Source organism: Alteromonas sp. CyTr2 (assembly GCF_947311905.1).
GTDB lineage: Bacteria > Pseudomonadota > Gammaproteobacteria > Enterobacterales > Alteromonadaceae > Alteromonas > Alteromonas macleodii.
The window spans coordinates 1-57,283 of sequence record NZ_CAMZMZ010000021.1 but is presented as its reverse complement, the minus strand read 5'-3'; the positions used below and the strand labels follow the sequence as shown (position 1 = coordinate 57,283).

At 45.4% G+C, this 57,283-nt stretch carries 62 protein-coding genes (1 of these 62 cut by a window edge); 28 read left to right on the top strand and 34 right to left on the bottom strand.

Annotated elements, in window-relative coordinates; translation table 11 throughout:
- Positions 1 to 1,293 carry the 5' portion of an LPS assembly protein LptD gene (gene lptD, locus QME20_RS12340; RefSeq protein ID WP_061094238.1) on the bottom strand. It extends 960 nt beyond the left edge of the window, so the window shows 1,293 of its 2,253 coding nt (coding positions 1-1,293); the start codon lies at positions 1,291 to 1,293; its stop codon lies beyond the left edge, outside the window.
- Between the two features lie 409 nt (positions 1,294 to 1,702).
- On the opposite strand from lptD, the gene djlA reads away from it, so the two are divergent.
- From djlA to QME20_RS12280, 12 genes are all read left to right on the top strand, one after another.
- A complete protein-coding gene (gene djlA, locus QME20_RS12335; RefSeq protein ID WP_014948312.1) occupies positions 1,703 to 2,563 on the top strand; it encodes a co-chaperone DjlA in 861 nt (286 codons plus the stop codon).
- Positions 2,564 to 3,490: a site-specific tyrosine recombinase XerD gene (gene xerD, locus QME20_RS12330; protein WP_061094239.1), complete on the top strand. Its 927-nt coding sequence runs from the start codon at positions 2,564 to 2,566 to the stop codon at positions 3,488 to 3,490.
- A 350-nt stretch (positions 3,491 to 3,840) separates the two neighbouring features.
- Positions 3,841 to 4,563 (top strand): bifunctional protein-disulfide isomerase/oxidoreductase DsbC, encoded by a 723-nt coding sequence (gene dsbC, locus QME20_RS12325; protein ID WP_196494333.1) that lies wholly within the window; start codon positions 3,841 to 3,843, stop codon positions 4,561 to 4,563.
- Between the two features lie 243 nt (positions 4,564 to 4,806).
- On the top strand, positions 4,807 to 6,528 hold the full coding sequence (gene recJ, locus QME20_RS12320; protein ID WP_081099331.1) for a single-stranded-DNA-specific exonuclease RecJ: 1,722 nt from the start codon (positions 4,807 to 4,809) through the stop codon (positions 6,526 to 6,528).
- An 81-nt stretch (positions 6,529 to 6,609) separates the two neighbouring features.
- A complete protein-coding gene (locus QME20_RS12315; protein ID WP_014978360.1) occupies positions 6,610 to 6,891 on the top strand; it encodes a hypothetical protein in 282 nt (93 codons plus the stop codon).
- A 55-nt stretch (positions 6,892 to 6,946) separates the two neighbouring features.
- Positions 6,947 to 7,660 (top strand): DNA repair protein RecO, encoded by a 714-nt coding sequence (recO, locus tag QME20_RS12310; RefSeq protein WP_061094242.1) that lies wholly within the window; start codon positions 6,947 to 6,949, stop codon positions 7,658 to 7,660.
- Positions 7,661 to 7,825: 165 nt separating this feature from the next.
- Positions 7,826 to 8,563 carry a pyridoxine 5'-phosphate synthase gene (gene pdxJ / locus QME20_RS12305; protein WP_014975702.1) on the top strand — a complete coding sequence of 246 codons (738 nt, stop codon included), beginning with the start codon at positions 7,826 to 7,828 and terminating at the stop codon, positions 8,561 to 8,563.
- Positions 8,564 to 8,590: 27 nt separating this feature from the next.
- A complete protein-coding gene (gene acpS / locus QME20_RS12300; protein ID WP_187447194.1) occupies positions 8,591 to 8,971 on the top strand; it encodes a holo-ACP synthase in 381 nt (126 codons plus the stop codon).
- Positions 8,972 to 9,072: 101 nt separating this feature from the next.
- Positions 9,073 to 10,533 (top strand): 23S rRNA (uracil(1939)-C(5))-methyltransferase RlmD, encoded by a 1,461-nt coding sequence (gene rlmD / locus QME20_RS12295; protein ID WP_239218730.1) that lies wholly within the window; start codon positions 9,073 to 9,075, stop codon positions 10,531 to 10,533.
- Between the two features lie 12 nt (positions 10,534 to 10,545).
- Positions 10,546 to 12,729 carry a GTP diphosphokinase gene (gene relA / locus QME20_RS12290; RefSeq protein ID WP_110288478.1) on the top strand — a complete coding sequence of 728 codons (2,184 nt, stop codon included), beginning with the start codon at positions 10,546 to 10,548 and terminating at the stop codon, positions 12,727 to 12,729.
- Positions 12,707 to 13,663: a nucleoside triphosphate pyrophosphohydrolase gene (mazG, locus tag QME20_RS12285; protein ID WP_281716000.1), complete on the top strand. Its 957-nt coding sequence runs from the start codon at positions 12,707 to 12,709 to the stop codon at positions 13,661 to 13,663. Before relA ends, mazG begins: the two co-directional genes overlap by 23 nt.
- A gap of 302 nt (positions 13,664 to 13,965) precedes the next feature.
- Positions 13,966 to 14,334: a YbaN family protein gene (locus QME20_RS12280; RefSeq protein ID WP_281715999.1), complete on the top strand. Its 369-nt coding sequence runs from the start codon at positions 13,966 to 13,968 to the stop codon at positions 14,332 to 14,334.
- A 91-nt stretch (positions 14,335 to 14,425) separates the two neighbouring features.
- Here QME20_RS12280 and QME20_RS12275 read toward each other — a convergent pair whose 3' ends face one another.
- The 16 genes from QME20_RS12275 to QME20_RS12200 form a co-directional block, all read right to left on the bottom strand.
- A complete protein-coding gene (locus QME20_RS12275) occupies positions 14,426 to 15,592 on the bottom strand; it encodes a hydroxymethylglutaryl-CoA reductase (protein WP_281715998.1) in 1,167 nt (388 codons plus the stop codon).
- 207 nt (positions 15,593 to 15,799) lie between these two features.
- A complete protein-coding gene (locus QME20_RS12270) occupies positions 15,800 to 16,447 on the bottom strand; it encodes a hypothetical protein (protein WP_061439579.1) in 648 nt (215 codons plus the stop codon).
- A 188-nt stretch (positions 16,448 to 16,635) separates the two neighbouring features.
- On the bottom strand, positions 16,636 to 17,337 hold the full coding sequence (locus QME20_RS12265; RefSeq protein ID WP_168462901.1) for a tetratricopeptide repeat protein: 702 nt from the start codon (positions 17,335 to 17,337) through the stop codon (positions 16,636 to 16,638).
- 15 nt (positions 17,338 to 17,352) lie between these two features.
- Positions 17,353 to 18,198 carry an SDR family oxidoreductase gene (locus tag QME20_RS12260; RefSeq protein WP_168462902.1) on the bottom strand — a complete coding sequence of 282 codons (846 nt, stop codon included), beginning with the start codon at positions 18,196 to 18,198 and terminating at the stop codon, positions 17,353 to 17,355.
- 65 nt (positions 18,199 to 18,263) lie between these two features.
- On the bottom strand, positions 18,264 to 18,935 hold the full coding sequence (locus QME20_RS12255) for an iron-containing redox enzyme family protein (protein ID WP_039219691.1): 672 nt from the start codon (positions 18,933 to 18,935) through the stop codon (positions 18,264 to 18,266).
- A 3-nt stretch (positions 18,936 to 18,938) separates the two neighbouring features.
- Positions 18,939 to 20,453 (bottom strand): AMP-binding protein, encoded by a 1,515-nt coding sequence (locus QME20_RS12250; RefSeq protein WP_281715997.1) that lies wholly within the window; start codon positions 20,451 to 20,453, stop codon positions 18,939 to 18,941.
- Positions 20,443 to 21,186: a thermostable hemolysin gene (locus tag QME20_RS12245; RefSeq protein WP_281715996.1), complete on the bottom strand. Its 744-nt coding sequence runs from the start codon at positions 21,184 to 21,186 to the stop codon at positions 20,443 to 20,445. Before QME20_RS12245 ends, QME20_RS12250 begins: the two co-directional genes overlap by 11 nt.
- A gap of 116 nt (positions 21,187 to 21,302) precedes the next feature.
- On the bottom strand, positions 21,303 to 23,114 hold the full coding sequence (locus tag QME20_RS12240; RefSeq protein WP_281715995.1) for a glycosyltransferase family 39 protein: 1,812 nt from the start codon (positions 23,112 to 23,114) through the stop codon (positions 21,303 to 21,305).
- Positions 23,111 to 23,788 carry a VTT domain-containing protein gene (locus QME20_RS12235; RefSeq protein ID WP_039219683.1) on the bottom strand — a complete coding sequence of 226 codons (678 nt, stop codon included), beginning with the start codon at positions 23,786 to 23,788 and terminating at the stop codon, positions 23,111 to 23,113. Before QME20_RS12235 ends, QME20_RS12240 begins: the two co-directional genes overlap by 4 nt.
- The gene (locus tag QME20_RS12230) at positions 23,778 to 24,515 is read right to left on the bottom strand and encodes a glycosyltransferase family 2 protein (RefSeq protein ID WP_039219680.1); all 738 of its coding nucleotides are present in this window, start codon (positions 24,513 to 24,515) and stop codon (positions 23,778 to 23,780) included. The genes QME20_RS12235 and QME20_RS12230 overlap by 11 nt, the downstream gene beginning before the upstream one ends.
- A 90-nt stretch (positions 24,516 to 24,605) precedes the next feature.
- The gene (locus QME20_RS12225; RefSeq protein ID WP_281715994.1) at positions 24,606 to 25,307 is read right to left on the bottom strand and encodes a hypothetical protein; all 702 of its coding nucleotides are present in this window, start codon (positions 25,305 to 25,307) and stop codon (positions 24,606 to 24,608) included.
- Positions 25,304 to 26,068 (bottom strand): FTR1 family iron permease, encoded by a 765-nt coding sequence (locus tag QME20_RS12220; RefSeq protein ID WP_281715993.1) that lies wholly within the window; start codon positions 26,066 to 26,068, stop codon positions 25,304 to 25,306. The genes QME20_RS12225 and QME20_RS12220 overlap by 4 nt, the downstream gene beginning before the upstream one ends.
- Positions 26,058 to 26,423: a cupredoxin domain-containing protein gene (locus tag QME20_RS12215; RefSeq protein WP_281715992.1), complete on the bottom strand. Its 366-nt coding sequence runs from the start codon at positions 26,421 to 26,423 to the stop codon at positions 26,058 to 26,060. The genes QME20_RS12220 and QME20_RS12215 overlap by 11 nt, the downstream gene beginning before the upstream one ends.
- Positions 26,407 to 27,696 (bottom strand): ATP-binding protein, encoded by a 1,290-nt coding sequence (locus QME20_RS12210; protein ID WP_168462923.1) that lies wholly within the window; start codon positions 27,694 to 27,696, stop codon positions 26,407 to 26,409. The genes QME20_RS12215 and QME20_RS12210 overlap by 17 nt, the downstream gene beginning before the upstream one ends.
- A 1-nt stretch (position 27,697) precedes the next feature.
- Positions 27,698 to 28,363 carry a response regulator transcription factor gene (locus tag QME20_RS12205; protein WP_014975721.1) on the bottom strand — a complete coding sequence of 222 codons (666 nt, stop codon included), beginning with the start codon at positions 28,361 to 28,363 and terminating at the stop codon, positions 27,698 to 27,700.
- A 74-nt stretch (positions 28,364 to 28,437) separates the two neighbouring features.
- A complete protein-coding gene (locus QME20_RS12200) occupies positions 28,438 to 29,331 on the bottom strand; it encodes a hypothetical protein (protein WP_281715991.1) in 894 nt (297 codons plus the stop codon).
- A 277-nt stretch (positions 29,332 to 29,608) separates the two neighbouring features.
- Here QME20_RS12200 and rplM point away from each other — a divergent pair, with 277 nt between their 5' ends.
- The 7 genes from rplM (at position 29,609) to QME20_RS12165 (ending at position 34,779) form a co-directional block, all read left to right on the top strand.
- Complete coding sequence (gene rplM, locus QME20_RS12195; protein WP_014948329.1) at positions 29,609 to 30,037, top strand: 50S ribosomal protein L13; 429 nt, start codon at positions 29,609 to 29,611, stop codon at positions 30,035 to 30,037.
- 12 nt (positions 30,038 to 30,049) lie between these two features.
- Positions 30,050 to 30,442, top strand: a complete 393-nt coding sequence (rpsI, locus tag QME20_RS12190) for a 30S ribosomal protein S9 (RefSeq protein WP_014948330.1) — start codon at positions 30,050 to 30,052, stop codon at positions 30,440 to 30,442.
- A 436-nt stretch (positions 30,443 to 30,878) separates the two neighbouring features.
- Positions 30,879 to 31,511: a ubiquinol-cytochrome c reductase iron-sulfur subunit gene (gene petA, locus QME20_RS12185; protein ID WP_168462912.1), complete on the top strand. Its 633-nt coding sequence runs from the start codon at positions 30,879 to 30,881 to the stop codon at positions 31,509 to 31,511.
- Position 31,512: 1 nt separating this feature from the next.
- Positions 31,513 to 32,778 (top strand): cytochrome bc complex cytochrome b subunit, encoded by a 1,266-nt coding sequence (locus tag QME20_RS12180; protein ID WP_281715990.1) that lies wholly within the window; start codon positions 31,513 to 31,515, stop codon positions 32,776 to 32,778.
- Complete coding sequence (locus tag QME20_RS12175) at positions 32,775 to 33,509, top strand: cytochrome c1 (RefSeq protein ID WP_061094258.1); 735 nt, start codon at positions 32,775 to 32,777, stop codon at positions 33,507 to 33,509. Before QME20_RS12180 ends, QME20_RS12175 begins: the two co-directional genes overlap by 4 nt.
- A gap of 167 nt (positions 33,510 to 33,676) precedes the next feature.
- On the top strand, positions 33,677 to 34,309 hold the full coding sequence (gene sspA, locus QME20_RS12170; RefSeq protein ID WP_012517332.1) for a stringent starvation protein SspA: 633 nt from the start codon (positions 33,677 to 33,679) through the stop codon (positions 34,307 to 34,309).
- The gene (locus QME20_RS12165) at positions 34,306 to 34,779 is read left to right on the top strand and encodes a ClpXP protease specificity-enhancing factor (RefSeq protein WP_014997382.1); all 474 of its coding nucleotides are present in this window, start codon (positions 34,306 to 34,308) and stop codon (positions 34,777 to 34,779) included. The genes sspA and QME20_RS12165 overlap by 4 nt, the downstream gene beginning before the upstream one ends.
- A 183-nt stretch (positions 34,780 to 34,962) precedes the next feature.
- Here QME20_RS12165 and QME20_RS12160 read toward each other — a convergent pair whose 3' ends face one another.
- Both QME20_RS12160 and QME20_RS12155 read right to left on the bottom strand, forming a co-directional pair.
- Positions 34,963 to 35,793 (bottom strand): spondin domain-containing protein, encoded by an 831-nt coding sequence (locus tag QME20_RS12160; RefSeq protein WP_281715989.1) that lies wholly within the window; start codon positions 35,791 to 35,793, stop codon positions 34,963 to 34,965.
- Positions 35,794 to 35,805: 12 nt separating this feature from the next.
- On the bottom strand, positions 35,806 to 36,621 hold the full coding sequence (locus QME20_RS12155; protein WP_281715988.1) for a spondin domain-containing protein: 816 nt from the start codon (positions 36,619 to 36,621) through the stop codon (positions 35,806 to 35,808).
- Between the two features lie 221 nt (positions 36,622 to 36,842).
- Here QME20_RS12155 and QME20_RS12150 point away from each other — a divergent pair, with 221 nt between their 5' ends.
- Entirely contained in the window at positions 36,843 to 37,595 is a 753-nt protein-coding gene (locus QME20_RS12150; protein ID WP_281715987.1) for a winged helix-turn-helix domain-containing protein, read from the top strand.
- Between the two features lie 52 nt (positions 37,596 to 37,647).
- Here the strand turns inward: QME20_RS12150 and mgtE are convergent, their stop codons facing one another.
- The 12 genes from mgtE to QME20_RS12090 all read right to left on the bottom strand — a co-directional run bounded on the left by mgtE (position 37,648) and on the right by QME20_RS12090 (position 47,027).
- The gene (gene mgtE, locus QME20_RS12145) at positions 37,648 to 39,006 is read right to left on the bottom strand and encodes a magnesium transporter (protein WP_281715986.1); all 1,359 of its coding nucleotides are present in this window, start codon (positions 39,004 to 39,006) and stop codon (positions 37,648 to 37,650) included.
- 174 nt (positions 39,007 to 39,180) lie between these two features.
- Positions 39,181 to 39,453, bottom strand: a complete 273-nt coding sequence (locus QME20_RS12140) for an HPr family phosphocarrier protein (protein WP_014997387.1) — start codon at positions 39,451 to 39,453, stop codon at positions 39,181 to 39,183.
- Positions 39,453 to 40,298 (bottom strand): RNase adapter RapZ, encoded by an 846-nt coding sequence (gene rapZ / locus QME20_RS12135; protein ID WP_014948340.1) that lies wholly within the window; start codon positions 40,296 to 40,298, stop codon positions 39,453 to 39,455. The genes QME20_RS12140 and rapZ overlap by 1 nt, the downstream gene beginning before the upstream one ends.
- Before the next feature lie 84 nt (positions 40,299 to 40,382).
- The gene (ptsN, locus tag QME20_RS12130) at positions 40,383 to 40,826 is read right to left on the bottom strand and encodes a PTS IIA-like nitrogen regulatory protein PtsN (RefSeq protein WP_281715985.1); all 444 of its coding nucleotides are present in this window, start codon (positions 40,824 to 40,826) and stop codon (positions 40,383 to 40,385) included.
- A 13-nt stretch (positions 40,827 to 40,839) separates the two neighbouring features.
- Positions 40,840 to 41,127, bottom strand: a complete 288-nt coding sequence (gene hpf / locus QME20_RS12125; protein ID WP_012517338.1) for a ribosome hibernation promoting factor — start codon at positions 41,125 to 41,127, stop codon at positions 40,840 to 40,842.
- Between the two features lie 30 nt (positions 41,128 to 41,157).
- Entirely contained in the window at positions 41,158 to 42,639 is a 1,482-nt protein-coding gene (locus tag QME20_RS12120) for an RNA polymerase factor sigma-54 (protein WP_281715984.1), read from the bottom strand.
- A gap of 73 nt (positions 42,640 to 42,712) precedes the next feature.
- Positions 42,713 to 43,438 (bottom strand): LPS export ABC transporter ATP-binding protein, encoded by a 726-nt coding sequence (gene lptB / locus QME20_RS12115; RefSeq protein ID WP_014948343.1) that lies wholly within the window; start codon positions 43,436 to 43,438, stop codon positions 42,713 to 42,715.
- A gap of 2 nt (positions 43,439 to 43,440) precedes the next feature.
- Entirely contained in the window at positions 43,441 to 43,995 is a 555-nt protein-coding gene (gene lptA / locus QME20_RS12110) for a lipopolysaccharide transport periplasmic protein LptA (protein ID WP_014948344.1), read from the bottom strand.
- Positions 43,964 to 44,542: an LPS export ABC transporter periplasmic protein LptC gene (gene lptC, locus QME20_RS12105; RefSeq protein WP_014948345.1), complete on the bottom strand. Its 579-nt coding sequence runs from the start codon at positions 44,540 to 44,542 to the stop codon at positions 43,964 to 43,966. Before lptC ends, lptA begins: the two co-directional genes overlap by 32 nt.
- Positions 44,539 to 45,087, bottom strand: coding sequence for a 3-deoxy-manno-octulosonate-8-phosphatase KdsC (kdsC, locus tag QME20_RS12100; RefSeq protein WP_131136027.1), 549 nt, complete (start codon positions 45,085 to 45,087; stop codon positions 44,539 to 44,541). Before kdsC ends, lptC begins: the two co-directional genes overlap by 4 nt.
- Entirely contained in the window at positions 45,088 to 46,068 is a 981-nt protein-coding gene (locus QME20_RS12095) for a KpsF/GutQ family sugar-phosphate isomerase (protein ID WP_014948347.1), read from the bottom strand.
- Between the two features lie 2 nt (positions 46,069 to 46,070).
- The gene (locus QME20_RS12090) at positions 46,071 to 47,027 is read right to left on the bottom strand and encodes a calcium/sodium antiporter (RefSeq protein ID WP_014948348.1); all 957 of its coding nucleotides are present in this window, start codon (positions 47,025 to 47,027) and stop codon (positions 46,071 to 46,073) included.
- Positions 47,028 to 47,604: 577 nt separating this feature from the next.
- On the opposite strand from QME20_RS12090, the gene mlaF reads away from it, so the two are divergent.
- From mlaF to murA, 7 genes are all read left to right on the top strand, one after another.
- Positions 47,605 to 48,405 (top strand): phospholipid ABC transporter ATP-binding protein MlaF, encoded by an 801-nt coding sequence (mlaF, locus tag QME20_RS12085; RefSeq protein WP_014948349.1) that lies wholly within the window; start codon positions 47,605 to 47,607, stop codon positions 48,403 to 48,405.
- Positions 48,402 to 49,178, top strand: a complete 777-nt coding sequence (gene mlaE, locus QME20_RS12080; protein ID WP_014948350.1) for a lipid asymmetry maintenance ABC transporter permease subunit MlaE — start codon at positions 48,402 to 48,404, stop codon at positions 49,176 to 49,178. The genes mlaF and mlaE overlap by 4 nt, the downstream gene beginning before the upstream one ends.
- A 9-nt stretch (positions 49,179 to 49,187) precedes the next feature.
- Complete coding sequence (mlaD, locus tag QME20_RS12075) at positions 49,188 to 49,661, top strand: outer membrane lipid asymmetry maintenance protein MlaD (protein ID WP_014948351.1); 474 nt, start codon at positions 49,188 to 49,190, stop codon at positions 49,659 to 49,661.
- A 118-nt stretch (positions 49,662 to 49,779) separates the two neighbouring features.
- Positions 49,780 to 50,445 (top strand): ABC transporter substrate-binding protein, encoded by a 666-nt coding sequence (locus tag QME20_RS12070; protein ID WP_049586171.1) that lies wholly within the window; start codon positions 49,780 to 49,782, stop codon positions 50,443 to 50,445.
- Positions 50,442 to 50,750, top strand: coding sequence for an STAS domain-containing protein (locus QME20_RS12065; protein WP_049586172.1), 309 nt, complete (start codon positions 50,442 to 50,444; stop codon positions 50,748 to 50,750). The genes QME20_RS12070 and QME20_RS12065 overlap by 4 nt, the downstream gene beginning before the upstream one ends.
- A gap of 29 nt (positions 50,751 to 50,779) precedes the next feature.
- Positions 50,780 to 51,037 (top strand): BolA family protein, encoded by a 258-nt coding sequence (locus tag QME20_RS12060; RefSeq protein ID WP_012517351.1) that lies wholly within the window; start codon positions 50,780 to 50,782, stop codon positions 51,035 to 51,037.
- 12 nt (positions 51,038 to 51,049) lie between these two features.
- Complete coding sequence (gene murA / locus QME20_RS12055) at positions 51,050 to 52,312, top strand: UDP-N-acetylglucosamine 1-carboxyvinyltransferase (protein ID WP_014948355.1); 1,263 nt, start codon at positions 51,050 to 51,052, stop codon at positions 52,310 to 52,312.
- Positions 52,313 to 52,457: 145 nt separating this feature from the next.
- On the opposite strand, the gene QME20_RS12050 is transcribed toward murA, so the two are convergent.
- The 3 genes from QME20_RS12050 to QME20_RS12040 form a co-directional block, all read right to left on the bottom strand.
- A complete protein-coding gene (locus QME20_RS12050) occupies positions 52,458 to 53,528 on the bottom strand; it encodes a trypsin-like peptidase domain-containing protein (RefSeq protein ID WP_014948356.1) in 1,071 nt (356 codons plus the stop codon).
- 419 nt (positions 53,529 to 53,947) lie between these two features.
- Entirely contained in the window at positions 53,948 to 55,309 is a 1,362-nt protein-coding gene (locus tag QME20_RS12045; RefSeq protein ID WP_014948357.1) for a DegQ family serine endoprotease, read from the bottom strand.
- 88 nt (positions 55,310 to 55,397) lie between these two features.
- Positions 55,398 to 55,832 (bottom strand): DUF1043 family protein, encoded by a 435-nt coding sequence (locus QME20_RS12040; protein ID WP_014948358.1) that lies wholly within the window; start codon positions 55,830 to 55,832, stop codon positions 55,398 to 55,400.
- Between the two features lie 255 nt (positions 55,833 to 56,087).
- Here QME20_RS12040 and zapE point away from each other — a divergent pair, with 255 nt between their 5' ends.
- Positions 56,088 to 57,185: a cell division protein ZapE gene (gene zapE / locus QME20_RS12035; RefSeq protein WP_014978401.1), complete on the top strand. Its 1,098-nt coding sequence runs from the start codon at positions 56,088 to 56,090 to the stop codon at positions 57,183 to 57,185.
- Positions 57,186 to 57,283 lie beyond the last annotated feature (98 nt).

Here is a 57,283-nt window from a genome sequence, read left to right as displayed (position 1 = left end):
TGCGCGAAGCGGCACCGCTAAAGTAGGTGCAACGTGAAAACGAGTAGCCGTTGGAGCGGTATCGAGAGTATTGTCAAAGTGTGCGACTTCTGAGTCTAGGTTGAACTCTAAATATTCACCTATCGCTTTGTTGTAGTTGACTTTTATCTCGGGTACGGCGCGATAACTATCTGCAGTATTACCCAGTACTTCAAAATCTTTTATCTGCATATTTACGGATAGATTCTGCGAGTAGTAACTTAATCCAACGCTACGATATAGGTGGGTGTCAGCGCGACCATAATAATCTGAACCAAGATCTACTAAATAGTTGTCGTCACTTAATCCGTTGAAATCAACGTTTAGTAGCCAGTTGTCAGCTATAAGCCCTTGATGTTCCAAGCGATAAAAATATCGGTCAGGGTTCCCACTAATATCTGAGTCGCTCGGCAAGTACTCCACGTATGCTTTGCCTTGGCTACGCTCCGTTAGATAACGGAACTCAGTATTCAGCTGAAGACCGCGAAGAGTCATCAATCGCGGTGAGATAGTCATGTCATAGTTGGGGGCAATATTCCAGTAAAAGGGCTGCGTATAGTCGACGCCCGTTCTGCTTGAACTGGTTAACTCTGGAAACAATAGGCCCGTTTGGCGCTCGTTGCTAACAGGGAACGCAAAATACGGTAAATAAAACACTGGAACATCGGCAATGTAGAAGCGTGTGTGTTTGGCTTGGCCCCATACGGTCCCTTTTTCCAAACTAATTTCACTGGCGCGTATTAACCAGTCTTCATCGCCTTCAGGACACGTAGTGAAGCTAACTTCTTTGAGCACAATTCCCGTATCTGTATCTAATACAATATCTTTTGCGGCTCCCTGACCCACAAAACCCGTCAACTGATAGCGGGTATTTTGCATTTCTAAGCGCTCTTCTTCAGAGCGAAGGGTCACAGCATCACTTTCTACTTTTAACTGCGAGTCTTGATACGTTACGTCGCCTTTCGCAATAAGGTCTCTGCCACTTCCGTTAATCTGTGCTTGAGATGCACTAATTACCGCAGTATCTGACGTGATATCAACATTACCAGAAAACAGCGCTACGGTATCTTGGATAATTTCAGTACGGTTAGCTTCAACTTTAACGTGGCCTTTGGGCATTAATGCCTGGCTACTGAAAGTAACAGGTTCGACTGAGCAGAATGCAAGAGGGGCTGCATCTGACGTTGGTTTAGAATTTGAAGCTGTCGTTTCCTGTGCAAACGCGACTGTAGGCAAAAGAGTCGCGGAAACAAGCATGGCGCAGGTGTTTTTCATGCGTTAATGGGCGGCCTGTTTTGTTGTATGTTGCTTTTAAACCCAAGTAAGACGACGTCCGTCTCGGTTAGTTCGACATAACGTTTAAAAAAACAGTGATAATGCACATTACTTCTTGGCAAAGAGTTAATGTAGCTTTCACTCGCTATTACTATTCATATAAGCGCTCAATTCTAAGCACTTCTGTCGTAATTACCAACCATTCAGACAAAAAAATGCACTTTTATATGCACAACACATCAAAGACGGAGGCAATTAGTGGCAGTAAGCTTGATTTCAAGCTGCACAAGCCCTAGTTAATTAACTTATGTATTTGATATGATGATTAATGGTATAACGCCTCTGCACGGCGTGATTTCACTACAGTAACATCAACTTTCTAAACAGTGCACCAACGGAGTATGACGCGATGTCAATTTGGGGAAAAATCCTCGGCGCCTTGTTCGGCTTTATGTTTCTTAAAATACCTGGGGCGATCTTAGGGCTGTTAGTCGGGCACTTTTTTGATAAAGCCTATCGCCAAGACTTCAATCAGCTAGGTGGCTTTGGGCGCTTTTTTACCGATCAGGACAATCTGAAGCAGCAAGCTATTTTCTTTCATAGTTTGTTTAGTGCGTTAGGCCATCTTGCTAAGTCTGACGGCAAAGTAACGGACAGAGAAATTCAAATCGCCACAGCATTAATGGACGAGATGCGTTTAACTGGGGATGCCCGTCGTGAAGCTCAGGATGCATTTAGAGAAGGCAAAGCGCGAGACTTTCCTTTAGTCGATACGTTGAAAGGTTTTTACGACGCCAGCCACGGTAGACGGGATATTCTTCAAGTATTCTTAGAGATTCTTATTCAAGCCGCTTTCGCCGACGGTCAGCTTTCACAGGAAGAATACAACGTACTTGAAAAAGTAGCGAAGCCACTAGGCTTTAGGCGTCGTGATTTAGATTATCTAATTTCAATGTATGAAGCTGAAATACGCTTTAGGCAGCGGTCTAACTCTGGCTCAGGACAACGCACTCATTCAGGTCAACGTCAGCACAGCCAATCAGCCTATTCAGAACAGCAAAGTTTAGATGATGCCTATCACATATTAGGTGTGGCGGCATCCGACGATGAAAAGACAATAAAGCGTGCCTACAGGAAGCGCATGTCTGAGCATCACCCCGATAAGCTGGTGTCTAAAGGGCTACCTGAACAGGCAATGGAAATTGCGAAAAAGAAAGCGCAAGATATTCAATCAGCCTACGAGCTGATTAAGCAAAAGCGTGGCTTTTAGATGGCAAAAACTCAACGTGAGTTAACTTATGTGCCTGCAGCGAGTCAGGCGCATATCGATGGTTTTATCGAGATGCTTTGGCTTGAGAAAGGACTGTCTGATCATACTCAGCAGAGCTATCGCACCGACCTTACTAAGCTTGCTATCTTCAGCAACAATCAAGGCGTAAAAGATATCGCTGTGCTGACCACTGAGCAGCTTCAGGATTATTTAGCCTATCGACACGACAAGGGGCTGTCCACACGCAGCACCCAACGTGCGCTTAGCGCTATCCGGGCGTTTTTCGTATTCCTAATTAGTAAGCAGGTACGTGTAGACAGCCCAGTTTCAGCGCTGTCTAATCCGAAAACACCCAAAGCTTTGCCTTCTTCACTCAGTGAGCAACAAGTTGAAGATTTGCTAAATGCCCCCCTTACCGACGACCCTATTGAATGTCGGGACAAGAGCATGCTTGAAGTGCTTTACGCGACCGGCCTTCGTGTAAGTGAGCTTATTGGGTTAACAATGGATCAAATAAGCCTTCAGCAAGGCGTAGTTAGGGTTGTGGGTAAAGGGAATAAAGAGCGCTTAGTGCCCCTTGGTGAAGATGCAATAGAATGGCTACTGACCTATATTAAAACAGCAAGACCGATACTCGCCAGTAAAGCTTCTGATATGGTTTTTCTAAGCAAGCGTGGACAGAAAATGACGCGCCAAACATTTTGGCATCGCATTAAATACTATGCGGTGAAAGCGGGAATTGAGCAGCACCTTTCTCCCCACACGTTGCGTCATGCCTTTGCGACACACCTTTTGAATCACGGTGCTGATTTGCGTGTTGTACAAATGCTGTTGGGGCACAGCGATTTGTCAACGACTCAAATATACACCCATGTAGCAACAGAGCGACTTCAAACTTTAATCCACAGTCATCACCCACGTGGCTAAATATTCAAATAAAGAATGCTATAAATTGGGGGCTGTATACGACGAGGCTCAGTGACGACGTATATAAAATAAAAAGGTCTATGGTAGGATACGAGCCATGCAAAACGTTTAGAACATACATTTTCCGTTAGTGCTGTAACGCGAGTGAGTTTAAATGTTGACGTTAAATGTACTGAGGTTAAAAGAAAATTAGCGTTTAACGTGCAATTTTTTGCTAAGTTTTACGGTCTGAACGTTATGAATGTAAAAATTTTTAGCAATTGCTTTAAATGGAAAGATACCGATTCAAGCAGTTGCATGTTAAGCCAGTAAGTACAAGCGAACTTAAATGGCAAAATGGAGAGTATTTAGTGAAAGCAGTAAAGAAAGTATTGTTAGCCAGTGTAGTTGCGGCGGGATCATTACTGGGTCTTAGCGCGCAGGCAGCTGACGAAGCCGCTATCCGCAACAAGTTATCGTCAATGTTAGGGTTGGATGTAGAAACCATTGCCGACTCTCCAGTATCTGGCTTGGTCCAAGTATCAACAAACCGCGGTTTGTTTTACGTAAGTGAAAACGGGCAGTATCTGCTTCAGGCCCGTGTTTTCAACATTGATGAAGAGATGCGTAACGAAACAGAACTGGCACTTTCTGGGCTGCGCAAAGAGGGCGTAAAAGAGATGGAATCATCGTCTATTACGTTTAAGGCCAAGAACGAAAAGCATGAAATAAGCGTATTTACTGATATTACGTGTGGCTATTGCCGTAAATTTCACAACGAGATTGATGAACTCAACGATGCGGGCATCACCGTACACTACCTTGCGTTTCCACGTTCTGGGTTAAACAGTGAAAACTACAACGATATGGTGTCGGTGTGGTGTGCGAAAGATCCGCAAAAAGCGTTAACTAAAGCTAAAGCGGGTAACGACGTAGCTAGCGCAAGCTGTAAAAATAAAGTGGCAGAGCAGTACATGTTAGGTCAAAAATTAGGCGTGAATGGCACGCCAAATATCGTACTGCCAGACGGTTCATTGATTCCTGGTTATCAGCCAGCTGCGTTGCTTGCTAAAGCATTGGAGGAAGCTGAATAGCGATTCAGTCCTTAACCTTAAATATGATAAAAACGCACGCTTTGTGCGTTTTTTTGTTTTCTGCGGTATTATTCGTCCTCATATTTTCTAGCGTTTTTTCGTACAGTTTTGCTTTGCAGCTCACACGGGCGTTTACTTGGAATCTGCACTAATTATCAAGTGTCCCGACTCCAGTCTTTTTAATTAAAGCCTATTTGAACTGGCATCGACAACTGCATTTACAGTTTTGGTTAGTGGTATTTCATGATTTTGCCTATTGTTCGCCGTGAGGTTACCGGCGCCTCGCTTAGTTCCGACTTACATCCTGTTATCGATAGAATTTATCGCGGTCGTAATATTGCGAATTTAGATGACTTGGAGAATGGTCTAAAAGGACTAACCCATTTCAATGTCTTGAAGGGCATGCCGCAGGCCGCGCAAATTCTCGCTGATGCTGTTGTACAAAATAAACGTATTATTATTGTGGGCGATTTTGATGCCGACGGAGCAACCAGTACATCGGTATGCATATTGGCGCTTCGAGCCATGGGCTATCACAACGTTGATTTTCTTGTACCTAACCGCTTTGACTTCGGTTACGGACTTAGCGTGCCTATTGTGGATGAAGCTGCCAAACAGGGGGCAGAGGTTATTGTCACAGTGGACAATGGCATTTCCTGTATTGACGGTGTAACCCATGCAAAGTCGTTGGGAATGCAGGTTGTTGTTACCGATCACCATTTGCCAGGCGATGTTCTACCTCCTGCTGATGCGATAGTAAATCCTAACCAACCTGGCTGTGAATTCCCTTCTAAAAATTTGGCTGGGGTTGGCGTTGCCTTTTACATCATGCTAGCACTTAAAGCCGAGTTACAGCAGCAAGGGCATTTTGAAAAAGCGGGAGTAGCGCCACCAAATCTAGCGTCGCTACTTGATATTGTTGCGGTTGGCACCGTGGCCGATGTAGTAGTGCTTGATAAAAACAACCGAATTTTAGTTCATCAAGGCCTTCAGCGGATTCGGGCAGGTAAGTGTCGACCTGGCATTAAAGCATTGGTCGAAGTAGCGAATCGCGATTGCGCTCACTTAACCTCAACTGACTTAGGCTTTGTGGTTGGGCCAAGGCTTAATGCCGCGGGTCGATTAGACGATATGTCCCAAGGCATTGCGTGCTTATTAGAAGATGAAACCATTCAAGCGCGAATGATCGCTGCGGAACTCGATGCGCTTAATAAAGAACGCCGTGAGATTGAGACCGGCATGAAAGCACAAGCGGAAACCGTACTAGAGCAAATGGCGCTGAATGAAGGCGATATGCCAAGCGCACTGGTGGTTTATCGCGAAGACTTTCACCAAGGGGTTATTGGTATTGTAGCAGGGCGTTTGAAAGAGAAGTACCTTAAGCCTGTTATCGCTTTTGCCCATCAAGACGACGAGATCATTAAAGGTTCTGCACGCTCAATTCCTGGCGTGCACATTCGCGATGTACTTGATGAAGTTAATACGCGCTACCCTGGCGTTATCGAAAAATTTGGCGGGCACGCCATGGCCGCTGGATTAAGCTTGCCCGTAGCTAAGCTTCAAGACTTCGAGCGTGCTTTTGTTAATATTGCGCGTGCGCATATGGCAAAGCTTGATGGTAATCATGCCTTATTTTCCGACGGTGACTTGTCGTCGGAAGAGCTGTGTTTACCCTTTGCGCATTTATTACGTCAAGCAGGTCCGTTTGGTCAGGGCTTTGAATCACCGCTATTCGATGGTGAATTTGCACTACTTGACCAGCGCTTAGTTGGCCAAAAGCACCTAAAAATGGTGTTAAAAAGTGACGGTGCTAACGAGGTCGATGCTATTGCGTTTAACGTTGATTTAAAATCATGGCCGAATGCCATGGTCAAACGCGTGCATATTGCCTATCGGCTCGATATCAACGTATTTCGCGGTCAGGAAACCGTGCAACTTATTGTAGAGCAAATAGAAGCGCGTTAGCAGGAGCGAGTTCACACGCAGACGGATGGCCAGTAAGCCTAACGAGCAATAAGCGTAAAGTTGTGGAAAGAAGGGGCAAAGGTGAAAAGCGAAAGACAAAAGCTGGTGGATAAGCATAGTCAGCTGAATCAAACCGACAATGCAAAAGTGATTTCCCACGTTCAGCGAGAAGAGAAAGACAGCGACTGGATTCGCCACACCATTATGCTAGAAGGTATTGATGTCCCTTTTATCTATCGGCGTAAACAGCAATACCAAAGCTTAAAAGGCGCGCGAGTGAACGTAACCTACTATCGCCACGTTGAAGATCTGGCTGGCATTGAGTTTGAAACCATGAAAGTGGTACGAATTAAGCGCAGCTGATATTAACGTTGCCACAGGCACAACTTCGACAACAATTAACACACAGTGAGCAACAATGAATAATGAATGGTTAAATGCCTATGTACTGCATAGACGCCCTTACAGGGAGACCAGCTATATTGTTGACTTTTTTACCCTAGAAGAAGGGCGTGTTAGTGCGGTAGCGAAAGGGGTGAAGAATAGTAAATCTGACAAAAAAAGCCTGCTTCAACCTTTTCAGCATCTTCGTTTACAGTTAAGCGGAAAGTCAGAGTTAAAAAACTTACGTCACGTTGAAAGCGTTTCGCCTTCCATCAACCTTGTGGGCACGGCGTTATTTTGCGCCATGTACGTTAACGAGCTAACTAATCGCGTTATGCCGGCAGGGCTTGCCAGCGATGGCGTTCACAATGCTTATGAAAATGCGCTGCTGTCCCTTCGTGATAATAGCGACATAGAAGTGACCTTACGTCAATTCGAATTTGCACTGCTTGACGAAATGGGGTTGTTGCCCGACTTCACCACCGACGTCGAGTACGAATTGCCCATAGAAGAAACCGGTAGTTATCATTTTCAGATAGACGCAGGGTTCGTGCGACTGCCTGACGATATGGCTGGTCCCCGCGGTATGCGAGGCTTTCCTGGACAAGCGCTGCTTAGTTTATCACAGGGGGAATTTACGCCGCTTAGTAAAAAAGTGGCTAAGGTGCTTTGCCGGGACTTGCTGAAGCCGCTAATTGGTGAAAAGCCACTTAAAAGCCGCGAGCTTTTTATGCCCAAACCGCGGTAATAGCATTAAATTATTTTCTCTTAACTCAAACGCTTAATAAGCACGTTCTACAAAAAAATTTGCTACAATTGCGACTTTCCTTAAAAGGGTATTTTTACCCTTAAAGCAACGTATTAAACAGGAAGAGCAGGCCTCTTCTATCGCTCTTAAAGGTTAGGTGGTGAAATGAGCACGATTTTATTAGGCGTTAACATCGACCATATTGCAACGCTGCGCAATGCGCGCGGTACGCATTACCCAGATCCAGTGCACGCAGCGGATATTGCCGAGCGTGCAGGTGCAGACGGCATTACTGTTCATTTACGTGAAGACCGCCGTCACATTAAAGACCGCGATGTACGCATTTTAGCGCAAACCATTAATACCCGACTTAATTTGGAAATGGCGGTAACCGATGAAATGCTGGCCATTGCCGAAGAAGTGAAGCCTGTTTTTTGTTGCTTAGTACCGGAAAAGCGCGAAGAGCTGACTACCGAAGGTGGTCTTGATGTGGCAGGGAATTTTGAAAACATCAAAGCGGCGTGCGAGCGACTCGCTAATGCGAACATTTTGGTGTCGTTGTTCATTGATGCCGACAAAGCGCAAATTGACGCGGCAGCAGCATGTAACGCTCCTTACATCGAAATTCATACAGGCCAATATGCAGAAGCCACCAGCGAAGAAGAGCAGCATAAAGAGCTAGCCCGTTTAGTTGAAGGTATCGAGTATGCCGATAGCTTAGGGCTTAAAGTGAACGCCGGTCATGGCTTGCACTATCACAATGTTAAGCCTATTGCGGCTATCCCTCAGTTAATCGAACTTAATATTGGCCACGCTATCATTGCTCGCGCCGCGTTTGATGGCCTTCATACGGCTGTAGCTGATATGCGTAAACTTATGCTAGAAGCACGAGCGGGCATTTAACCTTAGATTCAAAAGGGTGTAGATAACGTGGCGATTGTAGGGCTAGGTACTGACATTGTAGAGATAGCGCGACTTGGTAAAGGCGATGGCGCTAATGAACGCTTAGCCAAGCGAGTGCTTACGCCTGCCGAGTGGCAGCAGTTCAGCGAACACGGTACGCCAGTCCGCTTCTTAGCCAAACGTTTTGCCGCCAAGGAAGCGGCAGTGAAGGCCCTTGGTACAGGGATTGGAAACGGGATCAGCTGGCAGCATATAGAAGTGCGCAATAACGATTTAGGTGCGCCAGAGCTTCATTTTTCTGGCGAGTTTGCTGCAATGTGCAAAAACCGAGGTATCACGCGAAGCGTGGTCAGTATTTCAGATGAGCAGCATTATGCTGTCGCCACCGTTATACTAGAGTCTGAATAGAGCAACTGCCCCTAACCCACGCAGGCGACTTCTATTTGGTGAGCGCGCGCAAAAACCTCTACTAACATCAAACGACGTAAAGCAAGTAACCGGAGTCACACTTGGCAAACCTTTTTAAACAATCTCGTAGCAAGCAAAAAGGCAAAACGTCGCTTACTGAGCGTGGCGCTTCAAAAAAAGGGAATGCCAGAGCCAACGCGCAGGTCGCAGGACTTCGATTTGGGAAAAGGAAAAAAGCAGCGGATACCAGTGAAAGTCAAAAGCCTAACACGGTCACCATTGAAGATTTGGACTGGATGGGCAATGGCGTAGTGCGCGGCAATCCGATGGTATTTGTTGAAGGTGCCCTTGTAGGAGAAACCTGCGACATAGAGGTGCTATCTAGCAAAAAGAAAGTCATTAACGCCAGGGCGACAAACATTCATTCGCCAAGTGATGAAAGACAAGCGCCTTTTTGCCCTGTGTTTGATGCATGTGGTGGGTGTCAGCTACAGCACATAAAGCCTGACGCTGCCCTTGAGCAACGTGACCGTGCTCTTAAAGTGATGATGGAACGTCACCTTGCAATGAAGCCAAATGTTTGGCAAGCACCTTTAGCAGGGCCGCGCCCTCAATATCGCAGGAAAGCAAGACTGGCTATAGATGCCCGCAACCCCAATCAAATTAAGTTAGGCTTTCGTGAAGCAAATAGCAGTAACGTTATCAATGTAGAAACCTGCCCAATACTGGTCGACCCGCTATCTAAACTTATTGGCCCTTTACGAGAAGCGCTTACAGGGTTCGAGTCAGCGCGTCATATTGGACATATCAGCCTTATTGCAGGCGACAACACCTCGCATCTTGTTATTAAACACACCAAAGCCCTTGAAGCTGAGCTTATTGATGCAGTGAGCGAATTGGTGAACACGAGTTCATCAGTTGGTGTCTACGGTATTGAATTAAAGCTTGAAAATAAGCAGGGGCACATTCGCAGTGTGGGCCGTGGTACTGATATGGTGATGAACACGGTAAATGGCTGCTCAATTTCACCTAGTGCTAACGACTTTATTCAAATTAATAAAGTGGTTAACGAAAAAATGGTTAATCAGGCAATAGGTTGGCTAAACCCAAAGCCCAGCGAACGTATCGCTGATTGGTTTAGCGGGCTGGGCAATTTTACTTTACCTATTGCTAAGTTAGGTGCAAAGGTTCAGGCGGTAGAAGGTGTGGCAGAGATGGTGCGCCGCGCCAAAGACAATGCACAGCAACAGGGCATTGAAAATGTAGAGTGGCTGCATTTAGATTTGGCTGATAAGACCAACGTCGAGGCTTCATTACAGCTGGGCTTTGATAAGGTATTACTAGACCCTTCAAGAGAAGGGGCGTTGACCGTTTGTCATGCGCTTGTAAAAGCACTACCAAAAACGATAGTGTATGTTTCTTGCAACCCAAGTACGTTTTCTAGAGACGCAAAGGTGTTGATAGACGGAGGTTATGAAATGGAAAAAGCGGGCGTAGCAGAAATGTTCCCCTTCACCCATCACATGGAAATGATGGCCTTGTTTACGCGAAAGCAGCAGTAACGAGTAAAGGATATGGTATCGACAAGAAAGGTCCACCAAGCAGACCGACCACCCTTTGAAGCGTGGTTAGATAGCCTTGAGTTAAGTGCAGAAACAAAAGAAAAACTAAGTGCAGTGTCATCTATTCCCGAGCGACTGTTGGTTGGTCAGGAAATGGTTGAGATTTTGTGTCAGCTCAATATGGATGACGCAACGCTTCAGGCGGCCCTGGTTTTTCCCTATTGCGAACAGCACGCCTTAAGTGAAGACGATATTTATGAAGAATTCGGCGGGGAAATACGCGACCTGATCGTTGGCGTGCGCCGAATGGATGCCATCAAGTCGTTACATGCTCGCAAAGTTAAAGGTTCTGGCTTTGCCGAAAAGTCGGACGAACAGCACATAGACAGTATTCGCCGCATGCTGCTGGCGATGGTAGAAGACGTGCGTGCCGTTGTGATCAAAATGGCAGAACGCATTTGTGCATTGCAACAGGTTAAAAAAGCCGACGAAGAAACCCGCGTTATGGTGGCCCGCGAATGCGCCAGCATCTATGCGCCACTGGCAAACCGTTTGGGCATTGGTCAGTTAAAGTGGGAGCTTGAAGACCTTGCGTTTCGCTACCTACACCCCATCACCTACAAGCAAATAGCTCATCAGCTTGACGGCAAGCGCCGAGAGCGTGCCGAGTACATAGAAACCATAGTAGGCGACTTGCAAGGCTTGCTTGATAGCGAAGAAATTCGCGCAGAGGTTTACGGCCGTCCTAAGCACATATTCAGCATTTGGAAAAAAATGCAGAAAAAGCGCCTTACGTTTGAGCAGCTTTTTGATATTCGTGCGGTGCGTATTATTGCCGAGCGACTTCAAGACTGTTACGCCGCGCTTGGTACGGTTCACGCCAGCTATAAGCACCTACCGAACGAATTCGACGACTACATTGCAACCCCAAAACCTAACGGTTACCAGTCTATTCACACGGTTATCGTGGGGCCTGAAGGGAAGTCGGTAGAGATTCAAATTCGCACGCAGAAAATGCATCAGGATGCAGAGCTGGGTGTGGCTGCTCACTGGAAATATAAAGAGGGCAGTACGGGCAAGCAGTCAGGCTATGACGAGCGTATAAACTGGCTTCGTCGCATATTAGCGTGGCAAGAGGAAGTGGCTGAGTCTGGCGATTTGGTTGAAGAACTTCGCAGCCAGGTGTTTGACGATAGGGTGTATGTGTTCACACCAAAAGGCGATGTTATTGACCTTCCCCAAGGCGCTACGCCTCTTGATTTTGCTTACTATATTCACAGTAATGTGGGACATCGCTGTATTGGCGCAAAAGTGAATGGGCGAATAGTGCCTTTCACTTATTTACTGCAAAGTGGCGATCAGATAGAAGTACTTACCGGAAAAGAGCCAAACCCAAGTCGCGACTGGATGCACCCAGGTCTTGGCTATGTGCATTCGTCACGAGCGCGTGCCACTATCCATTCCTTCTTTAAAAAGCAGGACAGAGACAAAAACCTTGCTGCCGGTAAAGAGCTGCTAGAACGCGAACTTCAGCGTGCTCACTTACCTGCCAAAGTACCTAATGAAGCATTTGAGAAGTTTAACTTACAAACCCTCGATGACTTGTACACTGCGGTAGGTGCCGGTGATGTACGCGTTATGCAGGTGATTAACTTTATTCATCACTTGCAGGAGCCCCCAGCCCCAGAACCCGAAATTAGTCCTAAGGTTAAAACGCGCAAAACTGCGGCCGGGACGGGCAAAAAAGATGCAGTGGTGGTGCAGGGCGTGGGTCACTTAATGAGCCAGCTGGCGAACTGCTGTAAGCCGGTTCCCGGCGAAGCGATTTTAGGCTATATCACACAAGGCCGTGGTGTAAGCGTTCATAAAGAAAGCTGCGACCAGCTGCAACACTTGTTGTCACAGCACCCTGAGCGTCAGATAGAAGTGAATTGGTCACAAGAGCTTAAAGTAGGTTTTGAGACGGGTATTGATATATTTTGTCACGATAGAACTGGCCTGTTGCGCGATATTACTACGGTATTGGCGAATGAAAACGTGCCTCTTCTAGGCGTGAACAGCCTAAGTGATAAAAATAGACAGACGGCGCTTATCACTATTTCGATAGAGGTGCACGATCTCGATACGGTGTCTAAAGTGTTAACCCGATTGCGACAGCTTAAAGGCGTGACCGATGCAAAACGCAAACAAAGCTAAGCTTAGCGAAATGCAGCGACTGCTTAAAATTATGGCGCAGCTGCGCGACCCGCAATCTGGGTGCCCGTGGGATGTAAAACAAACCATGGAAAGCCTAACTCGCTACACCATAGAAGAAGCCTACGAAGTGGCTGATGCCATTGCCACTGGTGATATGCACGACATTAAAGATGAGTTGGGTGATTTGCTATTTCAAGTGGTGTTCTACGCGCAGATAGCCAGCGAATCGCGTGCATTTTCTTTTGACGATGTGGCGAAAAGCATTAGTGATAAGCTCGTGCGTCGCCACCCTCATGTGTTTGCGAACGCGCTTGCATCTGAAGGTGTCAGCGATACAAATGAAAACGTCACGGTCGAACGTACCCTATTGAGTGACAGTGCTTTAAACGCGCAGTGGGATGCTATCAAAGCCCAGGAAAAGCAGCTTAAAAAGCAGCGTTTAAAGCAAGACAGCGAAGCAACAGAAAACAGTATTCTAGATAATGTGCCTAAAGGTATGCCAGCACTTATGTACGCGCAAAAGCTGCAGAAAGCCTGTGCAAAGGTAGGATTTGATTGGTCTGATGCCGCACCTGTCATAGATAAAGTACGTGAGGAAGTGGAAGAGATTCAGCAAGAGCTGGATTTCAAACAGCGAGCACAAGGGGCACTGAAGACTGGTGTTGTACCTTTAAACAGTGGCGTGCCCGACAACCAACAAGCCATTGAAGAAGAAATTGGTGATGCACTTTTTGCCATGGTTAACTTGGCAAGACATTGCAAGGTAGATGCTGATACCGCACTTAGAAACGCCAGTAACAAGTTTGCTAACCGTTTTAAAGGCGTAGAGCGCTTAGCGGCTGAACAGGGCGACAAGCTCGACGCATTGACGCTTGATGAAATGGAAGCGCTGTGGCAGCAGGTCAAGCAGTCGTCTTCTTCCAACATTGAATAAATGGTGTACGCTGCGACCTTAAAACGTTCCCAATTATTAATCTTACCGTCAACTTTGTGAGCTGAAGGTGCGCGGCTAATTTTTGAGTTGCGTTAAGCTTGGCCCGTAAAATTAGACCAATGTAGATGGAAACTTCATTATTTGGGCGTATGGTTATAGAGTAGGTTTGATTTACGACAAGGCAATGTAGATCCACTTTATCTAATATCTGAGTATAAATTTGGCATATTGGAAGGGTGTGTCGCTGGTGTTAAGTCATGACACTTACCAAGGAGTTGGACTGAATTGGGCGTTGGTATTTCATGAAAAAAGTACTGTATTTATCACTCGGGTTGTTTTTTACCCTTCTAGGTATTATTGGCGCATTCTTGCCGGTAATGCCAACAACTGTTTTTTTGATAGGTGCGCTTTTTTGTTTTACTCAATCTTCACCGCGCCTTGAAAGCTGGTTACTTCAACACCCTAAATATGGCCCCAGTCTTGTTGCGTGGCGAAAACATGGTGCAATTTCGAAAAAAGTGAAATGCATAGCGTGTTGCAGTATGTTGGTGAGCTTTATTCTTGTTTGCCTGTTCGCATCAATGCCTATTCCAGCGTACATAGGTATAGCTCTATTTATGGGAATAGGCGCGTACTTTGTTGTTACGCGCCCTAGCATGACTGCTGTATAATTTCTCTATACAGAATTTACTTACCTTCTTCAGTAGCGCACAGTTTATTCAAACTGCATTGCTAAGCGTTAGGTGGCAGGTTTAAAAAACTTTAACGGTTTCTACCCAGTCGCTCGTGACTGCTTACCCATTCGTCTGCGACGACTGCAGAACCCAGCGACAGATCGCCACACAATACGGTCGCAGCGACAATTTCCGCAAACTTATTTACGCTGCCCCTTTCTGTGCAGCCAAGTACGCTTAAACACTCGTTTTGTGTAGCTAAACCGGTTCCACCACCGTATGTAGCAACGATTAACGATGGAATAGTCACAGAGAAGTAGTAGTCTCCATTTGGCGTAATTTCAGCGTAGGTAAACCCCGCCGACGACTCAGCCACATTAGCAACATCTTGCCCGCAAGCGATAAACATGGCGGCGATGCCGTTAGCGAAGTGGGCACCGTTATTAACACTACCTGCCATTAGTGCGCCCATATTTGAATACTGGCGCTGTTTGAATAATGCTTCTGGCGGGCAATGCATAATGTCCGTCATAAGTTGTTTTGGCAGGGTTATTTCTGCTACAACGCGCTTTCCGCGGGTATGCAGAGAGTTTAAGTGAGAGTGCTTTTTATCGGTATCAAGATTAGCGGCTAGTACAAAGTGCTCGATAGGACGTGGGTAGTTCGCTTGTATCCACTCACAACCCGCTTTAGTGGCTTTACTTACCATGTTCTGACCAGCCGCATCGCCGCAGGTGAAATTGAATCTTAGCCAGCGAAGCTTAGACGCAGCGTACTGCTCGATATCCCTTAGTTTGCCCACGCTGGTGGTGTTATCACTGGCGCGTTTGATGGCTTCAAAGTTTTGCTCAACCCATTTGCCAAATTCGAGGGCTTCTCTTGCGTTAGAAAACGCGAACATAGGCGCTCGCTGCATGGCATCGTCAATGACTGTGGTAGTTATGCCGCCTGCTTCTCTTGTTAGACGCATGCCTCTGCTGTAGCTGGCTGTTAGTGTACCCTCTGTTGTGGCCATTGGAACGTAGAACTCACCTTTGGCGTGCTCTCCATTCACTAGCATTGGCCCTGCGAAGCCAATAGGTACCTGTGCAACACCGGCGAAGTTTTCTATGTTTCCCGACAATGTTTCAGGCGGGATAGAATAGTGTCCTAAGTGATTTAGCTGGGTGCCGGTTTCGCGCGCAATAAACTCGCGGCGTGTTCGGCTCATCTCTTGGGTATAGTCGTTGTCTGAGGAACGTGGGATTTTAGGCATTGGGCCACTCCTTTTTTCTTTCATAATAGGAGTGCTGATACCGAATGAGAACTGTTTACAATTTATACATGAGGATAAGTGCCACCTATGTATGCGCTTTTTATGTAGAAAGGCGTTAAATTCACCTTTCTACACGCAAAAAGCGGGGGGGTTGCTTATTTCGAACTCATAAGCGACGCGCAATAGCCCCGCATAAAGCAAATGATACTATGCTTTTTTATCCAATTTTGCCTGAAGTATAGCAATCTCTTCTCTACGTTTTTTATCGGCTAGAGGGCGGTTGGCTTTTTCAGGCGCGTTTTGAGCACGGATTAAGAACCCTTGGGCTTCTTCGTATTCACCATCGTCGAAAAGAAACTCAGCATAAAAGAAGTTTTGGTCCATACCTTCTGGGTTAATTTCTAATGCACGCTTAAATAATTGTTTTGCCTTCTTATCGCTTCCAAAGCTAACTGGCCAGCTTGGTACTTTATGATAAAGTGCCGCTAATACAGTGAGTGCCGTCCCCTCTAATACCGCTTCCTCTTTTTCAATGGCACGTTCTAAATTTTCCTTCGCACTTTCAGCAAAGTCCAGGGCACCTAAACCGCCTTTCGCACTTGCAGTACTTGATTGAGAGATAGCTAGCCAGGTCAGTGCTTCAGCGCTATTTTCTGATTGCTCGACTAACACTTTCGCCTGCGCAATCAGTGCAGAAAATGCCTCTAATTGGGCTTCACCTTCAAGCTCATAGTTCGTTTTTGCCCACGCGTGTTGTAACGGTAGTAAATCAGGGGTGTTTGCATGAACCGTAGATATCGACAACGTAGTAATAAGGATGAATAGAAAAGGAGAGAAGAAATTCTTTTTCTGCATGAAAAGTCGCCTTTATAAGATAGAGGTAGTTAGGAATAAACGAGATAACTCGACGAAATTGTTAGTAATTTCATGAATTATCGTTGAATCGGCGGCTAATCTAACGGTATTTGCAGCGAAAATCTAATACTTGTTGAAAATGGAAAGGCAATAAGAGCATTGCCTTTCCCTGTATACCTTTAGGGTGACTAACTTTTTCTCGCTATTTTCGCTTCCAATAAAGCGATCTCTCTTTTGCGACCTGAATCTGCAATAGGACGATCTGCGCGCGCTGGGGCGTCGAGCGCTTTCTTGGCAAACTTGAGTGCTTGCTCGTAATTTCCATTATCGAACAAGTACTCGGCGTAGAAATAGTTGGGGTCTATCCCGTCAGGGTTTATTTCAAGTGCATGCTTCAGCAATTTCTCAGCTTTTTTGTCGTTACCAAAGCTAATAGGCCAACCCGGAAGCTTATGGTACAGCACGCCTAGACTGGTCATCGCTGAGCCCGAGAGTGCATTTTCATCTAATCGCATTGCATGTTCGAAACTCTTACGAGCATCCTTTGCGTAGTCCAGAGCACCAAGTCCCCCCTTGGCACCAGCTGTACTGGATTGAATTATGCCTTGCCAAATCAATAACTCAGGGTTATTGGGTTCTGCCTTTACGAAAGATTTAGCGGTATCAATAAGGGCGACGAATGCTTTTTCCTTTTCTGCATCATCAAGTTCATAGTTAATATGTGCCCATTGATGCTGAAGTGTCTTTAAAGGGCTGGTAGCTGTTTCGCTTAAGGCTGATGTCGGCGTTGTACTTTCTGTGACTTCGTTAGCTTGAGCCATAGCAGTGTGACTTAATGCCAGACTGAGTCCCAGAATTACCGTGGTGCTAAGCATGGTTAATTTTTTCATAATAATGTCCTCGTGTTAAACCAGCTTGTTACCCAGGCGGGTATCGTTTTGAGCGCTGGTCGGTTTGTCTTGTGATTGCGTTTTTTGAAAGGCATAGCGTTTAATTGTTGAAAGTTTCTTTGCCAGCGCATTGTCAACAACACTGGGAACTAGCGCGTTAAGCTTGGCAAAAAAGCGTTCAGCACGTCCGAGCGCGACCCTTGGCAAATTGTTTTCTAACTGTTTAATGAATGCTTGTGCTACTGCATCAGGCTCGTCTGTCTGGTTGCCCAATGCCTCATTTAGCGCATTAGCGCGTTCGTCATTTATGTCGGTACGCGTTGCGCGTGGCGCTAGATAGTGAAATTTAATTTTGCTATCGCTGAATTCTCTGTGCATCGCTTCCGTCCAGCCTTTCAAAGCGAATTTAGTTGCGCAGTAGGTTCCGTGCGCAGCAAAACCTATGCTTCCAAAAGCTGAGCCTACATTCACGACATGCGCAGACGGTCTACGTTCGAGTAACGGCAGTAGGCGTTGGGTTAGTAGCATCGGAGCCAGCATATTTGTCGACACAATTGACTCGATTGGGGTGCCCTCAAACTCGCCCACATAGGTAATGCCAGCATTGTTAACCAGAATACTTAAAGGAAGTCGTTGGCAGGCACTTACTACTCTATCTCTGCCTTCATCTGACGTAATGTCAGCCACAATAGCAGTATGATGAAGGGTTAAATTTTGTTGCAGCTGTTCGAGCTTCGCCTTACTTCTGCCAGTTAGGATAATGTGCGCGCCTTTTTCATCAAGCGCCTTGGCTATTGCTTGACCAATACCACCAGTTGCACCTGTAAGAAGTACCACTTGATTACGCCACTGAATATTCATTGTATTTACCTTAACGTGTTAGCAATTTACCTCGGGGGATAAGCACCAGAGGTAAACCCTTGAATTCAAGCAACCTGTTCCAAGCCGTGTTCAGGTGTTAATTCGCGAAAGATATCTCCGTATAAGCGATAAAACATGTTCGCGCTGTGAATGATCATTTGCTGCTCTTTGGGGTCAGTAATTTTGTTCATAAGCCCTTCAAAGAAAACAATGTGCTCTTGGTCTAGCGCACCGTGAGAGGTAAGGTATTTAAACGCTGATTTAGGCAGAGATAACTTGTCTTTGATTTGTTTTGCAGCCGCGTCGGCAAGCGCAATACTTGTGCCCTCTAAAACGAATACCATGCCGAAGAAATACAGTGGGCTTTTGCGTGCTATTGCATCAAAAGCATAGGCAACCATTAATTCAGTGGCGGGTGCAGGCTGACTTTTCCTCGCCTGTTCTTTATCAACGCCACAGGCTGCAAGGTCGTTAAGGATCCACTCTTGGTGACCCATTTCTTCTTCAATGTATTCACCAATTGCTTCTCTTAGCCATTCCTTATCTTCGTTGAGTTTGGCACCTGTAGCCATAAGCAGGGGAACAGTAAACTTAACGTGATGATAAGCCTGTTGAAGAAAGGCAATATAGTCGTTTAGGTTAAAATCACCGTTAAAGCAGCGTTGTATAATCGGCGCCTGTAAGAATGACTGTCTGGCATGTTCGGTGTTGCTTTGAAGTTGCTGATAAAAATTCATAAATTATTCCTTGATAACAAATTGAGAAGAAAATGCTGTTGTACTTTGAACGCTATACTGGTGTTGGTCTTGGCCCTGGTAGAGCGTGTCTAAGTCAGTCGCGTAGCGGGCAATTATTGCGTCACGTTTCAGTTTTCCCGTTGGGGTAAGCAGTTGGTTTTCTGGCGTACAAAGACCGATGGTGGCGAAATTAACAACTTGCGCATAGTCAGGTAACTGCTTATTGATAAGCGCAAGGGCGCTTTGAATCTGTGTATTAGAAAGAGTATTGGAAGCGGGTACGAGGAGCGCGACACAGTAGGGTTTAGCTTCGCAATACACCAAAGCCTGCCTAAACAGTCCCGTTCCCAGCAATAAAGATTCAATCCACTCTGGCGATACATTTCTGCCAAAGCTGTTCACCATTATGTTTTTTATACGCCCATTCAGCGTAAGTGTGTTGTCAGAAAAAAAGCCTAAATCGCCGGTTCTGACCTGGGTCGGATAAAATGAGGAAGGTTGATTCAGATAGCCCAGAAAGTGGTTGCCTGTAACTACGATTTCACCCTCTTCGATGTGCAGTTGATTATGACCAAGCGTTTTTCCGGCACTGCCCATTGTATTGCAATTGGGCGTGTTCAATGTTGATACTGATACCGCTTCAGATAAGCCATAACCTTCAAATACTGGTAGTCCCTTCGCTTGAGCTTGCGCCAGCAAAGTGGGCGCTACATGTGCACCGCCAACAGCAATGAACATTAGTGATGAAGGTGGTGTCCAGCCCTTATTACATGCCTGTACTAGCACCATTAGCAAGTCGGGCACCAAAATCACAGACGATGGTTGAACGCGGTCTATCAGTGACAGCAGTGCGTTTGGATTGACGAGTTTGCTTCCTTGAAATCCGCGCTCAGATGCTGTGGCTAAATAAACCGTGCCGCCGTGGTACAGAGGGGCGTAAACACCTGCAATATTTTCAAGTAGGGTAGACAATGGCAGTAAACACAGGTGGTTCACTATTTCTGGTTGAACAGCGCGCTCAATAGAATGGGCAACTTTCCATTGAGATTCAGTTGACAGGCACACGCCTTTCGGTGAGCCCGTAGAGCCAGAAGTAAAGGTTATTTTGTTAGTACCTACAGGTGTGTATACACGAGAGTCATGTTTGAGTGGATGAGCGACAATGTCGTTTTCGCTATCAATAACAGTCGGTGACTCACTCCATTCACTTAGTTCACCACCGCGATTGGTCAATAAAAAGTGACACTGGCTCTCATTTAATACATGTTCTTGTTGGGAAGCGGTAAAAAATAGCGGAACGGGGACGCAGCAAGCGTTAGCCTGTTGGCAGGCTAAATCAGCAATCACCCATGCAAAGCTATTGTCAAAGGCAATGCCGACCCTCTCGGCATTATGGTTTGTTATCCAGCTTGCGAGGTTCTCGACGGCGCTCAAAAGGGCGCGGTAAGTCATTGAACCGTCTTTGCATTTAAGCGCAACGTCATCGTCATGCCCGTTTATATACTGATTAAGCAACATACGCTGTTTCCTTTTTTGTGCAGATATTTTGCGTTAACGCATCCACATTTGCGGAAATAAGCTCAATTGCACGTTGGTAATGAGCATTAAGTTCAGGGCAGCCAATTATGTGTTGGGTTACGTGATGTAGCGACAGGGCAGTAACCTGAGGAGCGGTGTCATAATAGGTGCCCCAATCATCGCTATTCCCTTTAAGTTTTGATACATCGGCTTTAACAAGGGGGAGGAGTTGAATACCCGCGCCCATGAGTAAAGAGGTGAGCTGTGAGGTCGCACTGAAAACCAGATATTTGCTACCACATCGTTTTAAAACGAAGAACAAGGCAAATAACAAGGGGAGGGTATAGCGCGATGCACTGCTAAAAAGGTTACCAACTTCAGCAATATGCGCTCTGTTTACGGTTATCCCTTGTAAGGTGAGGGCAGTTTCTACCGAAGTGTTAAGGTATTGCTCTATAAAAAGAGAATTATACTGACCATCATAGGTGGCAAATCTTGCGCCTGCGGCGGCTTTAACTCCCTTAGCGTCAAGAGCAAACAGCATAGGCATAAAGGAAGTCACTCGTGCGTTGTAGCGAGCTTTAAAACCACTCGCTATAAACGCTTCAATACGGCGGCGGGCATTATGTCCATGTTTTGCCGCGATAAAGGTTATAGCGGGCTTTTCCTTTGAGACAATCGCAGATTGCTGACTAGCAACCTGGGTTGGAACAGAAGCTAAAACGTGACTCATAAACATGCTCATTGGTTTTGCGATGTTATGAGTATTTACGCGAGACCTTAAGAGAACCTTAAGTGGGAAAAACTTTTACAAATGTCAGTCCAAAATGTTAAGAACGCCCAAGCTAATTAATCGCTTGAGCCGTCATAGCTATTAAAAACTGGGCCGTTAGCCGGTAAATCACAGGTAGCGTTCGCAGCAGTGGCAGGAAGCAACAACCATTCGTCACGGTGGGCTACACCCAGTGAAGTGGCTTGTGATAAGTCTACACATTGAAATTTATAGTCACTTGGAACTAACAAAAAGCGTTGACGTATTGGAGGTCTAACCCGCTGGCCTGAAATCTTTGTCTGCTCGCGGGAAGGCTCGGAAGTATCGGTCAACCAAGCCCACGCTGTACCGTTTTCTACTTCTTTAGGGGTATGGTAACCAAAATGAGCCATTTCAAAGGGTGAATAAAGCAAATACTGTTCTTTAAAGCTGACTATCCCTACCTCGAAGGCAGTTGAATCCTTCGTCAACATATTACTTATTTGGCTTTCTGCATTTTGAAGGACTATACGGGGAGTACGGTAGTCGTTTAGCAGCCATGCACCGAATGTGGAAGGAATTACAGTTAAAATGAAAAGCCATGCCAGTAACTGGCGGGCGAGTAATTCTCCATCCCCTGCGTTGCGCTTTTTATTGCAAACATAGTAGACAATATGAGTACAAAGCCCAGCGAATCCGAGTACAAGTAATACTATACTTAAACGAACAAGGGTTTCGCTGTCGCTGTTAAAGCGCGTCATCAGCTTAATAGCGGTGGGCTCGTGAAAAAGCAGTGCTAAGCCAGCAATCAATAAAACGGCAGAGATTAACGAAGTAACTGCGCGCGCAAAAAGCACCAACCCTCTTGATACAGTCGAATTCGCAAGTACCAGACCTGCAACCATACTCAACGCAGGCAGTGCCGGTAGCACATAAACACCACGTTTACCTGGGCTGATACTAAAGAAAATGACAACCAACATTACCCATATAAACAGCGATGAGTAAACGGGGTTGTGAGTAAGTACATCTTTTAACGACTTAGCTTTTGATACAAGTATGGCAATTGGAGTTATCCAAAATACAGGAATAACTTCAACAATATAGTAATACCAGGGCTCTATGTGGTGCCAGGCATTGGCATATCGCTCAGCCGTTTGTTTAAACAAAATGTTCGACAAGTATTGTTGTATTTGAGGCTCTTGTTTTATCAAACCAAGATAAAGCAGAGGTGCAAGCCACATCGCCACAACTGATAGCATGATTAAGGGGCCAAACAACATGCGCAATGACCACTTGCCGCGATGTGAGCCGCTGGTAAATGCGAAAAATGCAATGGGGATAAATAAAAGAACAGGTAAAAAGCCAACGCCTTTGGTTATGATCCCAAGCCCCATAAAGAACCATGCTGCAAAGTACCACCGCCAATTAACATGCACATAAAAGTGCTGAATGAGTCCGTAGACGCCAACCCAAATAAAGCAGGCGACAAGGGCATCTATTTGAGCGAATTTGGCTTGAATAAGAAACTGAGGGCTCAGTAGAAGTACGAGCATACTCAACATTGCCGCTTTTTCATTGGCAAGTCTTAGCGATAGCTTGTAGGTTAACCCCAAAGTGACAAGGCTTGCGATAGCGTTAGGCAGGAGCATAGCCACCTTTAGGCTACCCGTAATAAGGTAAAAGAAGGCAATACACCACATAAACACAGGGGGCTTGTCTGGATAAATTTCGCCACCGCGCATGGGCACAAGCCACTGTCCGCTGTTCACCATCTCTTTTGCGACTAAGGCAAATCGAGGCTCATCGGGGGGCCAAGCATCTCTGAAACCCAGACCAACAAATATCAGAGCACAGGCAAAAAAGAACAGGGTAGATACATGGCTATTCGAATTAAGCACAAGCCTCACGACGGCTCACTCCTACGAGCAATACCTGATAAGGATAGAAGTAGAAGAAGGCTAATGATTAAGCCACCAATTTGTAAAGGCTGTTCGAGGGAGCTGACAAATCGTGAACCGCTTCCAAGCAAGGTAAATAAAAAAGTTTGAGGCGCAAAGCCGATTGCACTTGCAGCAATAAACGGGACAAACGGAACGCTTAGCACACCTGCGACGGCGTTTGTGATTAGGTTGGAGCCAACAGGGAATAAACGAACAATTAGCACATTGCGAAAACTTCGCTTGGCCAGTTTGTTTTCAACAGGCTTTAATTTTGTACCTAAAAGACGGACGGCAAGTGAGCGCAGAGGGCCATTTGCTAATGCATAGGCGATACATGCAGACAATACCGTTAGCAACAAAGCAATTAACCCTCCCTGCAATGCGCCAAAGCCCACTCCGCAAAAAAAACTGACAGCCTGACGGGGAAAGCCCATGGTTAAAAGTACAACACAACCACTCAGTATCATGCACAGCGATTGCCAATTTAAATTTGAAATATAGGCATTCAACCAATCTGTATCATCACCGTGCTTCCATACTTCACCAGTGACTTCAAGCGACACATAGCAGATAAGCGCGATGCTTGCTGCCCCGATGAAAAACTGTATGAAGCTCTTGAGGCGGCGAAGATTAGTCTTCATGACCCATTCCGCTGGCAATTTGATTAAGCTTATTTCTGTACATTAGCCATCTGACGCCAAGCATATCGATGATCCCTGCCCAGCCACGATTCCACGCTGTGTAATTTGATTTACCTTCTAAGCGCGCGCGATGATTGACCGATACACATACCACTTCTCCCCCAAGCCTTTTAGTTAAAGCGGGGATATATCGGTGCATATGGTCGAAGTAGGGCAAAAGTAAAAAGGTACTTCTTGGGAGGAGTTTCAAGCCACAGCCCGTGTCTGGTGTGTCGTCTTGTAGGATCCACTGGCGAACACGATTGGCAACTTTAGACTGAAATCGCTTCCACGGGGTATCTTTTCGCTTTTTACGATGTCCGATAACGCAGAAGTGCACTGTATTAGTGTCTTTAGCTGCGCGAATAAGTCGCGGTATATCAGCAGGATCGTTTTGCCCATCAGCATCAAGGGTGATGATCCACTTTCCTTTTGCCTGTAAAACGCCGTGAAAAACCGAAGTGCTTTGACCGCAGCTCATAGGGTGGACGATGACACGACAACTTACCGGCAAGGTGCTTGAAAGGTTATGCAGCAAGGCTAGGGAGTCGTCGCTGCTACCGTCATCAACAACAATAATTTCTGTCGTTGTACTTGGAACCACTTCTGCAATTTCTCGTAACAAAGCAGAAAGGTTTTTGGCTTCATTTTTAGCAGGTAAAACAACACTGACGTCAAACTGGTGCATAAGAATATTTGGTAAATCATCGAATGACGTGCACTTTAAATGTTGAACCTTAAGGAAAGCTTAAGTTAGGCGCTAAAGTGCAAACTTGCATTAAAATTCGTATTCCAACGACATGCGAAGTGTGTGATCTTTACTGTCACCATTTAGTCCGGCAATAAAGCCCAGTTCCCATTTTAACTGTTTCTGTCGGTCAAAGCGTTTTATACCCATGAATGCTGGACCAACCCCGATAAAGTCCTCTGCTACATACACTTCCAATCCAGGTTGTACTTCAGGGATCCAGCGATACCTAAACTTGGCTTTAAATTCGCTTTCCCATTCATTCTTAACAGTTTGACCCCACTCGTACACCAAGCTAACGTTAGTTGTTAAACTGAATTGGCCAAATTCTTTTTCTGTTAATATCCCCGCTTTAACTTCCCAGTCATCGGTATTGTGCTGCTTTTCCAGCTCAAACAGCGTTGCCCAGTCAGCCCAGTATCGCCCTTGTTCAGTCATCATCCAGCGTAACTCTACTTCGTAGCTTTCTAAGCCAAAATCTTCATTTTCATCCCGCGCACCGACAAGGTATGTCTCGAGGATCATAAACTCTGAAAGTGCATGGCCGAATGAGAAGCGTTGCATTAAAACATTGCCATCGTCATTTTGTCTTGAGGTAAGTCGCCACTCAAACTCACGTTCAAAGGGTAATACATAAGGGTGATAAACCTTATCTACGGTAAAATTATCTGCATAACCGTTACTTGAAAACACGGCGCATAATGCGATAGCAGTAAGGAGAAAACCTCTCACTGTGCGACCTCCTGAATTTCATCAGAGAATCTCTTTTTTGAAGAAAAGAAAGCAATTAAATTAGGCACGATAAGTGCGAAGAAAAACACCAATAAATAGCTCATCGAGGGCGTAGCCTCATAGCCAACGAGAGAATTCAGAAGATGACCATATTCGCTATTGTCACTAATTATTGTGCTGCTATCCCATAGCTGCCTTGGCGATGGGAAGGTGTCAGTTTGTTCCAATAGTAATGCGATATTAGCGGTTTGAGCTGCCACAAATGTGGTTGCAAAAAAGTATGTTGCTCGCTTGCTAACAAAATGAGTGAGCAAAATATTAAGTAGAATCGCGATGCTAATACTTATACCCAGACCAATGATAGTGCCCAAGAGCAATAACGTACTATCACTATTACGTGATAACTCGGAAACAAAATAAACTAAAAAGTGCAGCGAATTGGGTAAGCCAATACCTATTACTAGCAGGGTGAGGCCTAGACTGAACCTATTTGAGATACGTGACGGCAAAAGTACAACAAGGCACATACCTAACCACGCAATAAAAAACAGTATTGATTTGAGATACTCAAATCCGGCACCTTCTGATAGCTGCGATACCAGTCCTAGCTGGGGGTAGGTAAATACAGCGAGCAATACCAGCAGCAACACCCGCCACGCAACGGCAAGCGTAGACACACGCGGCAGCGCCAGCAATACACTAATGAGCAGGAATATGGGCAAGGTGTCACGCAAGAAGAGAACGACAGTATTAATTAGCATCCAGCGTGTCCTCTTTGCTTTTAACTACTACCTTTCCTACTGCGCTATTAGGATGAAACTCGCCAAAAAAAGGATACTCACCGGCTTTTAATGGGCCAATAAAGATGGTCCCTCGGCTTTTCGCAAATATCACTTTTTCTCTGTTCAAAGAAAAGCTATCTATTTCTTCGGGAGTATCATCGAAATTGACAAAGGTTAGCTTTACTTTTTGCCCTGCAGGCACAATCACTTGCTGAGGAAAGAATAAGTGCTCTTTAATTTCCACCACCACTTCAGGTAAAGCGAACGCAAGGGGCGTATAAAAAGCACAAAGGGCTGAAAAGCAGAATAAAGAAATCTTAGAGTATGTAGTCATTGGAAAATGCCACCCTAACTTCTAATCCCCCGAGCGAACTCTCATCTAAAGAGAGCTCAGCACCGTGCAATACAACGATTTGTTCTACAATGGCTAGCCCCAAGCCGCTTCCCGAATGAGGCGAGCTGTTAGATGCTCTTTTGAACCGGTTTAGCACGACAGCGCGCTGGTCAGCAGGGATGCCTGGCCCAGAATCGCAGACGCTTAAAATAAGCTCGTCTTTCCGTCGTTCAATCCTAATTATTATTTGTGCACCGCTAGGAGAGTATTTACTCGCATTGCTCACTAAGTTCTGAAGCAAGGTGTAAAGGACAAATTGAGAACTTAGCAACCAAGCTTCTTCTCCTTCCAGTGCTATCTCTTGGTTTTTATTTTCAATAGCGCCGTATAGGTCACTAATCACCTCTTGCGCGACCACGTGCACATTTACAGGTTCTCGCTGTTCTGCAAACGTTTCTGGGCTGGTGCGAGTAAGCAAAAGGAATTGATTTACCGCGTGGATCATTCTATCAGTGTCTGCTTTGAGCGGAGCCAACACGTGACCTTTTTCACCTAACTCGTTCGCTATATTGTGAATGTTTATTTTCATCACGCTGAGCGGAGTTCTAAGCTCATGCGCCGCGTTTGATGCGAATTGCTGCTCTCGTTCGAATGCTGAATTCAGTCGCGTGAACATGGTGTTTAACGTAGTAACAACAGGGCTAAGTTCACTGGGCTCACGGGATAACGCAATGGTAGAAAAATCATTACCCTGGCGGCTGGCAAGGAGTTTTGATAGGTGTTTTAACGGCGATAGTCCCCAAGTAATGCCAAAAAAGAGAATGAGTGCAAGAATAGGCACACTAATTATAAAAGGGGTGATGGCGGCTACAGTTAGCGAGTCAGTTAAAGTAAAGCGACTACTTACGGGTTGAGCCACCATATACCAGCTATCATTATTCGGGTTAAACCGGGTATGTACCCGCCAGCGTGTACCCAGTGCGTTTACTTCAGAAAAGCCCTCGGAGAAGCTAGTTAATGGCGTGCTTAACGCATCAGTAGATGAGCTGGCCAGCTTACCTTGTTTCCATACCTGGAAGAAAAGTGTCTGTTGCTGTGTGCGGGTGCCGCTATCTACGTATGAGATTGCCCGGGATAGCTCAACTAACTCGTTATCTAACAAGGTATTCGATATACCCAGTGTTGCGCGGTAGCCTTTAAGTGCTGCACTAAATATCACTAAAACAAGCGCGCTGATCAGTGTAAGAATTAGAAAGCGGCGAATTGAAGACAATTCACTCCCCCGATTTTGAAATACAATAACCGACGCCTCGAATAGTCTTAATAAACTCAGGAGGCATTTTCTTACGCAAATTACTCACGTGTACTTCTATTGTGTTGCTTGCCACTTCCTCTCCCCACTCATAAAGTTTATTTTCCAGTTGATCTTTACTCAGTATGCGCCCTGCGTTTTCAATAAGCGCTTTTAGTAGCATGAGTTCACGTCGAGGTAAGTGAACGTTTTGATTGTCGATAGTAAGCGTATGATGGGCAGTATCAAGGCTGACATTCTTAACACTAACAATGGTGTGAGATGCTGTGCTCAGACGACGCTCAAGTACTCTAATCCTAGCTAACAGTTCTTCTATTTCAAACGGTTTAGGTAAATAGTCGTCGGCGCCTGCATCTAAGCCAGAGATTTTGTCTAGCGTTTTATCCCGTGCAGTTAATATCAACACAGGAAGCGTTGCGTTTTTCTTTCGAATTGATTTTAGTACGTCGAGGCCATCAGTGTCGGGTAAACCCAAGTCAAGAATGACAATGTCACTTTGGCCCGCTCGAAGCGTTGCAAGGGCATCTGCGCCTGAATAAACACAGTCTACCGTGAAGTTGGCATTCTTTAGTGAAAGGGCGAGGGCGTCAGACAACGGCCTATCGTCCTCTACGAGCAGTACACGCATAAAAAACTCATTGATAAAAAACAAATCAAAACACTAAACGAGAGACCTTAAGAAAACCTTAAGTGCTTAGTGTTTTACTCTGACATCTCTTTTTCGAGCGCGCGTATTGCTAAATCTTTGTATTTATCCCACCGCGCGTAATCTAGTTTATAAGGTATTGTTGGGTTGCCGAGCTCGTGAATTTTTCTACTTTCTGCATCGGCAAGCATTTCTGCTTTTCTGTGCCCTTCGAAGCTATCGAAGATACGTTCGAGTTCTCCACCGTCTAGAATTCTGATAAGACCTAATCTCAATCTATTCGCGAGGGCAGGGTTATCTGGACTAACAAAAAAGTACTCATAGTTGGGGTATTTTAATAGATGGAACTGCTCTAAAGAGACATGCTTATCTTTGTGGCGTTCTAAATCGCGGTGTACTTCGATAATATTGCGGGGAAAGGCGTCGACAAGATTGCGAGAGACCATTGAATACATTGAGCCAAACCACGAGCTCCAGTCTTCTCCTTCAACTTTGTACCCATTTGCCGTTAAGATGTCCTTATCTGGCCAATCAGTGCCTTGAACCATTGTAAGGTTTTTCAAAGTTCGGCTATCGGCATCTCCGGTGAGTTCGCTTTGCCGGAATGGGTTAATAACAAGCACTCTGAATCCAGCAAAACCTTTGAGTAAAGGAAGTTTAATAGGAATGAGCTTTTGTTCTCGAGTCTGGTTCGTTACGCTCCACATTACGTCAGCATCTCCCTTTAATAGGGATAGCATCTGACGACTTTGCGTCATGGGCTGAGGATGAGGGGCAAGGGTTATATCGCCATATTCCTTTGTTGCCTTAAACACGGCATTGAGCACAGCTACATGATAATTGCCATAATCATCATCGGCAAACGCACGTGTGTATACCAATTCCTTAGCATTTACACCGGCGGCAAGTAGCGTGTGTAGCATCATCAATGAGGCTACGATACGAGACATTTTCATTTGTTTTTATATTGGTTCCGAACACAACAGTTTGACGTTACCTTAAATCTGTTTCTATGTCATCGGCAGATGATGGAATTTTATCCATATTTTTTGTGCTTAGGGGTTCGCATTTCTCTCAATTCCTGTATAATTCGCGCCCTGCCCAGTTACGCCCACCTTTGGGAAGGTGGAAGAATCAGCCGGCTCGAAGGGGTCATTGTGTTGATTTTAAGGTGATTTCTGGTGTTCAGAAATCAGTAACGACGATATTATTCGGGTGAATTTGAAAATGAAAACTTTTGTTGCTAAGCCAGAAACGGTACAACGTGACTGGTATGTGGTAGACGCCACAGACAAAACTCTAGGCCGTTTGGCTTCTGAAATCGCACTACGCCTTCGTGGTAAGCACAAGCCAGAGTACACACCTCACGTGGACACTGGTGATTACATCGTAGTAATCAATGCTGAGAAAGTTGCGGTAACAGGCCGTAAAGCGCAAGACAAAATGTACTATGCGCACTCTGGTTACCCAGGTGGTCTTAAAGAGACAAACTTTGAAAAACTAATTGCTCACAAGCCAGAAATGGTTATTGAAAAAGCAGTTAAAGGCATGTTGCCAAAAGGCCCTCTAGGTCGCGCAATGTTCCGTAAAATGAAAGTTTACGCAGGTGCAGAGCACAAGCACACCGCACAGCAACCACAAGTTTTGGACATTTAAGGAGCTATTAACATGGCAGATACTCAATACTACGGCACAGGCCGCCGCAAAAGTTCTACTGCTCGTGTGTTCCTACGTCCAGGCACAGGTAGCATTAAAGTAAACCAACGCGCTCTTGACGAGTACTTTGGTCGTGAAACAGAGTGCATGGTTGTTCGTCAGCCACTTGAACTTGTTGAAATGACTGAAAAGTTTGACGTATACATCACTGTTAAAGGTGGTGGTTCTAACGGTCAAGCGGGTGCAATCCGTCACGGCCTTACTCGTGCTCTTATGGAGTATGATGAAGCACTACGTCCAGCACTTCGTAAAGCTGGCTTCGTTACTCGTGACGCACGTCGCGTTGAACGTAAGAAAGTTGGTCTACACAAAGCGCGTAAGCGTCCTCAATTCTCAAAGCGTTAATTTTTACGTTTTTTGTATTGCAAAAACCCGGCTTATGCCGGGTTTTTTATTGCCTGTGTTTTACTGAGAGCCTTTGTGCCTTGGTACAAAGCAAAGCTTGCGTGGTTCTATTTTTCATAACAAAGGTTTAATTTGTAGCCGCTATCTTACCTAATATTGTCCAAAACCTTGATTTTAGGCCTCTCCCTCACTAAACCTAAACACACCTTTTGAATTAAATTGTCGCTTAAATATCAGTAAAACCTTGTGTTTATAAGGGCTTTTCTTTTATCATTTGCGGTCGAAAATTTTGAAAACTTTCGTGACTTCGTAAATCAGTAAATTTTTGCTGTTACGTCGCTGTCATGACAAGCCATATGATGCATGACGCAAGCGTGATAAAACCAGTATAAGCTTGGGTTACACATCATAATTATCCAAACTTGGAGAAATGTGGATGAGCAATGTATCTGTAGATGCAACAGAGTCTGCACACAATGAAAACCAGCCAGAAAACAACAATCGTCGTCGGTTCTTGACCGTTGCCACGTCGGTAGTTGGTGGTGTAGGTGTCGTTGGTGCTGCTGTGCCTTTTATTGCGTCCTGGAATCCGAGCGCCAAAGCGAAAGCCGCCGGTGCTGACGTTGAAGTAGATATCAGCGGGATTGAGCCTGGACAGTTAGTACGTGTGATGTGGCGAAGCAAGCCTGTGTGGATTGTACGTCGTACGCCTGAAATTCTTGAAGAACTAGGCGCGCACGAAGATAAGCTGAAAGATCCTAACTCTGAAGCTGAGCAGCAGCCTGCCTTTGCTCAAAACCGTTTCCGTTCAATGAAGGAAGAGTACCTTATCCTTGTTGGTATCTGTACTCACCTGGGTTGTTCTCCACAGCATCTTAAAGACGGTGCATTTGAAGAAGTGGTTGAAGGCGTTCCAGATGGATTCTTCTGCCCGTGCCACGGTTCGAAATTCGACATGGCTGGACGTGTATTCCAAAACGTTCCTGCACCGTTGAACCTGGTTGTACCGCCATATCAATTCGTTGATGACAATAACATCATCATCGGTTCAGAAGCGGAGGCCGTGTAATATGAATGCTTTCCTAGGTTGGATTGAAGAGCGCATCCCAATGATGCGCGTTGCGAATATGCACGCTCTTCAATATCCTGCTCCAAAGAACATGAACTTCTGGTATGTGTTCGGTTTTCTAGCAACTATTGTTTTGGTGAACCAGATTGTTACTGGTATTTGGTTGACCATGAACTTCGTTCCATCTTCAGAAGGCGCATTTGCTTCTGTTGAATACATCATGCGTGAGATCGACTACGGTTGGATTATCCGTTACATGCACAGTACTGGCGCATCAGCGTTCTTTATTGTGGTATATCTACACATGTTCCGTGGCATGATTTACGGCTCTTATCAGAAGCCTCGTGAGCTTCTATGGGTGTTTGGTATGTTTATTTACCTAGCGCTTATGGCAGAAGCTTTCATGGGTTACGTACTACCTTGGGGACAAATGTCTTACTGGGGTGCACAGGTAATCGTATCGCTATTTGGTGCTATTCCTGTTGTTGGTCCTGACCTTGTTATCTGGCTACAGGGTGACTACGTTATCTCTGGCGCAACACTAAACCGCTTCTTCGCATTACACGTTATTGCGTTGCCTTTAGTTATCGTTATTCTTGTGTTCCTTCACATTATCGCGCTACACGAAGTGGGTTCTAACAACCCTGATGGTATCGCTATCAAGCACAAGAAAGGTTCACTGCCTGAGTCTGAAAAGACGAAATATGAAATCCATGAATACTACACAAGCAAGTACGACATTGCCGATGATGTATTGCCATTCTTCCCGCACATCGTACTTAAAGACCTTGTGGCGTTCTGTGTATTCTTAGCATTGTTCACTTACGTGCTGTTCTTTGCCCCTGAAATGGGCGGTAAATTCCTAGAGCACCCTAACTTTGAAATTGCAAACCCACTGAAGACGCCTGCGCATATCTTCCCTGTTTGGTACTTCACACCGTTCTACGCGATATTAAAAGCGGTACCTGATAAGCTATTCGGTGTATTAGCAATGTTCGGTGCAATTGCTGCGCTATTTGCCCTGCCTTGGTTAGACCGTGGTCGCGTTAAGTCGTGGCGCTATCGTTGTGGCCTACACAAAGTAAACCTTATCGTGTTTGCAATTGTGTTTATCTTCCTAGGTTACCTAGGTGGTACGCCACAAGAAAACTGGAAAATCATTGCGTCGCAAGTTGCAACGGTAATGTACTTCGGTTTCTTCGTAGCGCTGTTCTTGTACAGCAAAAACGAAAACACTAAACCTGTGCCAGAGAGGATTTCTAAATGAAAAAAATGATGTGCTTTTTAGCCTTCTTCCTACCTGGCGTAGCGCTTGCGGCAGGCGGGAACGTACACCTAGATAAAGCCCCTATCGATTTAACCGATAAGGCGTCTTTACAACGCGGTGCACAATTATTCATGAACTACTGCTTAGGCTGTCACTCAATGAAGTATCAGCGCTATCAGCGTTCATTCCAAGACTTGGGTATTCCTGACGAACTAGGTCAAGAATACCTGCAGTTCACGGGTGAAAAAGTGTCTGACTACATCACTCGTGCAATGCCAGAAGAAGCCGCTGCTGGCTGGTTTGGTGCTGCTCCACCAGACCTAACGCTAGTGGCTCGTGTTCGTGGCGAAGACTGGATTTACACTTACCTGCGCTCTTTCTATGTTGACGAAAGCCGCCCATTTGGTGTGAACAACACAGTATTCCCAGAAGTAGGTATGCCACACGTACTTCAACCACTTCAAGGTACGCCAACACGTACTTATGAAGAGCAAATGGTTGATGGAGAGATGGTTAAGCGTTATGTAGGCATTAAGTCAGATGGTACTGGTGCAATGTCTCCTGATGAGTACGACCAAGCTGTTGCCGATATCGTGAACTTCCTTGAGTACACGGGTGAGCCTGCTAAGCTTGAATCTCACAAAATCGGTAAGTGGGTACTTATCTTTATCGCAGTATTGTTCGTATTTGTTTACTTACTGAAGAAAGAATACTGGCGAGAAGTGCACTAATCGCACAGATTTATGTATAATATGAAAAGGGGGCTTCTCGCCCCCTTTTTTGGTATTTACTCGTGCTACCTGAAAACCCTAGTAAATAGGGTCTTCAGGTAGCACGAGTTAACGTAATAAGCTTACCGTTTGTAAGCGTAAACTTGTTTCTCGACGGAGGAAATTGAATGGCCGTAGCCGCGAATAAACGTTCTATTATGACGTTGTTCTCTGACACAATTGATATTTATAGCCACCAGGTGCGTATTGTGTTGGCAGAAAAAGGTGTGGGTGTTGAAATCAGCTACACAGATCCTAGCAACTTGTCTGAAGATCTGTTGGAGCTTAACCCTTACGGTACTGTTCCAACTCTAGTTGATCGCGAGCTTGTACTTTACAAGTCGCACATCATCATGGAATACCTTGATGAGCGTTTCCCTCATCCACCACTTATGCCGGTTTATCCAGTATCACGTGGTCAGAGCCGCCTTATGATGCACCGTATCGAGCAAGACTGGTACTCGCTTGCTGCCCGTATTTTCCGTGGCGAAGGTGATGTAGAAGCAGCACGTAATGAGCTGCGTGAAGCTTTGCTATCTCTTGCGCCTGTATTTGGAGAAATGCCTTACTTTATGAGCGAAGAGTTCAGCTTAGTGGATTGCTACCTTGCTCCGCTATTATGGCGTTTACCTGCACTAGGTATTGAACTAAACGGTGCTGGCAGCAAAGAAATTAACGCTTACATGAACCGTATTTTCTCTCGTAGTTCATTTAAAGCGTCTTTGACTGACCAAGAGCGTGAGATCCACAACCCGCTATGACATCTATGACGTCAAACCAGCCCTATTTGCTTAGGGCTTTTTATGAGTGGATTGTTGACAACGACTTAACGCCGTACATTGTGGTAGATGCAACCAACGAGTTGGTTGAAGTGCCGCAGGAATTCGTTAAAGACGGTCAGATCGTTTTAAACGTATCACCTAGTGCGTGTGTTAACTTTTCTCTTGATTTAGATGGCTTATCGTTTCAAGCGCGCTTCTCCGGGCAACCTAGAAGATTAAGTATGCCTTGTGAAGCGGTAATGGCTATTTACGCAAGAGAAAATGGTGCAGGTACAGTATTCGCCACTGAAGAAGATGTGGCCCGTGCTCAACAAGAGCGTACAGATACGTCTGAAGATACGCCTCAACCTAGCGGCCCAACGTCGCTGGAAGATGCTGATGCAAGCGACGTTAAAGACGCGCCTGTTCCACCTAAAAAGGGTAAGCCTACCCTCAAAGTTATTAAATAGCTTATTAAGTAGCTTATCAAATAACGTATTAGCCTGGTTTTGTGAAGTTTATCTACTCAGCAAAGCCAGCGCTTATCTTTCTTATTCCCGTTAGTTTTATCTCCAGTTCCTCTTCGCACAAAAGTAAAAACACCCCATTACCTGAGTAATAGGGCGCTTTCAGGTGGTACTGCGTTTGACCATTTAACGGGTTCGGGTTATCACCACGCGGCTGGTTGGAAAGTCGAAGCGATGAGCTTCGGTTAACACTGACGTAGACAGTCCTTCACGGCTTGGATCGTCAGCGTTTGCACTAGTGACTACACCTTGGTGAAGTCTTACTGCGTCGGCGAGGTCATCTCTTACCACATCGTAACCCGCTGCTTCTCCACCGCCACCGGCTGCACTAGCGGCAGGGCCTGGCATAGTAGCAGCTGTTTCAGTGTTTGCTTCTGTTCCCGCATCCCAGGTTACAGTCATGAAGGTTTTGCTATCACCTATTGCCATGTTACTTACATTTGCCGCATTCAAACCGGTAAACCCATCGTTAGTGTTGACCAACATGGTGGTTACGGTAAGACGCAAAGCATCAGCGTCGAGTTCAGGCACCACAAGGGTTAGTTCTCTGCTCATTGAACGCGGACCCAGTATTCCACCTGAGTTTTGCGCATCCAAAAAGTCTGTTGAGTCCATGGCTTCGGTGATAACCATTGACGGGTCGCCGCCCTCAGCCATAATTTCTATGCCCATGCTGGCAGGTTCGCCCTCTTCGAAAGCATTGAAGCCAGGTTCATGTAGTATTACGGCGGCAGGTGCAAAAGGCTGAGAGTAGGTTAAGTTCGTAATTTGAACGGTATAAACCGCTGAATTACCGTTGATACCATCTTGGCCGTCTGCACCGTCTTGTCCATCAGCACCCGCTTCCCCTTGGGGGCCAGCCGGACCTTGCGGGCCGGTATCGCCATCGTCTCCACAGGCAGTAAGCAGTGCTGAAAATAACAATAATGTACTGAGTTTTATTATTGAATTATTCATTATCTTGGCTCCTTATGGGGCAGGAACAGTAATAACAACGCGGGCAACTGGGTTTAACCAACGGTGTACAGTAGAGTCTAAATCACTCGCCCCAGCAGCGTTGTCAGTATCGCCTAGTGTATTACGGTGGATGTGAACGGGGCCATCTTCGCCATCTTCAATTTCGCCGTTAACGATTTGTGCGCCAACGCCAGTGCCACCAGTACCCAAGTCGACAATGCGAGTTGGCGCGCCGCCGCCTGCAACACCAGGTACGCCATATCCACCTAATGCATTTCCAGTTTCGGCTTCAACAACGTCTGTACGGGCGCTGTTTAGCTCATCATTAAGCTCGGTACCCGCGTCATATGCATTAAGATAGTAGGTATAGGTACCTGGCTCGGTTGGAATTTCAATACTGTCCATGCCAACAAAAGCATCATTAGTAGGTATTAACATGGACAGTAGCGAAAGATAAGGTTTGCCCATAGTATCAAACGGATAGCTTAAGGTTGACTTTGGCGCCAGTAGACCGTCAAATCGATGCCACGTGTTAGCACCATTGTCAGTATCAACTGGGCCAAGTAACGCTTCAAAGTTCATTCCGCTTGAATCCGCGTTTTGCGCGTCATCAATCACACCTGCTTCAGCTAACCACGCTAGTGCTGTTGATGCGGGTTGCCCTACTTCAAAGGCATCGACCGTGTCGTCGTGGGCAATAACTAAGCGCGGTGTAAAACTTTGCGCCTGAGTTAAGTTGGTAATTTCAATATCTAAGGTAACAGCATGGCTTAATGATGTTGTCGCAAGTGTTAGTAACGCCGCACTGGCAAGTTTGTTGAGTTTCATTTCATAGTCCTTGTTTATGGCTTAAAACGCATAAAAATTTAGGCCAGTAAAAAGTCCAATTCATCACGGAACTATTACAAAAAACACACAGATCTGTCTCAAGAAATCACAGAACTGTTAGAACTGCTTTATTGAAGATCATGTAAAAAAATTATTATTAGTGTGGAATAAAAACACGAACGCTCCGGTCTTGGTTGTTATCGGCGAACTAGGAGCGAGATATGATCCTTCTCATCTACAGTGGAAATAAGTTTCAACAGAACATATCCCAATGCTTAGGTAAGCATTGCTTTCTACACGATGCAGTCTCTAACTTTCACTCAGCAGAATCTCTGCTTAGAGCACAGCATTATTCGCTCGTTATTGTGGAATCACACAGAAATGTTATGTGTCATCAGCGTATTAAAAACTTGGTAGAAACTGCACCAGAAAGCTGGGTAATGGCGGTGGAGAGTGATGAAACGTTAATACAGGAAGCTGACCATGCTGTAGATGAGGCTAATTACTACGAAGCAGGGGTAGATGACTATCTATCAGGTCCTTTTAATGAACGTATGTTCTCTGCCCGTATTCGGTCTCATATGCGCAGAAGTATTCCTCACCAGGAACAGTTTAGAGCTTCTCAAGATTTCGAGGGAAGCATTGAAGTAGGACCGCTTAAGGTAGATCAGCGTTATCATAGCGTAACGATAAACGGCCAAGTGCTGTCGTTAACAGCGAGAGAATTTACGTTACTGGATTACTTTTGTCGTCATCCAAATCAAGTGTTTTCACGCAATCAGTTGCTCAGTGAGGTGTGGGGGTACAATCATGAGGGGTATGAGCATACGGTAAACACCCATATTAATCGGCTGCGCAGTAAGCTCGACAAAATAAACAGTATTGAAAACGGTGGTCAGCTAGTAGAAACCGTATGGGGCGTGGGTTACAAACTAAATATTAATGGCTATATAGCTAGAGCATTGAGTGCCTGAGTTCAACCTTTAAACCCATCCAGACTTTATTTATTACACCCTCAGTGTAGGTTTAAATTAAAAACAGCGTTGCAGTACCTAAGAAGGCAAAAATACCTACTACATCGGTTATTGTGGTTAAAATAACGCTGCCAGCAAGTGCAGGGTCTATTTTAAGCCGCTTCATGATCATGGGTAAGGTTGCACCGGCAAGGCCTGCAGCAATCATATTGACCAACATAGCGAAGGCAATAATAACGCCAAGCGTATAGTCTTGTTTCCATAGTGCAATGACAGAGGCGATAAGCACTGCCCATATTGCACCGTTTAGAAAACCGATTGATAGCTCTTTTGTGATAAGCCATCGACTGTTACTGGCGTTAACATGGCCTAGTGCCATACCGCGTATAACAAGGGTTAACGTTTGGTTACCGGCTACACCACCCATGCTGGGAACAATGGTATTTAAAATAGCCAATACAGCCAGCTGGCTGAGCGTTGCTTCAAATAGGTCACTCACCATGGCAGCCATGAGCGCTGTCACTAAGTTAACTGCCAGCCATACAGAGCGTCGTTTGGTACTTTGCATAACGGGGGCAAAGGTATCTTCGTCATCATCAAGACCGGCCATACTCATCATAGAGTGCTCGGCGTCTTCACGAATAATGTCAACCACGTCATCGATAGTAATTCGACCTACTAAGCGGTGATTTTCATCAACGACCGGTGCAGAAAGCCAATTATAACGTTCGAAAAGACTCGCCACTTCATCGTCTGGCATATTGACGGGGATGGCTTCCGATTCTTCGTCCATAACGTCAGAGACTTTCTCATCGGTATCGGCAGTAAGTAAACGGGTAACTGGCACAATACCAACGAGGTTGTCAGTTCTATTAACAACGTAAAACGTATCGGTATTTTCTGGCAGCTCGCCTTTCAAGCGAATGTAACGCAAAACCACGTCTATGGTGACATCAGGACGCAAAGTGATGGTGTCTGTGTTCATGATGAAACCAGCGGTTTCTTCACCATAAGACAGTGCCTGTTCTGCGCGAACACGGTCCTGTGCATCCATTGAATCTAGAATGTCTGCCAATACCGGCTCGGGAAGGCTGCTTAGCGTTTCCGCCAAGTCATCGGTATCCATTTCTTCAAGTGCATCAACTACATTGGCAGGAAGCATCTTGGCAATGATACCGTTTCGAACATCGTCAGAGAGTTCTTCTAAAATATCGCCGTGGAAGTCGCCATCAATAAGCTCCCACAGCTCGTCACGAGTTCGGCTGGGGCTAGATTCAAGGATATGGGCAACGTCAGAAGGAGGTAACTCAAGCAGAAGCTTACGTACAGATACAAATTGCCCGTTGGTCAACGCGGCGTTAATTGCGCGTAACTGGGTTTGTACGTATTTAGAAACAAGCGCTTCTGCCATAAGGCGTTATTCCTACAAGCTAAAAGATGAACAATGCAGGCCATTGAGCCTAAGTGGGCGTAGAATATCGCAATTATGATGAGTCTGTCATGATAATTGCGTAGGTTTTGCGCAGGATTTTAAGATAACTGCGCTAAGTGTTGATTAATTCGTCAACGAATAGGGCGGGGATGACTATTCGTCTTCGTTGAACCTACCCTCAATAAGCTCTTCAATGGCAGCAAGGGCATCAACGGCATCATTCCCATCCACTATCACATCAACCTGTTCACCTTGATGGCTTTCAAGCATCATTAATCCCAATACACTGCTTGCGTCTGCTTCTTTATCGCCTTTTTTCAAAATGATCTTTGCGTCGAACTGATTAGCAAGTTTAACTAGTTGGGTCGCCGCTCTTGCATGCAACCCTAACTTATTGACGATAGTTAGCGTTTTTTGAATAGTCATTACTGATTCAGCTCTCTATGGCGAATTTGTACATCAGGGTGTATTTCACTGAAGGTTTTCGACAGGGTCTGTGCGATATAAACCGAACGGTGTTGGCCACCAGTACAGCCAATTGCTACGGTTACGTAACTTCTGTTATTGCGCTCTAAATGAGGCAGCCATGTCGTTATTAAATTCTGAATTTGCCAAATGAACTTGGTCACTACAGGCTGCGACCCCAAAAATACTTCTACTGGTGCGTCTAATCCGGTCAGATGTTTAAGGTCGGGCTCCCAATGGGGGTTAGGTAAAAAGCGCGCGTCAAAAACGTAATCCGCATCTTTAGGGATACCGTGCTTAAAGCCGAAAGATTCAAAAACAAGCACAAGGCGTGAGCTCTTCTTACCCAGAATGCGCTCTCGAATCAATTCAGCCAATTGGTGAATGGTCAGCTTATCGGTATCTAAGTATAAATCTGCTCGTTCTGCGATAGGTGCAAGTAGGGCAGATTCAGCTTTAATCGCCTCAGATAAGGATTTATTGAGCTTAGCAAGGGGATGAAGGCGTCGGGTTTCGCTAAAGCGCTTAACCAATACGTCATCGCTTGCATCAATGTAAACGATGGTCATCGACCACGAAGAAGGCAGGTAGTCTAGTATTTCTACCAAATCGTCAGGATTCTTAGGCAAGTTTCGAACATCAATACTTACCGCTACCTGATCATACTCATCAACAACAGTATGAGTTAGTGTGGGAAGCAAGTTTACCGGGATATTATCAACACAGTAATAACCTAAATCTTCCAATGCGCGAAGTGCGACAGATTTACCAGAACCCGAACGACCACTGATTATGATCAGCTTCACCTAATTTCTCCCTAATACTCTGGTTTTATCGCATACACGTTGTCGAATTACGCGCCTAACTATCAATACTTAGGCGCACAATGATTAATTTAATGCAGAAAGAATTTCGTCGCTTGTCGTTGCGCGACGTATTGCTTTAATCGTTTCTTTGTCGCTTAGTTTGCCAGCCACGGTGGCTAGCGTTTGTAGGTGTCCTTCGGTTTGCTCCTCGGGAACGAGTAGCGCAAAAAAGATGTCTACGGGCTTTTCATCAAGGGCGTCAAAGTCGATAGCTGGCGTGCTGGTTACAACAATTGCTATCACTTTCTCAAGACCCGCTAAACGGCCGTGGGGCAGGGCGATACCATTGCCTATGCCTGTACTACCCATGCGTTCTCGAGCCATTAAACTGTTGAGTACTGTCGCCTGATCGATGTTCTCGTTTTGCTTGGCGGCAATATCAGCGATGATCTCAAGAATTCGCTTTTTACTATTACACTGAACCGCACACTCGGTGCGGTCCAGACTTACGATGGCTTGTATATCCATGCTTTATTAACTACTAATGTTTTTTCAGTTTTTCCTTATGCTTGATTACCTGCCGGTCGAGTTTATCAACCATGCTGTCAATCGCCGCATACATGTCGGTATTTTCTGAGGATGCGAATACTTCAGCGCCACTTAAATGAACGGTCGCTTCGGCTTTTTGATTTAATTTTTCAACGTTCAGGATGACATGCACATTAGAAATGTGATCAAAGTGACGTTCAAGTTTGCTGAACTTCGTATCGACATAATTACGCAAAGAGTCGGTGATTTCGACATGATGACCAGTAAGGTTGATTTGCATATTTCGTCTTCCTTATATTATTAAGCCCGTTTAAATAAGGCTCTTGCGTTGGTTCGACGGCGGGATCGACAACGATTCCCGGTACTTTGCTATTGTTCGCCGGGCAACTTTAATGCCTTGTTCGGCCAACAATGAAGCAATCTTGCTATCACTTAGCGGCTTGCTAGGCTTTTCAGCAGCCACTAATTTCTTGATCAATGCACGAATCGCTGTAGATGAACATTCACCACCAGACTCAGTTGCAACGTGGCTAGAGAAGAAATACTTCAATTCGAAAATTCCACGTGGCGTATGCATATACTTTTGCGTTGTCACACGCGAAATAGTCGATTCGTGCATATCTACCATTTCTGCGACATCATTTAGCACCATTGGTTTCATCATTTCCGGGCCGTGCTCAAAAAAGCCCATTTGTTGCTGCACAATGCAGTTTGCAACCTTCATCAAGGTTTCGTTACGAGATTCAAGGCTCTTAATGAACCACTTGGCCTCTTGCATATGTGAGCGGATGAATTGTGAGTCGCTACTATTCTTGGCACGGCGACTCATTGCAGCGTACTGTTGGTTTACGCTTAATTTAGGCAGACTGTCGGGGTTCAGCTCAACCACCCAACGGCCATTTTTCTTGGTTACTGAGACATCAGGAATAACATACTCAGGCTCTTTAGTAACTAAAGCACTACCTGGGCGAGGATTCAAGGTTTGAAGTAAACGCATTGCTTCGCGTAGCTGATCTTCTTTTAATCGGCTTTTACGCATTAGGGTGCGATAGTCTTTGCTGCTCAGTAAGTCAGAGTACTCTTCAATCAGTTGTTTCGCTTCAGCAAGCCACGGCGTGTCTTCTGAAAACTGACGCAATTGCACCATAAGGCACTCTTGCGGAGAGCGAGAACCTGAACCAATGGGATCAAACATTTGAATGCGTTTAAGAACACATTCAACTTCGTCCATTTCTATCGGCTCTTCCATTTCATCGTCGTTAACTGCTTCTAAAATATCGTCTAGCGTAACGGTTAAATAACCTGACTCGTCAATAGAGTCGATGATTGCTGTAGCGATTGCGCGATCGGTATCCGAGAAATGGGTAAGGCGCATTTGCCAAAGAAGGTGCTCTTGAATATCTTCAGTAGTCTCACCTTGGAAGATTTGCTCGTCGTCATTGGATGGACCCGGAGCAGGCGAAGATGAAGCAGAGTAGTATTCGTCCCATGTGCTGTCGATTGGCAGCTCATCGGGAAGATCGTTTTTCTCAAGTGCATCGCCGGCTTCTAGTGTGTCACTAGATGCAGAAGCAGTGGCCTCAGAGCCGCTGTCATCGTTGTCGATATTGTTCTTTTCTAGTTGCGGCTCGTCGTTACCTTCTTCAACTTCTAATAGCGGATTAGAATCGAGCGCTTCTTGGATCTCTTGTTGAAGATCAAGTGTAGAAAGCTGCAGCAGTTTAATGGCCTGCTGAAGCTGAGGTGTCATGGTAAGTTGTTGGCTAAATTTTAGCTGTAAAGATGGTTTCATCTACGTCTTATTTAAATGCTCTAAATTGAATATACCAGAGCGAAACTGAAAAATGACAATTCGGTTACATTAACTATAGCCTGAATTGTTCGCCTAGGTATACATCCCTTACTTTTTGATTACTTAAAACCTGTTCCGCCGTTCCTTGCGCAATAAGCTCGCCATGACTCACAATGTACGCCTTTTCACAAACATCCAATGTCTCTCGTACGTTATGGTCCGTGATAAGGATTCCAATCCCCCTATCGCGAAGATGTTGTATTATCTTCTTTATATCATTAACTGATATTGGATCAACACCAGCAAATGGTTCGTCTAACAAAATAAATTGCGGTTTTGCTGCCAGAGCGCGGGCAATCTCAACGCGACGGCGTTCGCCCCCTGACAAACTCATCCCAGTACTATTACGTATATGGTTAATATTAAATTCATCAAGTAGCGCATCAGCTTCTTCTTCTTGCTGTTGTGAATTTAAATCTTTACGGGTTTGCAAAATGGCCATGATATTTTCATGCACTGTGAGCTTTCTGAAAATAGATGCTTCCTGCGGTAGGTAGCCAATTCCGCGGCGTGCGCGCTCGTGCATGGGCTGATGAGTTAGCTCATTGTCGTCGATTTCAATCTTGCCTTTATCCAGATTCACTAAACCAACAATCATGTAAAATGTGGTGGTCTTACCAGCGCCATTTGGGCCAAGAAGACCGACAATTTGACCCGTTGAGACAGACAGGCTTACATCTCGTACAACCTGTCTTGACTTGTAAGCCTTAGCAAGATTTTTAGCGCTCAAAGTTGCCATTGCTATTCATTGCCCTCGTTGTCTTTTTTGTCTTTCTTAGACGAAGTTTTGCGAATGGTCTCAGGTGTGAATACTGTGGTCACTCGACCCTCACCATCCTTACCTGCGCCGCCAGTCGCTAGCAATTGCTCGGTAATCATATCGAACGTGATGTTGTCACCCTGTACTTTACTGGTGTCTTGTTTCAACTCTGCGTTTCCAGCAAGAGAAATCGTTCGGTTCACCACTTCATAGCGTATTTCATTAGCTTTTGCCGAAACTGGCGTGCCGTCTTCCAATTGCTGGGAATAGCTTGCAGGCTTTCCTCTAGCAATAAATATTTCACGACCACCACCGTCAGTGGCAATTACTTCCACTTCGTCAGCTTCAATAACCAAAGAGCCTTGAGTTATGAGTACGTCGTCTTTGTACAACGCGGTTTTATTTTTACCGTCGATAAACTGGGTGTTCGAGCCTATTTTTATGGGCTGCGAAAAATCATCTTCACTGGCGTGTACCGCACCGCTAGCGATGGCAAGCAATAAACTAGTTGCTAGGGGAATAAGTGGTTTGTACATGATCTAAAAGCTCGTATTCTTGTGTGCGTAAATTCGCGTTAAACCCATTACTTAAAATGACATATTGGGTGCCCAGTATTTCAACGGGTTGGTCAGATGTCATTTGCTTGGTTTCTAAATTAATTTGAATGTACTCGGTCGATATACTTCTGACAAAGTCATCGCCAGTTTGGTTCTCAATATTAACTTGGTTTTCCAGCTGGATTAGCTCGTTATTGTATAGTGTACCTTCATCAGCGGTTACCACCCATGGTGATGACGCGTTTTCTGTATAAAGGGTGTATTTAGGTTGCTGAAACAATACAAAGCCAAGCTGGTCGTAATGCTCCATCGACTCTGCAAATACTTTGTGATTTAACTCACCGTCTTGATTGTACAGCGTAGTGGTTAGATTTTTTGCTTTGTAGGCGGGCTTTAGCGCATCGTTTTCACGATTCCCCTGCGTTTCAGGCTGCTCTTCCATCCACGTAGGGATGTACATCAGCATCGCCAGAATAAATAGCGCCGATATACTTAATCCTAAGCGATTAAAGCCAAACAGGCTCATACACTAGCTCCAAAAATCTCATTTGTTACCCCTTTGGCCTGCAAAATGGTATCCGATATTTCTCGGACCGCGCCAAACCCACCGGGAAGGGTCGTAATCCAGTTTGCTTGTTTTGCTACGTAAGGATGGGCATCGGCAACCGCAATTTTAACCGCAACGTGCTTGTACATACCCGTATCTGGCATGTCATCACCTACCGCAGCCACTTCGTCAGTGTTTAACTCAAGGCGTTTCATCAGGTCACTAAGCGCGTCTGCTTTATTCTCTTCGCCTTGAATTATATGTGCAACATTCAGTGCCTTCATTCTATTTTCAACAATGGCAGAGCGACGTCCAGTAATAACCGCGACATTCACTCCATTGCTCACTAGCGCTTTTACACCATATCCATCACGGGTATGGAATGCTTTAAGTTCTTCACCGTCGTTACCTAAGTAAATTCGGCCATCTGAGAACACACCATCAACGTCACATACCAGCAACTTTATCTTGGCTAGTTTTGCGAAAAGCGAGTCATTTATTTCCGTGTACAAGGTGGTTGTCATTTAAAGCACTCCTGCTTTTAGTAGCATATGCATGTTAAAAGCCCCAACAGGTTTGCGCTTATCGTCAGTAACCATTAACGCACTAATTTTATGGGTTTCCATCAAATTCAGGGCTTCTACAGCCAGCTGACCTGCGGTGGTAGTCTTGCCGCCTTTAGTCATTACTTCTTCTACTGTCGCACTGTGTACGTCTACGCGGGCATCGAGAATTCGTCGTAGGTCGCCATCCGTAAAGACGCCTGTCAGCGTACCGTCTGCCGCTATCACGCCTGTCATACCCAATCCCTTTTTAGATATTTCCAGCAGTGCGTCAGCGACAGAAGCACTGGCATGGACAAGGGGGATATCACTGCCGCTTAGCATGATATCGCTAACTTTAAGCAGAAGTTTTCTGCCTAAACTACCGCCTGGGTGCGAAAGCGCAAAGTCATCTGAGGTGAAACCTTTTTGGTCGAGCAGTGCTACCGCAAGCGCATCACCCATAACCAGTGTGGCGGTTGTGCTTGACGTAGGAGCAAGACCTAGCGAACACGCTTCTTTTTCAACGCTGATATCAAGTACGACATCTGCGTGTTGCCCCAATGAACTGGAAGCACTGTTGGTCATGGCGACCACCTGTATGCCTAAGCGCTTAACTACGGGCAATAAGTTAACTAGCTCGTTAGTCTCGCCAGAATTAGAGATGGCGAGTAAGACATCGCCTTTGCTTAGCATGCCCAAGTCGCCATGGTTGGCTTCACCAGGGTGCATGAAAAATGCAGGAGTACCTGTACTGGCAAGCGTAGCGGCAATTTTATTTCCGATATGCCCAGACTTTCCCATACCACTCACGACAACTTTACCCTTGCAGGCAAAGAGAATATTACAGGCAGCGATAAATTCATTGTTTAAGCGCTCTGCCAGATTAGCAATAGCCTGTGTTTCAATTTCAATAACGCGCTTCGCTGAGTCGATATAGTTCATCTGAGTTTGTGTATTCATGATTATCCGAATAGCCAGAATTGATAGCCGATAAAGCAAGCCAGAAGTATGAATCCATTTGTTCTTGATATTGTACGTTTGCCGATTAAATCGAAGCTGAACAAGAACAATAATAATGTTAAACCAAGCATTACGTACATATCTCGGTTGTAAACGTCAGGGTCCAGGATACCAGGCGCGATTAAGCCGGGCATGCCAAGTACTGCAAGCAGGTTGAAGATATTTGAGCCGATGATATTACCCAGTGCTAAATCGTCTTCACCTTTAAGTACACCCGCAACACTTGCTGCTAGCTCAGGTAGACTTGTACCAAACGCAATAATCGTTAGTCCGATAACCAAATCCGAAATGCCCATGTATCTGGCAATTTCTACTGCTGAGTTCACCAAAAAGTGAGCACTTAATGGCAGTATTACAAGGCCTACACCAATCCAAATGAGGGCTGACGTATTTGAAACGCCTTTGGGGATTTCATCTGCGGTTTCCGCAACCAGAGGGTCTTCTTTATCTACCTGTAGCGACAACCACGCCATCATTGCCAGTACGAAAATGAACAGGCCTAGTAGGATAATGCCTTCATAAGACTTAAGTTCACCGTCAAACATAAAGCCAATAGCAATCAATGAGATGATAAGGAGTGCTGGAAGCTCGCGCTTTAATGTTGTTGATGAAACAAGCAATGGTTTCACTAGCGCGGTTATACCTAAAACTAGCGCGATGTTCGTGATGTTAGAACCTAGCGCGTTACCCACGGCGGTGTTCATATTGCCATTTGCGGAGGCTATGGCGGAAACCACAATTTCAGGTGCCGAAGATCCCATAGCGACAATCGTTAGTCCGATCATCATTGGAGAAATGCCGATGTTTTTTGCTAATGCTGAGGCGCCATATACAAACCGGTCAGCGCTCCAACTCAGTACAATCAGCCCAACAAGAAAAATGACAATGTTTAAAAGCACAACAACCTGTAATAGAAAGTATTTCGCTAGATTGTCGCAAAAAGAGTGCCATTTGCCTATGCTCGCAGCGTTTTATTTTCGCCAAATACTGTCAATTGACGTAAATTTCCGCTGAATACGCAAATTAGGTCGCACTTACACACACAAGACGTCATATTCAGTTTCAGTTAAGAAACAACAAAATAGGATGGAGTCAATGTTAAGCGTAAAGATTGCTAGGGAAGGTTAGGCACTTAAACGTGAGATACCCAACGTCTTAATCGAACATAACTTGTAACTTTTTGACTTTGGCGAGGGGCTTGAAAAAGCGTACAATGTCCTTAAATTACACCGCCCAGACAAGGTGTTCTATACCGTGTCTGGCGATAGAAATTCAAAAAAGTACACTGGAGAGTAAACTTTTTTGATTTTATGCGCTCATAAAGTAAACTGTGCAGTAAACCTTAAGAGTGGATCAAGTGAAGGCACAGAAATTGAATACTCACTTACTCTTATAATTTTAAAATTTTCTAAGTGGATTGAACGCGTTATTTTATAAGGTCTCAATCCAACGTCAGGGGTCGACATTTAAGTAACTATGGATCATTTAGTTGAAGTAGATAACCTTACCTTTAAGCGCGCTGATCGCATCATTTATGATGGGATATCGCTAAAGGTACCCAAAGGCAAAATTACTGCGGTAATGGGGCCAAGTGGTATAGGTAAAACCACGCTGCTGCGCCTTATTGGCGGGCAGTTAACGCCAGATGAAGGTGACGTTAGATTCGACGGCGATTCGATTGTTTCTATGTCGAGAAAAACGCTATATGAGACACGTCGTAGAATGAGCATGCTTTTTCAAAGTGGTGCGCTTTTTACCGATATGAGTGTGTTCGATAACGTGGCGTTTCCACTTCGCGAACATACAAAACTTTCTGAAGACGTTATTGCGACAATTGTCGCTTTAAAGCTACAGGCAGTAGGATTGCGCGGTGCAGCTCAGTTAATGCCTAGTGAATTATCTGGTGGTATGGCGCGCAGGGCTGCTTTGGCTAGGGCGATTGCACTAGATCCAGATTTAATCATGTACGACGAACCCTTTGCAGGACAAGATCCTATATCAATGGGTGTGCTGGTTAAGCTTATTCGTGAATTAAACGACGCACTTAATCTAACCAGTATTGTGGTGACTCACGATGTCACTGAAGTACTGACCATTGCCGATTATATTTATATCTTAGCTGACAAGCGGGTTATCGGTGAAGGAACGGCGCAGCAAATCAAAGAAAGTGACTCTGAATTAGTCCAACAGTTCTTGAAAGGAAAAGCAGATGGTCCGGTACCATTTCATTATCCTGCACCTGATTTGAAAGCAAGCTTCTTGGGGGCAGATAAATGAAGTTCTTCCAATCAATAGGCGCTAAAACGATAGGGAAGGTCACTGCGGTTGGTCGAGCAGCTCTTATGTTATTCGGTGCGTTAATCGCTGTTCCTCGGCTTAAAAATGTACCGCTGGTGATTAAGCAATTGTATGTAGTGGGCGTTCAGTCGCTACTCATTATTATGGTGTCGGGGTTATTCATCGGCATGGTAATGGCGCTACAAGGCTACACCATTTTGGTTGATTATGGCGCAGAAGGTAGCTTAGGCCCCATGGTCGCACTTTCATTGTTAAGGGAGCTTGGTCCGGTTGTGACCGCATTGCTTTTTGCTGGGCGAGCTGGCTCAGCCTTAACAGCTGAAATAGGCTTAATGAAAGCCACGGAGCAGCTGAGTAGTTTAGAGATGATGGCGGTAGACCCGCTACGACGTATCGTCGCTCCGCGTTTTTGGGCGGGAATGTTAGCGATGCCTATGCTTGCCATTATTTTCAGTGCCATTGGTATTTTAGGCGGCCACTTAGTGGGTGTTGATTGGTTAGGCGTTGATGCAGGCAGCTACTGGTCAATTATGCAATCGACAGTAGATTGGAACCAGGATGTCATAAACGGCGTAATAAAAAGCCTCGTGTTTGCCTTGGTTGTGACGTGGATTGCCATATTTAAAGGTTACGATTCTATTCCAACATCGGAAGGGATCAGCAAAGCGACTACCGAAACGGTGGTCTATTCATCATTAGCAGTATTAGGGCTGGACTTCGTGCTAACCGCCCTTATGTTTGGTATCGAGTAGGGGATTGGAATGAGTAAGTATAAAACGGAAGTAATGGTTGGTGTGTTTGTCATGCTTACAATCGGTGCGTTGTTGTTATTGGCACTGAAAGTAGCAAACCAAACGGTAGCCACCGAAGGCGATACCTACACGTTATACGCAAAATTCGACAATATTGGCGGCTTAAAGCCGAGATCGGCAGTAAAGGTTGGTGGGGTAACGGTTGGCCGTGTGTCATCGATTACGCTAGACCAAGAAGATTTTACGCCAGTGGTTGAGCTGTCAATTTTAAATGAATACAACGGCTTTCCAGAAACCAGCTCTGTGTCTATTTTGACCTCGGGTTTGCTAGGCGAACAGTATGTTGGCTTCCAACCTGGCTTTTCTTTCGACGGTGTCGCTAATTTACAGAATGGCGATTACCTTCAGGATACTAAGTCAGCTTTGGTTCTTGAAGATCTCATTGGTCAGTTCTTATTTAATCGCGGAAGCGACGAAGACTAATCGCAGTATTACGGCCAGACGTATATTACCAGGTCGTTAAATTATTCCAGCGGCGTGATGAAACTTATTGGATTGCCATCAGGTCTGCTAAATAGAGTTTTAAGTTAGGAGAGTAATTTTGAAAAAGTTTATGGTAGCACTTGGCATCTTCATGATGTCCGTAGCGGGCATAGCGAATGCACAAGAAGTTAATGAACAAAACCCGTATGAATTGGTTCAAGACGTAGCAAACCGCACGTTTGAACGCATCAAAGCGAACCAAGCAGCGATTAAAGCTGATCCTGAAATGCTACGCACTATTATGGAAGAAGAATTAGTACCTCATATCGACTACAAATTCGCTGCTTTTATGGTACTAGGTAAACACTTTAAGTCAGTACCTCAAGAGAAGATGGGCGAGTACATCAGCGTATTTCGTCAATATTTGGTAACAACCTACGCTGTGGCAATGGGTTACTACGACAACCAAGAAGTCATCTTTGAGCCTGAATCATCTTTTGATGATAAAAAATCAGTAACAGTGCGTGCAGTGGTTCAAGATCCAAACCGCCCTGAAATCAAAATTGCTTTTAAAGTTCGTAAAGATAGTAAAACGAACGAGTGGAAAGCCTACGATATGGTTGCTGAAGGCATCAGCATGCTAAACAGCAAGCGTAGCGAATTTGAATCAATCCTTCGTCAAGACGGTATCGATGCAGTTATCGCACTAATGCGCGACAAAATTGGTAAGCCAGTTGAGCTTAAGCAAGGCGAGCCAATCGAAATCGAAGGAGAGACTGAGTGAGCCTATTCGAGGTAAACGACAAAGGCAATGTAGTGGTTCACGGTAATCTTGACCGTGAAACGCTGTCGAAGAATTTCTGGGATAGTTTGAACGGAAATGAGCGTAGTACCTTGATTAACAATAAAAGATGTCTTGTTGATTTAAGTGATGTTGAGCGCGCAGACAGTGCAGGTTTGGCTTGGCTTATTAATGCCGTTAGGGATGCAAAGCAAAATGGTGTTAGCATGAGCCTATATAAAATGCCTGAGAAGCTACGTAAGCTTGCTAAAATAAGCGACGCAGATAGCTTTTTACCCGTAGAATAAACACCCGTTAGCGAATTAAGAAGTAAGTTATGGAATTGTCTGAAATTGAAAAAATCTTGAAAGATGCGTTAGACCTTCACGAAGTCCATGTAAAGGGCGAAGGTTCGCATTTTAATATTATTGCGGTAAGCGATGCTTTTAACGAAATGAGCCGTGTGAAGCGCCAGCAAGCGGTATATGCGCCTTTGGCTGATAAAATTGCAGACGGCAGCATGCATGCAATTACCATCAAGACGTTTTCAGTAAAAGACTGGGAGCGTGAGCGCCAGTTTAATATTCCTCAATAATAGGCGTAGCACGTGGATAAACTCGTAATTAAAAAGGGCCCTGCGCTCAACGGTACCGTGCGCATCTCTGGCGCTAAAAACGCGGCCTTGCCATTGTTGATGACAAGCTTGCTGACCGACTCTCCTTGTCGTTACACCAACGTTCCTCGTCTTCGTGACATCAATACAACGACGGCACTTTTGCGTGAATTAGGGGTTGAAGTCGCACTACCCGCACCTAACGATATCGTTATCGATGCGAGTACGCTACAAAGCGTTACAGCGTCCTATGAGTTAGTACGTACTATGCGTGCGTCTATCTTGGTACTTGGCCCACTGTTAGCTAAGCAAGGTAAAGCGAATGTCTCTTTGCCCGGGGGCTGTGCTATAGGTGCGCGCCCGGTAAATCTTCATTTAACTGGCCTTGAAAAGATGGGCGCGAAGATTGAAGTAGACGAAGGCTACATTCGAGCCGAAGTCGATGGTCGTCTGAAAGGTGCGCGTATTTTCATGGATATGGTAAGCGTGGGTGCCACTGAAAACCTACTGATGGCAGCGGCGCTGGCTGACGGAACAACCATTCTTGAAAACGCGGCACGCGAGCCCGAAATCGTTGATCTAGCAAACTGTCTTATTCAGATGGGCGCGAAAATTAGCGGTGCAGGAAGCGATAAAATAACCATTGAGGGCGTGGAAACCTTAAACGGTTGTGATTATGCAGTGCTGCCTGACCGTATAGAAACCGGTACTTTCTTGGTAGCGGCCGCTGTGACAGGTGGGAAAATACGCTGTACTCATGCGGCGCCAGATACATTAGATGCAGTGCTAGATAAGCTAGAGCAAGCCGGAGCTAAAATCACCACTGGTGATGACTGGATAGAGCTAGACATGGAAGGGCGCAAACCACAGGCTGTGCGAGTTAAAACCGCACCACACCCAGCATTCCCTACGGATATGCAGGCGCAGTTTGTTACCCTTAACTGTGTTGCCGAAGGCACGGGCGTAATTACAGAAACCATTTTTGAAAACCGCTTCATGCACGTGCCAGAGTTACAACGTATGGGCGCAGAAATCGCGTTAGAAGCGAACTCAGCAGTGTCTAAAGGCAGCTCAAGCCTTAAAGGAGCTCCGGTAATGGCTACTGACCTGCGCGCGTCGGCAAGCTTGGTGATAGCTGGGCTCATCGCAGAAGGTGAGACTCACGTGAATCGCATTTATCACTTAGACCGTGGTTATGAAGCAATTGAAGAGAAGCTGGGTGGCTTGGGTGCCATCATTGAAAGAGTGAAAGAATAACTCAAGGTTTCGCACTTCTACGAAAAAGCGCCAGATAGCATATCTATCTGGCGCTTTTTTTGTGTCTATTATCTATGCGGGCTGGTATTAAATCTTCACGTTCTAAACTTGGGAAGCCGAACTAATCTGCCAGCTCCAACAATACTTATTGACCAGCGCGAAGCTCTGCAACCGTTGCCGTAAGAGTAATTGAACGCCCGTCGCGGCTGAGCTCAATTTCAAGTTCTGTACCGGGCTCGGTTTCGGCAATCATATCCAACGTTTTTGATGCGCTTTCTAAACGTACGCCGTCTATGGCTACTATGATGTCGCCAGGGCGGATACCCGCGATGTCGGCAGGGCTGCCTTTAGCTACTGCTGAAACGTCTATGCCTGGTCGGTTGCGGTTTTCACCGCCAACAAAACCAAGCTGCCCGCGAACAACACGTCCATTGCTGATAATTTCATCCATGACTCGCTTAGCTAATTCGTAAGGCACGGCAAAGTTAATGCCGTCTACATTGCGAGCGCGATTATTTGAATCTAGCACCTGGAAGTTGGCGTTAGTGATACCCAGCAAAATACCATTGCTATCTACCAGCGCACCACCAGAATTACCTTGGTTCAAAACTGCGTCGGTTTGAATGAAATCAACATAATTAGATAGACCATTTCGTCCGGCTCTGCTTACTATGCCTTGAGTAATGGTTTGTCCCAAATCGAAAGGATTACCAATCGCCATCACCACATCACCCACATGGGTGTCAGGTTCCGATACCTGAGGAATAATATGCAGGTTATCAGCGGTGACTTTTAACACGGCAAGGTCGGTCAGTGGGTCGGTGCCCACAATTTGCGCTTCCAAAATACGTCCATCTTGAACCGCTACGTAAATGCTATCGGCATCTGCAACTACGTGGTGACAGGTAAGCAAATAGCCATTTTCTGTCATGATAACGCCAGAACCCAAATTGGTGCGCCCACGAGATTGATTTCTGAATAGGCCTGAACCGTTCTCAATACTGACGCTGTAGATATTGACTACTGCAGGCGCAGAGCGGCTCAGGGCAGTAAAATAGCTTTCGCGACTAGCGCTTACTGATGGAGAGTTAAAGAATCCTTGAGCAAGGCCTTTGCCTTGACGTAGATCGGGTAGGAAAACTAAGAGTAGTGCAGCAACAGCTACGCCAAGAAATACAGATTTTAGTAAGAAGTTAAAAATTGAGCGGCCAGTCACAAATCACACTTTTTGTTATCTGTCGCACTTAATTAATACGTGCCGTTAACTTAGCACTACTTCACAATCTTAAAGCGCAACATTCTTAAATTATCATCTTACGGCAAAGGATATCACTTTATTTAATAAACTACCGTAATGAAACGCAAATTTTGTGCAACTCAATTTGCACTAGCATGTACTTCAAAACCTTTCATGCTGTTCATACAGCGTTATTTACGTGGACATAGGTGTAGCTCGAGAATGCGGCTTATCAGAGGAGCCCGTAAAGAAGCCCCTTTAGGAAGCTAGGAGCACATTGTTTTCAACGGTTATCATTTGAAAACAAAAACGGCGCTTATAAAGCGCCGTTTTTATGCTAACCCTCAGCTTGGACACCAACGCGTCTGAGCTGAGGATGTAATTGAAGTGCTAAATTGCTACTGTCTGATTACCAAATAAAGCGTAGAGTTTCCACGTTTTACATTGAGTGCGATAACGCCTTTGGCTTCGTCTAGTGCATTTCTGAACTCTGCAACCGTAGACGTACGTACTCGGTTAACGCCGATTATCACATCATCAGATTGAAGACCAATTCGCGCCGCAGGCGCACCACGCTCGATATCAGAAACCACTACACCAGCATTCCCAGCATCGTCAGTGCCGTTAGACAGGGTTGCTCCTTCTAGGGCTGGGTGAATTTGAGCAGCAGTCACTGTCGTATCTGTAGCGTCATCTAATACAACGTCTACATTCATTTTCTTACCTTTGCGCATTACCGTGAGCTCAACTTCAGCGCCCGCGCCCATACTCGCAATTTTTGCGCGCAGTTCTTGGAAGCTATGAAGTTTACGACCATTAATGGCAGTAATAATATCACCGGCTTGCAGACCACCTTTTTCAGCGGCAGAGTCTGGCTGCACTTCGCTCACGAACGCACCAATGTTCACTTCCGCATTCATGGCTTCTGCAAGGCCCGCGTCAATATCGCTACCTAAAATGCCTAGAAGGCCACGGCGAACTTCACCAAATTCTGCAATTTGATCAATTAGGCTTTTCATCATATTGGCAGGAATAGCAAAACCAATACCGACGTTACCGCCGTTAGGACCAAAAATAGCGGTGTTGATACCAACCAGTTCACCGTGAAGGTTAACTAACGCACCGCCTGAGTTACCGCGGTTAATTGCTGCGTCGGTTTGAATAAAGTCTTCATAACCACCAATGTTCAAGCCAGAGCGGCCCAGAGCACTTACAATACCAGAGGTAACCGTTTGAGAAAGACCAAACGGATTACCAATAGCTACTACAAAGTCGCCTACGCGCAGCGCGTCAGAATCGGCAAGCGGTAACGCTTTTAAATCATCAGGTTCTATTTTAAGTAGCGCGATATCGCTTTGCTCGTCAGAGCCTAGCTTTTTCGCCTTAAACTCGCGACCGTCAGTTAACTTAACAGTGATTTCATCTGCATTATCAACAACGTGGTTGTTGGTAACGACATAACCTTTATCGGCATCAATGATGACACCAGAACCAAGACCTCGGAAAGGGCGTTCTTGAACCTGCTCTTGCGGGGCGCCGAAGAAGTAGCGAAACATCTCGGGTACACGCTGCGTAGAGGTTTGTGTTCCTTCTACCGCAATGCTCACTACCGCTGGGGTAGCTTCTTCTAGCATAGGGGCTAAAGAGGGAACTTCATCTTTCTTATCAGAAAAGAACGGTAACGCCGCCTGTGTGCTAGCAGTAAAGCCCAATGAACTTACAACAACGGCAGACGCCAATAGACAATGGCGGAAAGACATTTTCATGTTCGCTTACACTCCTTCATGTTATATGCGACATAGCATGGTTTCACTAAAAGAGTCCGAGGTCGTGATAAAGTTCCCGATGTTACTGTTTTTCTGCGGTATTCTTATCAGATCCGCCGACGAACAGCCCAGAACCCGAGTTAGCGAAGTCTCTTGGCTGTGTGTCAGATACACGCTGAACTCTCGATTTGTCAGACCCTTTTAGGTTGTTACGTAAATACGTAGTTGCTTGTTCCCCATAAAAAGGAACTTTGCTGTCATCATCGCTGCCTTGCTCAAGCAGCAATTCATACTCTTCAATTTGTTGCTTTAAGGTTTCGCACTGGCTTTCAATGCTCTCTAAGCTTTGACGAGTTTGATGAATGTGGTGTTGCGCCTGCTGTGCGAGGATCTCTTTAACTTGCTTCTCAGTCTGTGCAGTATTGCCTGCGCCCTGCTTTTGTTGAAAAAAGCGACCTGCGAAAAAGCCAATAATTAACCCAACTACTAACAAAGCAAGAGATACTAACAATTCCATTATATTCTCCGAATCAATCTACATCTTGCAGCCGACCTTTACTTCTACGATCTAAAAGCTGCTTTCGACCATACGCTGAATATAGCAAGGTCGAACCCGAAAAGCGCATACATCGTGACATTTATTCGGTGTATGTCGAATTTCAATGTGAGATTCTACCGTGATTTCCATTAAAATTAAGGTCATAATTGAGAAATTCAAGCAGGTCGGTGCAGCAAGCGCCGCTATTGACTTTTGTACGGAGTGGTTTCGGCGATGACGCCATGGGAAAAATATCAGCTAGATCTTCAGTCGTCTGACTTTCATTACGACGCGGCGCAAGAAAATGCAGTAAAAGAACTTCAACGTTTGTTTGATGAACTTACCCAACCTGAAAAGAAAACGACGTGGCGGGTAAAGTTAAAAGCAGCGTTTGGGAAAGGCCATGCGAAGCCTGGTATCCAGGGCATTTACTTTTACGGTGGGGTAGGGCGAGGCAAAACCTATTTAGTAGATACATTCTACGACTGTTTGCCTTTCGAAAAGAAAATGCGCGTGCATTTTCACCGCTTTATGTACCGTGTACACGATGAACTAAAGCAGCTTAAAAACGCACAAGACCCGCTAAAGCTGGTAGCGGCTAAGTTAGCAAAAGAAGCGCGGGTAATATGCTTTGACGAGTTTTTCGTGTCTGATATAACCGATGCCATGATTTTAGGCACGTTAATGGAAGAGCTGTTTGGTCACGGTATTGTGCTGGTGGCGACGTCGAACATAGTCCCTGACGATTTGTATAAAAACGGATTACAGCGTGCGCGGTTCTTACCTGCTATCGATCTACTCAATCAGAATACCCGCGTGGTAAATGTTGATAGCGGTATTGATTATCGTCTTAGAACGTTAGAGCAAGCCGAAATTTATCACTACCCACTTGATGGCGAAGCCACTGAAAACTTGCATAGCTACTTTTCTCAGTTAGCACCGGAAGAAGGCTCTAAAGGCGAAGATATTGAGGTGAACAACCGAAAAATACCGACGCTTAGAAACGCTGACGGGGTATTGATGATAGATTTTAAAGCCCTGTGTGGCGGACCCCGCAGCCAGAGCGACTACATTGAGCTAAGCCGTTGTTATCACTCAGTGCTTTTAGCGAATGTTAAGGAAATGGGCCAGCACAATGACGATGTGGCGCGCCGTTTTATTGCAATGGTGGACGAGTTTTACGAGCGAAATGTAAAGCTGATCATATCTGCAGAAGTCGCGCTGGAAAGCTTGTACACCGAGGGGCTACTTAACTTTGAGTTCAGACGCTGTCTTAGCCGCTTAAAGGAAATGCAGTCACACGACTACCTGGCAACCGAGCATTTGCCGTAAACATAAATATGGGGTCAGAGTCTGAGGTATCCCCACAAATAATATTGCGATATCAATAAGATAAAAAAGATAGGAACATTCATGACGTTTGGTGATCA

Bases quoted from the DNA above. Each gene is read 5' to 3' on its own strand.
- QME20_RS12060 (WP_012517351.1), top strand. From the start codon at position 50,780: ATGGAATTGTCTGAAATTGAAAAAATCTTGAAAGATGCGTTAGACCTT.
- QME20_RS12045 (WP_014948357.1), bottom strand. From the start codon at position 55,309: ATGTCTTTCCGCCATTGTCTATTGGCGTCTGCCGTTGTTGTAAGTTCA.
- QME20_RS12220 (WP_281715993.1), bottom strand. From the start codon at position 26,068: ATGCTAATTAATACTGTCGTTCTCTTCTTGCGTGACACCTTGCCCATA.
- lptB (WP_014948343.1), bottom strand. From the start codon at position 43,438: ATGGCAACTTTGAGCGCTAAAAATCTTGCTAAGGCTTACAAGTCAAGA.
- QME20_RS12205 (WP_014975721.1), bottom strand. From the start codon at position 28,363: ATGCGTGTACTGCTCGTAGAGGACGATAGGCCGTTGTCTGACGCCCTC.
- pdxJ (WP_014975702.1), top strand. From the start codon at position 7,826: ATGAGCACGATTTTATTAGGCGTTAACATCGACCATATTGCAACGCTG.
- kdsC (WP_131136027.1), bottom strand. From the start codon at position 45,087: ATGACAACCACCTTGTACACGGAAATAAATGACTCGCTTTTCGCAAAA.
- QME20_RS12150 (WP_281715987.1), top strand. From the start codon at position 36,843: ATGATCCTTCTCATCTACAGTGGAAATAAGTTTCAACAGAACATATCC.
- QME20_RS12245 (WP_281715996.1), bottom strand. From the start codon at position 21,186: ATGAGTCACGTTTTAGCTTCTGTTCCAACCCAGGTTGCTAGTCAGCAA.
- ptsN (WP_281715985.1), bottom strand. From the start codon at position 40,826: ATGGATATACAAGCCATCGTAAGTCTGGACCGCACCGAGTGTGCGGTT.
- rpsI (WP_014948330.1), top strand. From the start codon at position 30,050: ATGGCAGATACTCAATACTACGGCACAGGCCGCCGCAAAAGTTCTACT.
- QME20_RS12260 (WP_168462902.1), bottom strand. From the start codon at position 18,198: ATGAATATTCAGTGGCGTAATCAAGTGGTACTTCTTACAGGTGCAACT.
- recO (WP_061094242.1), top strand. From the start codon at position 6,947: ATGAATAATGAATGGTTAAATGCCTATGTACTGCATAGACGCCCTTAC.
- QME20_RS12255 (WP_039219691.1), bottom strand. From the start codon at position 18,935: ATGAATTTTTATCAGCAACTTCAAAGCAACACCGAACATGCCAGACAG.
- QME20_RS12200 (WP_281715991.1), bottom strand. From the start codon at position 29,331: ATGTCTCGTATCGTAGCCTCATTGATGATGCTACACACGCTACTTGCC.
- QME20_RS12280 (WP_281715999.1), top strand. From the start codon at position 13,966: ATGAAAAAAGTACTGTATTTATCACTCGGGTTGTTTTTTACCCTTCTA.
- lptA (WP_014948344.1), bottom strand. From the start codon at position 43,995: ATGTACAAACCACTTATTCCCCTAGCAACTAGTTTATTGCTTGCCATC.
- QME20_RS12040 (WP_014948358.1), bottom strand. From the start codon at position 55,832: ATGGAATTGTTAGTATCTCTTGCTTTGTTAGTAGTTGGGTTAATTATT.
- mlaD (WP_014948351.1), top strand. From the start codon at position 49,188: ATGAGTAAGTATAAAACGGAAGTAATGGTTGGTGTGTTTGTCATGCTT.
- lptC (WP_014948345.1), bottom strand. From the start codon at position 44,542: ATGAGCCTGTTTGGCTTTAATCGCTTAGGATTAAGTATATCGGCGCTA.
- QME20_RS12140 (WP_014997387.1), bottom strand. From the start codon at position 39,453: ATGACTATTCAAAAAACGCTAACTATCGTCAATAAGTTAGGGTTGCAT.
- QME20_RS12160 (WP_281715989.1), bottom strand. From the start codon at position 35,793: ATGAATAATTCAATAATAAAACTCAGTACATTATTGTTATTTTCAGCA.
- zapE (WP_014978401.1), top strand. From the start codon at position 56,088: ATGACGCCATGGGAAAAATATCAGCTAGATCTTCAGTCGTCTGACTTT.
- QME20_RS12155 (WP_281715988.1), bottom strand. From the start codon at position 36,621: ATGAAACTCAACAAACTTGCCAGTGCGGCGTTACTAACACTTGCGACA.
- QME20_RS12250 (WP_281715997.1), bottom strand. From the start codon at position 20,453: ATGTTGCTTAATCAGTATATAAACGGGCATGACGATGACGTTGCGCTT.
- relA (WP_110288478.1), top strand. From the start codon at position 10,546: ATGGTATCGACAAGAAAGGTCCACCAAGCAGACCGACCACCCTTTGAA.
- QME20_RS12275 (WP_281715998.1), bottom strand. From the start codon at position 15,592: ATGCCTAAAATCCCACGTTCCTCAGACAACGACTATACCCAAGAGATG.
- mlaE (WP_014948350.1), top strand. From the start codon at position 48,402: ATGAAGTTCTTCCAATCAATAGGCGCTAAAACGATAGGGAAGGTCACT.
- QME20_RS12165 (WP_014997382.1), top strand. From the start codon at position 34,306: ATGACATCTATGACGTCAAACCAGCCCTATTTGCTTAGGGCTTTTTAT.
- mgtE (WP_281715986.1), bottom strand. From the start codon at position 39,006: ATGGCAGAAGCGCTTGTTTCTAAATACGTACAAACCCAGTTACGCGCA.
- QME20_RS12270 (WP_061439579.1), bottom strand. From the start codon at position 16,447: ATGCAGAAAAAGAATTTCTTCTCTCCTTTTCTATTCATCCTTATTACT.
- recJ (WP_081099331.1), top strand. From the start codon at position 4,807: ATGATTTTGCCTATTGTTCGCCGTGAGGTTACCGGCGCCTCGCTTAGT.
- QME20_RS12095 (WP_014948347.1), bottom strand. From the start codon at position 46,068: ATGAATACACAAACTCAGATGAACTATATCGACTCAGCGAAGCGCGTT.
- sspA (WP_012517332.1), top strand. From the start codon at position 33,677: ATGGCCGTAGCCGCGAATAAACGTTCTATTATGACGTTGTTCTCTGAC.
- rplM (WP_014948329.1), top strand. From the start codon at position 29,609: ATGAAAACTTTTGTTGCTAAGCCAGAAACGGTACAACGTGACTGGTAT.
- mazG (WP_281716000.1), top strand. From the start codon at position 12,707: ATGCAAAACGCAAACAAAGCTAAGCTTAGCGAAATGCAGCGACTGCTT.
- djlA (WP_014948312.1), top strand. From the start codon at position 1,703: ATGTCAATTTGGGGAAAAATCCTCGGCGCCTTGTTCGGCTTTATGTTT.
- QME20_RS12175 (WP_061094258.1), top strand. From the start codon at position 32,775: ATGAAAAAAATGATGTGCTTTTTAGCCTTCTTCCTACCTGGCGTAGCG.
- petA (WP_168462912.1), top strand. From the start codon at position 30,879: ATGAGCAATGTATCTGTAGATGCAACAGAGTCTGCACACAATGAAAAC.
- mlaF (WP_014948349.1), top strand. From the start codon at position 47,605: ATGGATCATTTAGTTGAAGTAGATAACCTTACCTTTAAGCGCGCTGAT.
- QME20_RS12235 (WP_039219683.1), bottom strand. From the start codon at position 23,788: ATGAAGACTAATCTTCGCCGCCTCAAGAGCTTCATACAGTTTTTCATC.
- QME20_RS12230 (WP_039219680.1), bottom strand. From the start codon at position 24,515: ATGCACCAGTTTGACGTCAGTGTTGTTTTACCTGCTAAAAATGAAGCC.
- hpf (WP_012517338.1), bottom strand. From the start codon at position 41,127: ATGCAAATCAACCTTACTGGTCATCATGTCGAAATCACCGACTCTTTG.
- QME20_RS12120 (WP_281715984.1), bottom strand. From the start codon at position 42,639: ATGAAACCATCTTTACAGCTAAAATTTAGCCAACAACTTACCATGACA.
- xerD (WP_061094239.1), top strand. From the start codon at position 2,564: ATGGCAAAAACTCAACGTGAGTTAACTTATGTGCCTGCAGCGAGTCAG.
- QME20_RS12180 (WP_281715990.1), top strand. From the start codon at position 31,513: ATGAATGCTTTCCTAGGTTGGATTGAAGAGCGCATCCCAATGATGCGC.
- QME20_RS12215 (WP_281715992.1), bottom strand. From the start codon at position 26,423: ATGACTACATACTCTAAGATTTCTTTATTCTGCTTTTCAGCCCTTTGT.
- QME20_RS12265 (WP_168462901.1), bottom strand. From the start codon at position 17,337: ATGAAAAAATTAACCATGCTTAGCACCACGGTAATTCTGGGACTCAGT.